Annotated in this window: 57 protein-coding genes and 2 pseudogenes (2 of these 59 cut by a window edge); 46 read left to right on the top strand and 13 right to left on the bottom strand. The window is 72.3% G+C overall.

The annotated features are described in order from the left end of the window. The 3 genes from LVO85_RS12470 to LVO85_RS12480 form a co-directional block, all read left to right on the top strand. Positions 1 to 729, top strand: the end of a protein-coding gene (locus tag LVO85_RS12470) for an ABC1 kinase family protein (protein WP_232747813.1). 954 nt of this gene lie to the left of the window's left edge; the window shows 729 of its 1,683 coding nt (coding positions 955-1,683); its start codon lies beyond the left edge, outside the window; the stop codon is at positions 727 to 729. A 197-nt stretch (positions 730 to 926) separates the two neighbouring features. Further along, a complete protein-coding gene (locus tag LVO85_RS12475) occupies positions 927 to 2,708 on the top strand; it encodes an alpha-amylase family glycosyl hydrolase (protein WP_269813424.1) in 1,782 nt (593 codons plus the stop codon). 16 nt (positions 2,709 to 2,724) lie between these two features. Continuing rightward, on the top strand, positions 2,725 to 3,177 hold the full coding sequence (locus LVO85_RS12480; RefSeq protein ID WP_232747815.1) for a hypothetical protein: 453 nt from the start codon (positions 2,725 to 2,727) through the stop codon (positions 3,175 to 3,177). 404 nt (positions 3,178 to 3,581) lie between these two features. Here the strand turns inward: LVO85_RS12480 and LVO85_RS17215 are convergent. Beyond that, positions 3,582 to 3,770, bottom strand: a pseudogene (locus tag LVO85_RS17215) (GAF domain-containing protein); the annotation flags it as partial. Between the two features lie 68 nt (positions 3,771 to 3,838). Here LVO85_RS17215 and LVO85_RS12485 point away from each other — a divergent pair. Continuing rightward, a complete protein-coding gene (locus LVO85_RS12485) occupies positions 3,839 to 4,177 on the top strand; it encodes a hypothetical protein (RefSeq protein WP_232747816.1) in 339 nt (112 codons plus the stop codon). A 260-nt stretch (positions 4,178 to 4,437) separates the two neighbouring features. On the opposite strand, the gene LVO85_RS12490 is transcribed toward LVO85_RS12485, so the two are convergent. Continuing rightward, positions 4,438 to 4,884 (bottom strand): universal stress protein, encoded by a 447-nt coding sequence (locus LVO85_RS12490; protein ID WP_232747817.1) that lies wholly within the window; start codon positions 4,882 to 4,884, stop codon positions 4,438 to 4,440. A gap of 81 nt (positions 4,885 to 4,965) precedes the next feature. After that, positions 4,966 to 5,703, bottom strand: a complete 738-nt coding sequence (locus LVO85_RS12495; protein ID WP_232747818.1) for a ZIP family metal transporter — start codon at positions 5,701 to 5,703, stop codon at positions 4,966 to 4,968. A 44-nt stretch (positions 5,704 to 5,747) separates the two neighbouring features. On the opposite strand from LVO85_RS12495, the gene LVO85_RS12500 reads away from it, so the two are divergent. Then, positions 5,748 to 7,094, top strand: coding sequence for a M20/M25/M40 family metallo-hydrolase (locus tag LVO85_RS12500; protein ID WP_232747819.1), 1,347 nt, complete (start codon positions 5,748 to 5,750; stop codon positions 7,092 to 7,094). 12 nt (positions 7,095 to 7,106) lie between these two features. On the opposite strand, the gene LVO85_RS12505 is transcribed toward LVO85_RS12500, so the two are convergent. Beyond that, positions 7,107 to 7,292 (bottom strand): DUF5703 family protein, encoded by a 186-nt coding sequence (locus LVO85_RS12505; protein WP_232747820.1) that lies wholly within the window; start codon positions 7,290 to 7,292, stop codon positions 7,107 to 7,109. Between the two features lie 101 nt (positions 7,293 to 7,393). Here LVO85_RS12505 and LVO85_RS12510 point away from each other — a divergent pair, with 101 nt between their 5' ends. Genes LVO85_RS12510 through mshC form a run of 6 tightly spaced genes read left to right on the top strand, consistent with a single transcriptional unit; the run spans position 7,394 to position 12,128 of the window. Continuing rightward, positions 7,394 to 7,708, top strand: a complete 315-nt coding sequence (locus LVO85_RS12510; protein WP_232747821.1) for a primosomal protein — start codon at positions 7,394 to 7,396, stop codon at positions 7,706 to 7,708. Then, positions 7,705 to 8,742, top strand: a complete 1,038-nt coding sequence (locus LVO85_RS12515; protein ID WP_232747822.1) for an LLM class F420-dependent oxidoreductase — start codon at positions 7,705 to 7,707, stop codon at positions 8,740 to 8,742. Before LVO85_RS12510 ends, LVO85_RS12515 begins: the two co-directional genes overlap by 4 nt. Beyond that, a complete protein-coding gene (locus LVO85_RS12520; RefSeq protein WP_232747823.1) occupies positions 8,742 to 9,455 on the top strand; it encodes an MSMEG_4193 family putative phosphomutase in 714 nt (237 codons plus the stop codon). The genes LVO85_RS12515 and LVO85_RS12520 overlap by 1 nt, the downstream gene beginning before the upstream one ends. 9 nt (positions 9,456 to 9,464) lie before the next feature. Further along, entirely contained in the window at positions 9,465 to 10,010 is a 546-nt protein-coding gene (locus LVO85_RS12525; protein ID WP_232747824.1) for a DUF3090 family protein, read from the top strand. Beyond that, a complete protein-coding gene (locus tag LVO85_RS12530; RefSeq protein WP_232747825.1) occupies positions 10,007 to 10,810 on the top strand; it encodes an SCO1664 family protein in 804 nt (267 codons plus the stop codon). Before LVO85_RS12525 ends, LVO85_RS12530 begins: the two co-directional genes overlap by 4 nt. A gap of 34 nt (positions 10,811 to 10,844) precedes the next feature. Continuing rightward, positions 10,845 to 12,128, top strand: coding sequence for a cysteine--1-D-myo-inosityl 2-amino-2-deoxy-alpha-D-glucopyranoside ligase (gene mshC / locus LVO85_RS12535; RefSeq protein ID WP_232747826.1), 1,284 nt, complete (start codon positions 10,845 to 10,847; stop codon positions 12,126 to 12,128). A 27-nt stretch (positions 12,129 to 12,155) separates the two neighbouring features. On the opposite strand, the gene LVO85_RS12540 is transcribed toward mshC, so the two are convergent. Next, a complete protein-coding gene (locus LVO85_RS12540; RefSeq protein WP_232747827.1) occupies positions 12,156 to 13,013 on the bottom strand; it encodes a PAC2 family protein in 858 nt (285 codons plus the stop codon). Between the two features lie 64 nt (positions 13,014 to 13,077). Here LVO85_RS12540 and LVO85_RS12545 point away from each other — a divergent pair, with 64 nt between their 5' ends. Beyond that, positions 13,078 to 13,740 carry an HAD family hydrolase gene (locus tag LVO85_RS12545; protein ID WP_332875435.1) on the top strand — a complete coding sequence of 221 codons (663 nt, stop codon included), beginning with the start codon at positions 13,078 to 13,080 and terminating at the stop codon, positions 13,738 to 13,740. Positions 13,741 to 13,749: 9 nt separating this feature from the next. Here LVO85_RS12545 and LVO85_RS12550 read toward each other — a convergent pair whose 3' ends face one another. Further along, positions 13,750 to 14,592: a RecB family exonuclease gene (locus LVO85_RS12550; RefSeq protein ID WP_232747828.1), complete on the bottom strand. Its 843-nt coding sequence runs from the start codon at positions 14,590 to 14,592 to the stop codon at positions 13,750 to 13,752. Between the two features lie 53 nt (positions 14,593 to 14,645). Here LVO85_RS12550 and LVO85_RS12555 point away from each other — a divergent pair, with 53 nt between their 5' ends. The 16 genes and pseudogenes from LVO85_RS12555 (at position 14,646) to LVO85_RS12625 (ending at position 30,000) form a co-directional block, all read left to right on the top strand. Continuing rightward, positions 14,646 to 15,740, top strand: a complete 1,095-nt coding sequence (locus tag LVO85_RS12555; RefSeq protein WP_232747829.1) for a site-2 protease family protein — start codon at positions 14,646 to 14,648, stop codon at positions 15,738 to 15,740. Between the two features lie 25 nt (positions 15,741 to 15,765). After that, on the top strand, positions 15,766 to 16,788 hold the full coding sequence (locus LVO85_RS12560; protein ID WP_232747830.1) for a tRNA (adenine-N1)-methyltransferase: 1,023 nt from the start codon (positions 15,766 to 15,768) through the stop codon (positions 16,786 to 16,788). Continuing rightward, positions 16,785 to 18,425 (top strand): proteasome ATPase, encoded by a 1,641-nt coding sequence (gene arc / locus LVO85_RS12565; RefSeq protein WP_232747831.1) that lies wholly within the window; start codon positions 16,785 to 16,787, stop codon positions 18,423 to 18,425. Before LVO85_RS12560 ends, arc begins: the two co-directional genes overlap by 4 nt. Before the next feature lie 297 nt (positions 18,426 to 18,722). Further along, positions 18,723 to 18,911, top strand: a pseudogene (locus tag LVO85_RS17220) (sigma factor); the annotation flags it as partial. Positions 18,912 to 18,943: 32 nt separating this feature from the next. Continuing rightward, positions 18,944 to 19,189, top strand: coding sequence for a sigma-70 family RNA polymerase sigma factor (locus LVO85_RS12570; RefSeq protein ID WP_232747832.1), 246 nt, complete (start codon positions 18,944 to 18,946; stop codon positions 19,187 to 19,189). Further along, on the top strand, positions 19,186 to 20,166 hold the full coding sequence (locus tag LVO85_RS12575) for a hypothetical protein (protein ID WP_232747833.1): 981 nt from the start codon (positions 19,186 to 19,188) through the stop codon (positions 20,164 to 20,166). The genes LVO85_RS12570 and LVO85_RS12575 overlap by 4 nt, the downstream gene beginning before the upstream one ends. 112 nt (positions 20,167 to 20,278) lie before the next feature. Continuing rightward, positions 20,279 to 21,058 carry a trans-aconitate 2-methyltransferase gene (locus tag LVO85_RS12580; RefSeq protein WP_232747834.1) on the top strand — a complete coding sequence of 260 codons (780 nt, stop codon included), beginning with the start codon at positions 20,279 to 20,281 and terminating at the stop codon, positions 21,056 to 21,058. A gap of 51 nt (positions 21,059 to 21,109) precedes the next feature. Beyond that, entirely contained in the window at positions 21,110 to 23,155 is a 2,046-nt protein-coding gene (locus LVO85_RS12585; protein ID WP_232747835.1) for an MFS transporter, read from the top strand. After that, complete coding sequence (locus LVO85_RS12590; RefSeq protein WP_232747836.1) at positions 23,152 to 23,712, top strand: TetR/AcrR family transcriptional regulator; 561 nt, start codon at positions 23,152 to 23,154, stop codon at positions 23,710 to 23,712. The genes LVO85_RS12585 and LVO85_RS12590 overlap by 4 nt, the downstream gene beginning before the upstream one ends. 9 nt (positions 23,713 to 23,721) lie before the next feature. Further along, positions 23,722 to 25,245 carry a depupylase/deamidase Dop gene (gene dop / locus LVO85_RS12595; RefSeq protein WP_269813425.1) on the top strand — a complete coding sequence of 508 codons (1,524 nt, stop codon included), beginning with the start codon at positions 23,722 to 23,724 and terminating at the stop codon, positions 25,243 to 25,245. Between the two features lie 29 nt (positions 25,246 to 25,274). Beyond that, positions 25,275 to 25,475, top strand: a complete 201-nt coding sequence (locus LVO85_RS12600) for a ubiquitin-like protein Pup (protein WP_232747837.1) — start codon at positions 25,275 to 25,277, stop codon at positions 25,473 to 25,475. Beyond that, positions 25,472 to 26,314 carry a proteasome subunit beta gene (gene prcB, locus LVO85_RS12605; RefSeq protein ID WP_232747838.1) on the top strand — a complete coding sequence of 281 codons (843 nt, stop codon included), beginning with the start codon at positions 25,472 to 25,474 and terminating at the stop codon, positions 26,312 to 26,314. Before LVO85_RS12600 ends, prcB begins: the two co-directional genes overlap by 4 nt. Next, complete coding sequence (gene prcA / locus LVO85_RS12610; protein ID WP_232747839.1) at positions 26,311 to 27,084, top strand: proteasome subunit alpha; 774 nt, start codon at positions 26,311 to 26,313, stop codon at positions 27,082 to 27,084. Before prcB ends, prcA begins: the two co-directional genes overlap by 4 nt. 9 nt (positions 27,085 to 27,093) lie before the next feature. Then, on the top strand, positions 27,094 to 28,497 hold the full coding sequence (pafA, locus tag LVO85_RS12615) for a Pup--protein ligase (protein ID WP_232747840.1): 1,404 nt from the start codon (positions 27,094 to 27,096) through the stop codon (positions 28,495 to 28,497). Positions 28,498 to 28,544: 47 nt separating this feature from the next. Further along, positions 28,545 to 29,582: an FKBP-type peptidyl-prolyl cis-trans isomerase gene (locus tag LVO85_RS12620; RefSeq protein ID WP_232747841.1), complete on the top strand. Its 1,038-nt coding sequence runs from the start codon at positions 28,545 to 28,547 to the stop codon at positions 29,580 to 29,582. 40 nt (positions 29,583 to 29,622) lie between these two features. Then, a complete protein-coding gene (locus LVO85_RS12625) occupies positions 29,623 to 30,000 on the top strand; it encodes an FKBP-type peptidyl-prolyl cis-trans isomerase (RefSeq protein WP_232747842.1) in 378 nt (125 codons plus the stop codon). Between the two features lie 27 nt (positions 30,001 to 30,027). Here LVO85_RS12625 and LVO85_RS12630 read toward each other — a convergent pair whose 3' ends face one another. Next, positions 30,028 to 31,167: a DUF3866 family protein gene (locus LVO85_RS12630; RefSeq protein ID WP_408637692.1), complete on the bottom strand. Its 1,140-nt coding sequence runs from the start codon at positions 31,165 to 31,167 to the stop codon at positions 30,028 to 30,030. A gap of 35 nt (positions 31,168 to 31,202) precedes the next feature. Here LVO85_RS12630 and LVO85_RS12635 point away from each other — a divergent pair, with 35 nt between their 5' ends. From LVO85_RS12635 to LVO85_RS12660, 6 genes are read left to right on the top strand one after another with little or no spacing between them, the layout of a single operon-like run. Next, positions 31,203 to 32,195, top strand: a complete 993-nt coding sequence (locus LVO85_RS12635) for a helix-turn-helix transcriptional regulator (RefSeq protein ID WP_232747843.1) — start codon at positions 31,203 to 31,205, stop codon at positions 32,193 to 32,195. Next, entirely contained in the window at positions 32,192 to 33,157 is a 966-nt protein-coding gene (locus tag LVO85_RS12640; RefSeq protein ID WP_232747844.1) for a helix-turn-helix transcriptional regulator, read from the top strand. Before LVO85_RS12635 ends, LVO85_RS12640 begins: the two co-directional genes overlap by 4 nt. Positions 33,158 to 33,217: 60 nt before the next feature. Then, positions 33,218 to 33,532, top strand: a complete 315-nt coding sequence (tatA, locus tag LVO85_RS12645; RefSeq protein ID WP_232747845.1) for a Sec-independent protein translocase subunit TatA — start codon at positions 33,218 to 33,220, stop codon at positions 33,530 to 33,532. 18 nt (positions 33,533 to 33,550) lie between these two features. After that, the gene (tatC, locus tag LVO85_RS12650; protein ID WP_232747846.1) at positions 33,551 to 34,375 is read left to right on the top strand and encodes a twin-arginine translocase subunit TatC; all 825 of its coding nucleotides are present in this window, start codon (positions 33,551 to 33,553) and stop codon (positions 34,373 to 34,375) included. Continuing rightward, the gene (locus LVO85_RS12655; RefSeq protein WP_232747847.1) at positions 34,372 to 35,256 is read left to right on the top strand and encodes a diacylglycerol/lipid kinase family protein; all 885 of its coding nucleotides are present in this window, start codon (positions 34,372 to 34,374) and stop codon (positions 35,254 to 35,256) included. The genes tatC and LVO85_RS12655 overlap by 4 nt, the downstream gene beginning before the upstream one ends. A 14-nt stretch (positions 35,257 to 35,270) precedes the next feature. Then, positions 35,271 to 38,093: a DEAD/DEAH box helicase gene (locus tag LVO85_RS12660; RefSeq protein WP_232747848.1), complete on the top strand. Its 2,823-nt coding sequence runs from the start codon at positions 35,271 to 35,273 to the stop codon at positions 38,091 to 38,093. A 97-nt stretch (positions 38,094 to 38,190) separates the two neighbouring features. On the opposite strand, the gene LVO85_RS12665 is transcribed toward LVO85_RS12660, so the two are convergent. Continuing rightward, positions 38,191 to 39,129, bottom strand: a complete 939-nt coding sequence (locus LVO85_RS12665; RefSeq protein WP_232747849.1) for a 5'-3' exonuclease — start codon at positions 39,127 to 39,129, stop codon at positions 38,191 to 38,193. A gap of 65 nt (positions 39,130 to 39,194) precedes the next feature. Here LVO85_RS12665 and LVO85_RS12670 point away from each other — a divergent pair, with 65 nt between their 5' ends. Beyond that, on the top strand, positions 39,195 to 40,439 hold the full coding sequence (locus tag LVO85_RS12670) for a threonine/serine exporter family protein (protein ID WP_232747850.1): 1,245 nt from the start codon (positions 39,195 to 39,197) through the stop codon (positions 40,437 to 40,439). Between the two features lie 4 nt (positions 40,440 to 40,443). Next, complete coding sequence (locus LVO85_RS12675; RefSeq protein ID WP_232747851.1) at positions 40,444 to 40,914, top strand: Lrp/AsnC family transcriptional regulator; 471 nt, start codon at positions 40,444 to 40,446, stop codon at positions 40,912 to 40,914. 12 nt (positions 40,915 to 40,926) lie between these two features. On the opposite strand, the gene ybaK is transcribed toward LVO85_RS12675, so the two are convergent. Further along, positions 40,927 to 41,418 (bottom strand): Cys-tRNA(Pro) deacylase, encoded by a 492-nt coding sequence (ybaK, locus tag LVO85_RS12680; protein ID WP_232747852.1) that lies wholly within the window; start codon positions 41,416 to 41,418, stop codon positions 40,927 to 40,929. 85 nt (positions 41,419 to 41,503) lie between these two features. Here ybaK and LVO85_RS12685 point away from each other — a divergent pair, with 85 nt between their 5' ends. Next, a complete protein-coding gene (locus LVO85_RS12685) occupies positions 41,504 to 42,388 on the top strand; it encodes an NAD-dependent epimerase/dehydratase family protein (protein WP_232747853.1) in 885 nt (294 codons plus the stop codon). A gap of 21 nt (positions 42,389 to 42,409) precedes the next feature. On the opposite strand, the gene LVO85_RS12690 is transcribed toward LVO85_RS12685, so the two are convergent. After that, positions 42,410 to 43,891 (bottom strand): KamA family radical SAM protein, encoded by a 1,482-nt coding sequence (locus LVO85_RS12690; protein WP_232747854.1) that lies wholly within the window; start codon positions 43,889 to 43,891, stop codon positions 42,410 to 42,412. Between the two features lie 82 nt (positions 43,892 to 43,973). Here LVO85_RS12690 and kdd point away from each other — a divergent pair, with 82 nt between their 5' ends. Genes kdd through kal form a run of 5 tightly spaced genes read left to right on the top strand, consistent with a single transcriptional unit; the run spans position 43,974 to position 49,420 of the window. After that, positions 43,974 to 45,062: an L-erythro-3,5-diaminohexanoate dehydrogenase gene (gene kdd, locus LVO85_RS12695; RefSeq protein WP_232747855.1), complete on the top strand. Its 1,089-nt coding sequence runs from the start codon at positions 43,974 to 43,976 to the stop codon at positions 45,060 to 45,062. Then, the gene (locus tag LVO85_RS12700) at positions 45,059 to 46,660 is read left to right on the top strand and encodes an amidohydrolase (protein WP_232747856.1); all 1,602 of its coding nucleotides are present in this window, start codon (positions 45,059 to 45,061) and stop codon (positions 46,658 to 46,660) included. The genes kdd and LVO85_RS12700 overlap by 4 nt, the downstream gene beginning before the upstream one ends. Then, entirely contained in the window at positions 46,657 to 48,267 is a 1,611-nt protein-coding gene (gene kamD, locus LVO85_RS12705; RefSeq protein WP_232747857.1) for a lysine 5,6-aminomutase subunit alpha, read from the top strand. The genes LVO85_RS12700 and kamD overlap by 4 nt, the downstream gene beginning before the upstream one ends. After that, positions 48,264 to 49,025 (top strand): lysine 5,6-aminomutase subunit beta, encoded by a 762-nt coding sequence (gene kamE / locus LVO85_RS12710; protein WP_232747858.1) that lies wholly within the window; start codon positions 48,264 to 48,266, stop codon positions 49,023 to 49,025. Before kamD ends, kamE begins: the two co-directional genes overlap by 4 nt. Continuing rightward, positions 49,022 to 49,420, top strand: a complete 399-nt coding sequence (gene kal, locus LVO85_RS12715) for a 3-aminobutyryl-CoA ammonia lyase (protein WP_232747859.1) — start codon at positions 49,022 to 49,024, stop codon at positions 49,418 to 49,420. Before kamE ends, kal begins: the two co-directional genes overlap by 4 nt. Positions 49,421 to 49,428: 8 nt before the next feature. Here the strand turns inward: kal and LVO85_RS12720 are convergent, their stop codons facing one another. After that, complete coding sequence (locus tag LVO85_RS12720; RefSeq protein ID WP_232747860.1) at positions 49,429 to 50,721, bottom strand: DUF2254 domain-containing protein; 1,293 nt, start codon at positions 50,719 to 50,721, stop codon at positions 49,429 to 49,431. Positions 50,722 to 51,120: 399 nt separating this feature from the next. On the opposite strand from LVO85_RS12720, the gene lnt reads away from it, so the two are divergent. From lnt to LVO85_RS12735, 3 genes are read left to right on the top strand one after another with little or no spacing between them, the layout of a single operon-like run. Then, positions 51,121 to 52,632 (top strand): apolipoprotein N-acyltransferase, encoded by a 1,512-nt coding sequence (lnt, locus tag LVO85_RS12725; protein WP_232747861.1) that lies wholly within the window; start codon positions 51,121 to 51,123, stop codon positions 52,630 to 52,632. After that, on the top strand, positions 52,629 to 53,414 hold the full coding sequence (locus LVO85_RS12730) for a polyprenol monophosphomannose synthase (protein ID WP_232747862.1): 786 nt from the start codon (positions 52,629 to 52,631) through the stop codon (positions 53,412 to 53,414). Before lnt ends, LVO85_RS12730 begins: the two co-directional genes overlap by 4 nt. Then, complete coding sequence (locus tag LVO85_RS12735; RefSeq protein WP_408637693.1) at positions 53,393 to 54,049, top strand: FxsA family protein; 657 nt, start codon at positions 53,393 to 53,395, stop codon at positions 54,047 to 54,049. The genes LVO85_RS12730 and LVO85_RS12735 overlap by 22 nt, the downstream gene beginning before the upstream one ends. Before the next feature lie 81 nt (positions 54,050 to 54,130). On the opposite strand, the gene LVO85_RS12740 is transcribed toward LVO85_RS12735, so the two are convergent. Next, positions 54,131 to 54,490, bottom strand: coding sequence for an RNA polymerase-binding protein RbpA (locus LVO85_RS12740; RefSeq protein ID WP_232747864.1), 360 nt, complete (start codon positions 54,488 to 54,490; stop codon positions 54,131 to 54,133). Positions 54,491 to 54,829: 339 nt separating this feature from the next. Here LVO85_RS12740 and LVO85_RS12745 point away from each other — a divergent pair, with 339 nt between their 5' ends. After that, on the top strand, positions 54,830 to 55,012 hold the full coding sequence (locus LVO85_RS12745; RefSeq protein WP_232747865.1) for a CsbD family protein: 183 nt from the start codon (positions 54,830 to 54,832) through the stop codon (positions 55,010 to 55,012). A gap of 66 nt (positions 55,013 to 55,078) precedes the next feature. Here the strand turns inward: LVO85_RS12745 and LVO85_RS12750 are convergent, their stop codons facing one another. Then, positions 55,079 to 55,768, bottom strand: partial view of an AI-2E family transporter gene (locus LVO85_RS12750; protein ID WP_232747866.1) — the end only. Its footprint extends 804 nt past the window's final position; only the last 690 of its 1,494 coding nucleotides appear in the window; its start codon lies off the right edge, out of view — the gene reads right to left on this strand; its stop codon occupies positions 55,079 to 55,081.

Below are 55,768 nucleotides of genomic sequence, written 5' to 3' on the forward strand. Positions count from 1 at the left end.
TTCGGGATGGTCGGCCACGTGCCGGAAGACCTTCGCGCCGGCCTGCGCGACCTGCTCATCGCGGCCGGCCTGCGCGACAGTGCTCGCTTGGTGGCCGGGCTCAAGAGGCTGGACCTGCTCCTGCCCAGCGCCGACCTTGCGCGGATCGAGGCCGCGACCGAGCAGGTCTTCGACCGCTTCGCCGGCCTACGCATGGACGAGCTGCAGCAGATCCCACCCGAGGAGGTCGTCCGCTTCGGCCTGCAGTTCCGCGAGCTCCTGCTGGAGCTGCCGTTCCAGGTGCCGGAGGACCTGTTGCTGCTCGGGAGGTCGATGGGCATCCTGTCGGGCATCTGCACGGGGTTGGACCCGGAGTTCGACATCTGGACCACCATCACCCCCTACGCGACCCAGCTCCTCGAGGACGAGCAGCAGAGCCTGCCGCGGACTGTCGTGACGGAGGCCCTCGCACTGGGACGCCTCGCGCTCGTCCTGCCTCGCCGTGCCGACCGTGTCCTGACACTCGCGGAGCGGGGGGAGCTCAGGGTCGCGACCCCTGCCTTGTCCGGGCAGGTGCGGCGGCTGGAGCGGTCCGTCTCCCGCATGAACGCGGTGCTCATCTTCGCCGCCCTGCTCGTGGCCGGCGCCGTGCTCACTGCGTCCGACACCGGGCTGGGCCGCCTCCTGATGAGCCTGTCGGTGCTGCCGCTGGCGCTGGTGCTGGTGAGCGGCCTGCGCCGCGGTCCGTGAGGGTGGAAGCCGTAGGAGTGGGAGGGCCACAGGCACGCCGTGCGTGACCCCGACACGCTCGCGGAGGCGCGTCCTCCTTCCGGGTAGCCGGCCCTCGGTGTGACCTTGCCGACACACGTCCCGATGGTGGACGTCCCCGGGCGCCGGCCCACCTAGGATCGTCAGCCGTGCCTGGCTCTCCCTCACCTCATCACGGCATGGGGGCCGTCCCACACGACGGAGGGGTGACCTTTCGGCTGTGGGCGCCGAACGCGCGGCAGGTCGCGGTCACCGGCGACTTCTCCGGGTGGGACCCGGCACACAAGGTGCGGCTGGCGCGTGACAACGTCCGTTCGGGCACCTGGTCGACCTTCGTTCCCGGCCCGGGGCCGGGCAGCCGCTACCGGTTCCTGATCCGGAGCGGCGGACCCTACCGCTCGCGCATCGACCCGGTGGCGCGGCAGGTCACCCACTCCGCCGGCGATGCCGTGGTCTTCGACCCCCGGACGCTGGACTGGGGCGGGGACCACTTCGGGATGCCGGGGTGGGACGACCTGGTGCTGTACGAGGTGCACATCCCCACGTTCGCGGCCGACGGCGGCGGGGCCGGCACCTTCGACCGGGCGGTCGACCGGCTCGACCACCTGGCCTGGCTCGGGGTCAACGCCGTCGAGGTGATGCCGCCCTTCGCCTTCGGAGGCCATGTCAGCTGGGGCTACAACCCCTCCCACCTCTTCGCGATCGAGCCCTCCTACGGTGGCCCGCACGCCTTCGGCCGCTTCGTCCGGGCGGCTCACGCCCGGGGGATCGCGGTGATCCTGGACGTGGTCTACAACCACCTGGGTCCGGGCGACCTGCACCTGTGGCGCCTCGACGGAGGTCGCAGGCGGCACTACGGCGGCAGCTACTTCTACAACGACCGTCGGGCGCTGACCCCGTGGGGTGCGACCCGGCCCAACTACGACCGCCGACACGTGCGCAACTACCTGCGCGACTCGGCGGTGATGTGGCTCGAGGACTTCCGCGTCGACGGCCTGCGCTTCGACGCGACCCAGTACATCCGCTCCCGGTGGGGTGACGTCCACGATCCCGGCGGGCGGATCGCCGCCGGGCACCGGTTCCTCGCGGCCACGACCGCTGACATCCGCTCGCGCCAGCCGTGGAAGATCCTGGTCGCCGAGGACATGCAGCGCGACCCCACGGTCACGCGCCCCAGTGACGAAGGCGGGCTCGGCTTCCACTCCCAGTGGGACGCCGGCTTCGTGCACCCCGTCCGCGCCGCCCTGGAGACCCCGCGTGACGAGGACCGCGACATGTATGCCGTGGCGCACGCGGTCACGGGGCATGGCGTGGGCGCACCGCATGAGCGAGTCATCTACACCGAGTCCCACGACGAGGTAGCCAACGGCAGGAGCCGGGTGCCCGAGTCGGTCTTCCCCGGGGCGGCCGACTCCTGGCACGCGCGCACCCGCGCTGCGCTGGGGCTGGTGCTCACCCTGACCTCGTCCGGCATCCCCATGCTCTTCCAGGGTCAGGATGTCCTGGAGGACCGTTGGTTCGACGACCAGACCCCCGTCGACTGGGGCAAGGCGCACCGGCACGCCGGGTTCCTGCACCTGACGCGGCAACTGGTCGCGCTGCGCCGCAACCTCTCCGGGGCCACTCGCGGGCTCACCGGACGGCATACCCGCGTGATCCGGGTCGACAACGACCGCAAGGTCCTGGCCTACCACCGCTGGTCCGGCGGCGGCCCGCACGACGACACGGTGGTGGTGCTCAACCTGCGCACCACTCCGGTGCGGGACTACCCGCTCGGGCTGCCCCGCCCCGGGCGCTGGCGCGTGCGCTGCAACACCGACGCGCCGCTGTTCGGGCCCGGCCTGGGCTCGGTGCACGTCACCGACCTCGACACCGAGCCGCACGGGCACGACGGCTACGCGCAGCACGCCCGGGTCACCATCGGCCCGTACGCCGCCCTGGTCTACTCCCAGGACGCGTGAAGGCATGATGGTTGCTGTGACAAGCACGACCGCGCGCAGCGGACCGGTCAGGGGGCCCCTGCGATGGCTGCGGCGGCGACCCCTCGACCTCATCGACGTCTTCGTCTACGTCGTCGTCCTCAACCTCGCCATCGAGTACCTCCCGGCCGTCATCAGCGAGACCTTCACGCTGTCGCTGCTCACCGCCGTGCTGCTGAAGGTCGCTCTCGAGCTGGTCGTCCTGCTCAAGGGGGTGGTCCTCGCCAGGCTCCGTGCGGCCACGACACGGCGGGCGAAGGCAGCGGCAGGTGTCCTGCTGTGGGTCGTTGCGGCCGGGAGCAAGGTCCTCGTGCTGGCCCTGGTCGACCTCGTCTTCGGTGACGCTGTCAGCCTGGGCGGCTTCATCCCGGTCACGCTGTTGGTCCTTGCCCTGCTGCTCTCGCGGGCCACGGTGCGCAGGGTGCTCTCCGAGCCACCTGGGGAGGAGTGACCCCGGGAGCCGGGTCCGGACAGGCAGAACATCGGATGGTCGTCGAGGTCGCCCAGACGGACCAGTGACTCGTAGACGCTGCTCGGTTGCCGCGCGGCCGACGAGGGTGGCGTCCCGCCGGATGGTGGCCGTCCGCAACCGGTCCAGGAGCATCGGCCCGCTGCCGTATGCCGCACGGACGAGGAAGGAGTCCGTGCGCTCCTCGTACTCCAGGATCGAGCCGCCGTCGGCATCGGTGAGCCGCACCGCGTTGCTGACGATGCTGGCCAGCACTGCGTCAGGGTCGAGCTCGAGCTCACCGCCTCGCCCACCTCGCGCAGTGCCTCGAGCTGGTCGACCTTGCTCGCCGGCTCGGTGCTGCGGGCCTCGAGCGACTGCGTCAGGTCGACCTGCTGCAGCGCGATGGCCGTCTGCGCCGCGAGCTCCTCCAGCAGCCCCATCTCGCGCTCGCTGAACGGGTCCACCTCGGTCCGCCACATCGACAGGACGCCCACCACGCCGTCACCCAGCAGCATCGGTGCGCTGAGCAGGCTCCGGAAGCCTGCCGGGCGCTGGAGGTCCCGACGGCCGTAGTCCGGGTCGGGAGGACGTCGTCCATCCGCTGCGTGCGCCGGTCCAGCGCCACCCTCCCGAACAACGTGGCACGGCTGCGCTGGACGGGATGACCGAGCAGGTAGCGGCGGAACTCATCGGGGACCTTGCCGGACAGGCGCGACAGCCGGAACACGTCGTCCTCGAGGAGGTAGAGCTGGGCCGCGTCGGCACGGCACAGGCGCGCGGCGCGGTCGACGATGGTGTCGAGGATCTCTCCGGAAGCGCCCCGTTCGCGCCCCAGCGCGAGCAGGATCTCGCGGCTGGCCAGGGACTGCTCGCGAGCGTCGCGCAGAGCCCGCTCAGGGACGTCCGGCACGGGGGTGGCACGCGGGAGCCCCGCCGCTTCCACGCACGGCGGGCTGGTCTCCGTCTCCTCGGCCACCGCCACCGCCTCTCGCTTCCATGATGCCCCTCGCCGCATCGCCGGGGCAACGACGTCGCGGGGGGACCATCACGCAGGGGATGCCCGTCTCAGGCGGACAAGGCTGGGCGCTCCAGGGAGAAGCTGGGCGCTCCAGGGAGAACAGGTCGACGGGCAGGTCGGAGTGCCCCGTCGTAGCCAGGTCCGCGCCGATCTCGCCGACCTGGTAGGCGCGCCTCAGCGCGCTCGAGACCCAGCACCGCATGCGCACGGGCTCTCCTCGGGACGGAGACGGGCATGTTGCGTCAGCGACCGGTGTGCTCGCCTCGGTAGACCAGCACGGGGCAGGGTGCGTGATGGACGCAGTATGTCGCGACCGACCCCAGGTGCATGCCAGGGAACCCACCGTGACCGTGGCTGCCCACCACGAGCAGCTCTGCACCGTCGGCAGCCCTCACCAGGGCCTGCGACGGGTGCTTGCCCACCATCCTCTTCGTGACGGGGACGTTCTGGGCCTCGTCGGCGACAGTCCGAAGGACCGTGTCCATCACCTCCTCGGCCTCCCGCTCGTACCGCTCCTCCCCGGCGACCGGCGACAGGTAGATCGACACGGGCACGTTCCACGCCATGACCGCGTGGACCTCCGCCCCGGTCAGGCGCGCCTGACCCACCGCCCAGCGCAGGGCGGCCTCGCTGAGCTCTGACCCGTCGACGCCCACGACGATGAAGGGACGTGGTGCAACCTCGTTCATCTGTGACTCCTCTCTTTCCCTCCTTCGTAGCGCGGGACGGGGACCGACCGCCAGAGGCTTTGGTCCCGGCCGGGTCGGTCCTCAGCCGACGACGACAGCCAGGGCCAGGAGCGAGCCCAGCCCCACCGTGAAGCTGAGGGTGTGCAGCACCTTGGCGCGCGGGCTGGGCTCCGTCGTGAACTGGGGGATCAGGTCGGCCGTGGCGATATAGACGAAGTTTCCCGCGGCGAAGGGGATGAGCAGGGTGACGTCGACCGCCCCCGAGACGACGTAGGCCACGAGGCACCCGAGCAGGAAGGTGCTCGCCGAGGCGACGTTGTAGGCGAGCGCCCTGCGCGGGCTCCAGCCACTGTGCACGAGCAGCCCGAAGTCTCCCAGCTCCTGGGGCACCTCATGGGCCGCAGCAACGAGCCAGGTCACGACCCCGAGGCGCACGTCCAGCACGAAGGCGCTGCCGACCGCCAGGCCACCCAGGAGGTTGTGCAGCCCGTCGGCCGCGAGCACGAGGTAGCCGACCGGGCGGTGGGCGCCCATGGGTCGGTGGCAGTGGTGCCAGTGGAGACCCTGCTCCAGGACGAGGAAGGAGACGATGCCGAGGGCGAGCCACACGTAGACGGACAGGTCGTTGTCGAGCGTCTCGACGGCCTGAGGCAGCATGTGGAAGAGGGCTCCGCCCAGGAGCGACCCTGCCGCGAGGGCGACCAGCGGCAGCACCAGCCGCACGAAGACTGCCCGGGGCAGCAGCAGCGTCACGCTTCCCACGAGCGCGACGGCGCTCATGAGCACTCCGGCCAGGACCACCCACGCCAGCGTCGACACGGCACCGACGTTACCCAAGGAGGCGGTTGGGTAGCCTCGAGCGCATGACGAGCCCGCATACGTCCCCCTCCGCCACGCCCCGCCCCGAGGACGAGGTGGCGCAGATCTGCCGTGACCTCATCCGGATCGACACGAGCAACTACGGCGATGGCACCGGGCCGGGGGAGCGTGCTGCGGCGGAGTACGTCATGGGCCTGCTGACCGAGGTCGGCCTCGACCCACACCTGACGGAGTCCGACCCCGGCCGTGCCAGTGTCGTCGTGCGCACCGAGGGCCGTGACCCGAGCCGCCCCGGCCTTGTGCTGCACGGTCATCTGGACGTGGTGCCCGCCCAGGCTGCCGACTGGCAGGTGGACCCGTTCGCCGCGGAGGAACGCGACGGGTGCATCTGGGGTCGCGGCGCGGTGGACATGAAGGACATGGACGCGATGCTGCTGGCCAACCTGCGCCACCTGGCGCGGACCGGCGAGAAGCCGCCCCGGGACATCGTGTGGGCGTTCTTCGCCGACGAGGAGGCCGGCGGCGTGAAGGGTGCCGGGCACGTCGTGGCCCAGCACCCCGAGTGGTTCGAGGGCTGCACCGAGGCGGTCAGCGAGGTCGGGGGGTTCTCCGTCACCCTGCCGGACGCGGCGACGGTTGGCTCCACCCGCGCCTACCTGCTGCAGACGGCCGAGAAGGGCATCGCCTGGCTGCGCCTGCACGCCCACGGCAGGGCGGGCCACGGGTCGGTGCCCAACGACCAGAACGCCGTCGTGCGGCTGGCGGAGGCCATCGCCCGGATCAACGCACACCACTGGCCCAGGACCTACATCGCGTCGGTGCGTGAGCTCCTCGACAGCGTCGGCACCATCACGGGCGCGACCTTCGACCCCGAGCAGCCCGAGGCCTTCCTGGCACGCCTGGGCGGTGCCCGGGCCTTCGTCGAGGGCACCCTGCGCGACACAGCCAACTTCACGATGCTGACCAGTGGCTACAAGCACAACGTCATCCCGCAGACAGCCAGCGCGTCACTGGACTGCCGCTTCCTGCCCGGTCACGAGCAGGAGCTGCTCGAGACCATCGCCGAGCTCGCGGGGGAGCACGTGGAGGTCGAGGTCGTGCACAAGGACGTGGCCCTCGAGGCACCCTTCTCCGGAGAGCTCGTGGAGTCGATGAGGCGAGCGCTGCTCAAGGAGGACCCGGGCGCTCGCGTCCTGCCCTACTGCCTGTCCGGTGGCACCGACAACAAGCACCTCTCGCGCCTGGGGGTCACCGGCTACGGCTTCGCCCCGCTGCGCCTGCCCGACGACCTCGACTTCGTCGGCATGTTCCACGGAATCGACGAGCGGGTCCCGCTGGACGCCCTCGAGTTCGGCACGCGAGTCCTGAAGGGGCTCATCGAGGACTGTTGAGGGTCCCTGCTCTCAGGCCGTGCGGCGGACGCGGATGATCTTGCGCCGCAGCCAGGCCTTGCGCACCCCGCCCCAGTAGAGGCGCACCCGGTGCAGCTCCCAGTCGCCGTACTCCGCCTGCTCCGCCAGGGCACGCCGCACGTCGGCACGCGTGTCGTCGCGCCCGAACGTCAGGGTCTGGTACTCGTACTCGATCATCGAGACGCATCGTGCGCCCGCGAGCCCGCTGATGTCCAGCGGACGCACGGTGGTGACCGACGCCCCTGCCACTCGCGGCACATCCGAGATACCGTCACCGTATGAGCTTGGACCCGCGCGCCGCCCTGGCTGCCTTCGTCGCTGCCCTCGAGACCCACCTGGAGATGGCGGCGGACCGCAGGGGGGACGACGACCCCCATGTCGTCGCCGCCTACCAGCGCATCGCCGACGCGTTCGTCGCCTACGACGACGCCCTGCTGGAGACGTACGGCGAGGTCACCCCGCTGGACATCTACAGCGAGGACGACTACGACGACGAGGACGACGACGAGGACGACGACGAGGACGACCTCGTGGACCTCGACGACGAGGACGACGACGACCAGGACGACGACGACCAGGACGAGCGCCGGTGAGGCTCGGGCTGAGCTGCGGCTTCTGGGGGATGGGCCGCGACGAGGACAACCTGGCGCTGGTGGACCGGGCCGAGCAGCTGGGGGTCTCCGTCGTCTGGGCCTCGGAGGCCTACGGGCCCGACGCGGCGACCGTGCTGGCCTGGGTCGGTGCGCGCACCGAGCGCATCCACCTCGGTGCCGGGGTGCTGCAGATCCCTGGCCGCACCCCGGCGATGACGGCGATGACCGCCGCCAGCCTGGACAACCTCTCCGGGGGTCGGTTCCGCCTGGGCCTGGGGGTGAGCGGACCGCAGGTGTCCGAGGGCTGGCACGGCGTGCCCTTCGGCAAGCCGCTCGGTCGCACCCGTGAGTACACCGCCATCGTGCGGACCGCGCTGGCCCGCAAGCCCGTCGAGCACGCCGGGGAGCACTTCACCCTGCCCCTGCCCGGTGGACAGGGCAAGGCACTGCGGCTCAACGTGCTGCCGACCGGGCACGAGGTGCCCGTCTACCTGGCAGCGGTCGGTCCCAGGAACCTCGAGCTCGCCGGGGAGATCGGTGACGGATGGCTCGGGGTCTTCGTCTCGCCCGACTACCTCGGGGAACAGCTCGAGGCGATCGAGCGCGGCCGGCAGACCGGGGGCCGCCAGGGTGCGTTCGAGGTCGATGCCACCGTCCCGCTCGCGGTCGGTGACGACATCGAGCGGTGCGCGGCCCTGGTCGCGCCGTACGCCGCGCTCTATGTCGGCGGCATGGGCTCGCGCACGCAGAACTTCTACAACGCCCTCGCCGTCCGTATGGGGTATGCGGAGCAGGCCCGACGCGTCCAGGACCTCTACCTGGCGCGGCAGTGGCGGGACGCCGCGGCCGCGGTGCCGGTGCAGTTCGTCGACGACACCAGCCTGCTCGGACCCCCCGGGCGCCTGGTCGAGAGGATGCAGCGGTACGCCGACGCAGGGGTGACCACCCTGACCGTCGCCCCGTGGGGTGAGGACCTCGCCGCGCGCGTGCACTCGCTGGAGGCTGCGGCCGACGCGCTCACCCACCTCCGCTGATGGCGATCCTCGTCCTGCTGCGCCACGGCCGCACCCGGGCCAACGCCGAGGGGACTCTCGCGGGCTGGACACCGGGCATCGGTCTCGACGAGCGCGGGAGGGAGCAGGCGGCCGCCGTCGGCCGGCGGCTGATGCCGACACCGCTGGTTGCGGTCGTCGCCAGTCCTCTGCAGCGGTGCCAGGAGACGGCGTGCGCCGTGCTCGCGCCTCGCGACCAGGCTCCGCAGCTGCGCACCGAGGAGGACCTGGGTGAGGCCAGGTACGGCGCGTGGACCGGTCGCCCGCTGAAGGAGCTGGCACGCGAGCCGCTGTGGAAGGAGGTCCAGCGCAGCCCCAGCACCGTGCATTTCCCGCCGCATGACGAGTTCGCCTCCGAAGGGATGGCTCAGATGCAGGCCCGGGCCGTGGCAGCAGCGCGACGCATCGACTCCGAGGTCGAGCAACAGCACGGGCCCGGAGCGGTCTGGCTCGCCGTGAGCCACGGGGATGTCATCAAGTCGCTGCTCGCCGATGCCCTGGCCACCCCCCTCGACGACTTCCAGCGCATCGTGGTCGACCCCGCGTCGGTCAGCATCGTGCGCTACACCCGTGAGCGGCCCTATGTGCTGCGCCTCAACGACTCCGGGAGCGACCCGGTCGACCTCACCGCACTCAGCAAGGCAGCCACCCCCGACGACGACGCCGCCGTCGGGGGTGGGGCCGGCAGCGTCTAGGCTGACCACATGCCCGTGATCGACTTCGACCCACCGGAGCGGTTCGTCACCGACACGGTGGGGCCCCCGGGACAGCGTGTCTTCTTCCTGCAGGCGACCCAGGGGTCGCGCGTCATGACGGTGTCCCTGGAGAAGGACCAGGTGCGGCTGCTGGGCCGGAGCATCGCGGAGATGCTCGACCAGGTCGCACCCGAGGAAGGCTCGGAGGCGGCGGGGGAGGCCGTGGCCGACAACGCCCCGCTGGACACCCCCATCGAGGAGGACTTCCGGGTGCGGCGGCTCAGCATGGCCTGGGACGCCGGCCGACACGTCGTCGTCGTGGAGGCCCACGACACCGACCCGGACGAGGACGGGGACGACGAGTCGCTCCCGGACGCGGAGAGCACGGCGGCCCTGCACGGTCTGCGGGTGGTGCTGAGCCCCGCCCAGGCACGAGCCTTCTCGGTCCGGTGTGCGCGGGCCGTGGCCGGCGGCCGACCCAACTGCCCCTTCTGTGGGGGTCCGCTGGACCCCTCGGGCCACATCTGTCCCCGCGCCAACGGCTACCGCCGGTGACGGACCCGCCGGTCCCGGTCTGGCTGGCCCAAGCGCCGATGCACGTGGAGGGGGCGCTGACCGAGGCGTCCAACCTCACCCTCCGGGTGCAGTTCGAGGAAGCCGACGGCAGCCTCGGTGCACACCGCGGGGTGTACAAGCCGGTGCGTGGAGAGCGGCCACTGCGTGACTTCCCCAGCGGCACCCTCGCCCAGCGGGAGGTCACCGCATACCTGGTCAGCGCGTGGGGAGGCTGGGACAACGTGCCCCCCACGATCCTGCGCGACGGACCACTGGGCCCGGGTTCGGTCCAGGTATGGGTCGAGGCGAGCGAGCACGACGACCCGCACACCGGCGACCTGGTGCGCATCATGGAGCCCCAGGACGTCCACTCCGGGTGGCTGCCGGTCGTGCAGGCGGAGGGGCGTGCGGGGGAGCCTCTGGTGGTGGCCCATGCCGACGACCCCGACCTGGCGGCTCTGGCTGTCCTGGACGTCGTGCTCAACAACGCCGACCGCAAGGCCGCTCACATCGCCCGCGACGAGAACCGTGCGGTCTGGGGCTTCGACCACGGGCTGTGCGGGCACCAGACGCCCAAGCTGCGCACTGTGCTGTGGGGATGGGCCGGCGAGCCCCTGCCTGCGCGGGAGACGGCCCGTCTGCGCCTCCTGCTGGAGCGGCTGGACGTCGCACGGCTGTCTGACCTGCTCTCCGACCTCGAGGTCAGCACCCTCCTCGCCCGCGCCGAGGCACTGCTGGAGGACGGCGTCTTCCCGCTCCCGCCCTACGAGCGGTACCCCTTGCCGTGGCCCTTGTGGTGAGGGCAGGGCTTCGGCGGCGGTTACGCTCGGTCCCGTGAAATCCTGGTCCGCCCCTCCCGTGCCCCGCCTGCCCGGCAGCGGGCGTCCCCTCCGCGTGCACGACACGGCGACCGGCCGACCGGTGGTCGTCCACCCCGAGGACGGACGGGCCGGACTCTACGTGTGCGGCATCACCCCCTACGACGCCACCCACATGGGCCACGCGGCCACCTACCTGGCCTTCGACCTCGTCGTGCGCACCTGGCGGGACGCCGGGTTGTCGGTCACCTACGTGCAGAACGTGACCGATGTCGACGAGCCGCTGCTGGAGCGGGCGGAGCGCGACGGCATACCGTGGCAGGACCTGGCCCACCGCGAGATCGACCTGTTCCGCAGCGACATGGAGGCCCTGCGGGTGATCCCGCCGCAGCACTACATCGGCGCTATAGAAGGCATCCCTGACGACGTGTCGGCCGTGGAGCAGCTCCTCGGGACGGGGGCCGCCTACCGGCTCCCTGCTCCCGAGGCGCTCGACCCGGACGGGCCGGGCGACGTCTACCTGGACATCAGCCGCCAGCCGGCGTTCGGTGCCGTCTCCGGCTGGAGCCGGCCCGAGATGCTGGCCGTCTTTGCCGAGCGCGGGGGTGACCCTGACCGTCCGGGCAAGCGTGACGTCCTCGACCCGCTGCTGTGGCGGGCTGCGCGCAAGGGCGAGCCCTGGTGGTCCGGTGGTGCCCTGGGCGACGGGCGCCCTGGCTGGCACATCGAGTGCTCCACCATCGCCCTGCGCTACCTGGGCATGGGTTTCCAGATCCAAGGCGGCGGCACCGACCTGATCTTCCCGCACCACGAGATGAGCGCGGTGCAGGCCACGTCCCTGACCGGCCGGCAGCCGTTCGCGCAGGCCTACGTGCACCAATCGATGGTCGGCCTCGGTGGGTCGAAGATGAGCAAGTCGCAGGGCAACCTGGTGCTCGTCTCGGGGCTGCGCCGGGCCGGGGTGGACCCTGCGGCGGTCCGCCTGGTGCTGCTCAGGCACCACTACCGCACCGAGTGGGACTGGACCCAGGAGCTGCTGGACGAGGCCGGTGGGCGCCTGGCTGCCTGGGGCGCGGCGGCGGACCAGGTCGCGGACGTCCCTGTGAGCGACCTGGACCGCTCCACGGTGGAGCAGATGCGGCAGCGACTGGCCGACGACCTGGACGCGCCCGGTGCGGTGCGCGCCGTGGACGCCTGGGCGAGGAGCGTCACCGAGGGTGACGTGTCCTGCTCCGACCTCGTCCCGCTGGCGGTGGACGCCCTCCTGGGCGTGCCGCTGCCGGCTCCGCGGGGGGTCTGAGCAGGACGCGACGGGACGACGCCGGGGTCAGCGACCAGGAGGGTCGTCGTCGCGCCGGCGCAGGTAGCGCTCGAACTCCCGGGCGATGGCGTCGCCGCTGGCCTCGGGAAGGTCCGCGGTGTCCTGCGCCTGCTCGAGGGAGTGCACGTAGTCGGCCACCTCGTCGTCGGACGCAGCGAGGTCGTCGACCCCGCGCTCCCACGCCCGCGCCGACTCGACCAGCTCGGTGTCGTCGATCACGACGTCCAGGAGCTCCTCGACGCGACCGAGCAGGGCCAGGGCAGCCTTGGGGGAGGGTGGGCCCCCGGCGTAGTGAGGGACCGCTGCCCAGCACGACAGGCTGGGCAGGGAGATCTGACGGGCCTGGTCGTTGACGACGCCGATGATCCCGGTGGGGCCCTCGTAGGAGCCCGGCTCGACGCCCTCCAGCTGGTCGAGGAGGTCCTCGTCCTCGCTGCTGACCCCGACCGGGATCGGGCGGGTGTGCGGCACGTCGGCCAGCAGCCCGCCGAGCGTCACGAGCAACGTCGCACCGTGGTGCATGGCAAAGGCCAGCAGCTCCGAGCTGTAGGAGCGCCATCTCACCGAGGGCTCGATGCCCAGGACCAGCAGGACGTCCCGGCCCAAGGGGGTGCTGCGGGCGAGCATCACGCGGGTGGTGGGCCACTGCAGGGTCCGCTCGCCGTCGACACGGGTCACCTTGGGCCTGTTGACCTGGAAGTCGTAGTACTCCTCCGGGTCCATGGCCGCGACGAGGTCGGCGTCCCACACCTTCGCGAGGTGCTCGACCACGGCTGTGGCGCACTCGCCGGCGTCGTTCCACCCCTCGAACGCGGCGATGACGACGGGGTCCCGCAGCTCCGGCACGTCCTCGAGCTCGATCATGCGCCCACCTCCCTCGCTCAGCACTGGTCGGACCCACACTACGCAGTGGACCTAGGATCGCAGGGTGGTCAGGGATCGCGAGTTGCCGGCAGCCGTCCTCTGGGACATGGACGGCACGATCATCGACACCGAGCCGTTCTGGATGGCCGAGGAGCACGCACTGGTGCGGGCGGCGGGCGGCAGGTGGACCGACCGGGACGCGCTGGACCTCGTCGGCAACGACCTGACCCGCTCCGCCGAGGTCATCCTGGCCCGGACGCCGGTCACCGGCACCCCCGAGGAGGTGGTGCACCGGCTGCTGGCCGGCGTCGTCCGCCGCACGCAGGAGCGCATCCCCTGGCGGCCGGGTGCCCAGGAGCTGCTGGCCGAGCTCGTGGCGCTGGGCGTGCCCAACGCCCTGGTCACGATGTCCTGGGACTCGCTGGCCACGGTGCTGGTCGAGGCCCTGCCGCCCGGGACCTTCCGCACCGTGGTCACCGGTGACGTGGTCACCCGCGGGAAGCCGGACCCGGAGCCGTACCGGGTCGCCGCCCAGCGGCTGGGGGTGGAGCCCGCCCGCTGTGTCGCCATCGAGGACTCACCCACCGGGGTGAGGTCGGCCACGTCGGCCGGGGTGCCGACACTGGCCGTGCCCCACATCGTGGACGTGCCCGCACAGCCGGGGGCGCGTCAGGTCTCGACGCTGGCCGCGGTGCGGGCGGGCGACCTGCTCCGGCTCACGCGCTGAGCGGCCCGCTCAGTCGGCGTCCTGCACCGTCAGGGCGACGCCCGTGCGGGCCGGGTCGACAGCGCGGGTCGCGGCGTCGTCGGGCAGGGGTGGGGTGGTGCCGCCCCAGGCGGGACACAGCGCCTTGTGGTGGCACCAGTCGCACAGCCGGGACGGTCGCGGCCGCCAGTCGCCGGTGTCCGCGGCACGTTCGATGGCGCTCCACAGCGCCTGCACCTTGCGTTCGGTGGCGAGCAGGTCGCGCTCGGAGGGTGCATAGCGCAGCACCTGGCCGTCCTTGAGGTAGACCAGCTGCAGGACCGTCGGCACGACACCGCGGGTGCGCCACAGCACCAAGGCGTAGAACCTCATCTGGAACAGCGCCTTGCCCTCGTACAGCTCGGAGGGCGCGCGGCCCGTCTTGTAGTCGACGACCCGCAGCCTGCCGTCGGGTGCGACGTCGAGACGGTCCACGTAGCCCCGCAGGGTCAGGCCGTCGATCTCGACCTCCACATAGAGCTCGCGCTCCGCCGGCTCGAGGAAGCGAGGGTCCTCCACCGTGAACCAGCGCTCGACGAGCCGTGCCGCGTCGGCGAACCAGCCGTCCCGGCGGTCGTCCTCGCACAGCGCCGCCAGCTCGGGCTCCGCCTCGACGAGCCGGCCCCACTCGGTGGGCAGGAGGTCGACGGTGGCAGCAGGCGTGCGCTGGTCGGCCGGCAGGTCGAAGACCCGCTCGAGCGCGGCGTGGACCAAGGTGCCACGGGCGGCCGCTGGGCTGGGAGGCTCCGGCAGCCGGTCGACGACGCGGAAGCGGTACAGCAGCGGGCACTGCATGAAGTCCGCGGCGCGGCTCGGTGACAGTGCTCGACTCATGTCCCGCACTCTACGAAGCCGGACCGACATACCCGGCACGTAGGGTGAGCCCCATGTCGACCGCCACGGCCTCCCCGCGAGGCTGGCAGATCGGGTCCCTCGCCGGCGTGCCGGTCTACCTGGGACGGTCCTGGGTGCTCATCGCGGCGGTCATCACCCTCCTGTTCGGCCCGGTCGTCGGTGACATCGTGCCCGGCTCGGGCGCTGCCGCGTATGCCGTGGCCTTCGGCTTCGCCGTGCTGCTCCTCCTCTCCGTGCTGGTGCACGAGGCCGCCCACGCCCTGGTCGCCCGCTACCACGGCTACCGGGTGCGCCGGATCGTCGCCGACTTCTGGGGCGGCCACACCGCCTACGACGGTGCCGACAGCACCCCGGGACGGGCGGCGGCCGTCGCGATCTCCGGGCCGCTGGCCAACGCTGCCCTCGCCGCTGTCGGCTGGGCGTTCGTCCAGGCCGTCCCGGACGGTCTGCCCTGGCTGCTCCTGACCGCGTTCACCACGGCCAACGCCTTCGTGGCCGCCTTCAACATGCTGCCGGGACTGCCGCTGGACGGTGGCTTCCTGGTGGACTCGCTGGTCTGGAAGGTCACCGGGAGCCGGGGCCTGGGCACACTGGTCGCCGGGTGGTGCGGTCGTCTGCTCGTCGTCGTCCTCGCCTGGTGGGTGGTGGGGGTGCCGGTGATGACCGGCGGCACCCTGACCGTCTCCAGGCTGCTGTGGGCCGGCCTCATCGGCGCCTTCCTGTGGTGGGGCGCCAGCTCGGCCATCCGCTCGGGCCGGGCCCGTAGGGTGTTCGAACAGGTCACGGTCGGCTCGGTGCTGCGTCCGGCCGCCCTCGTCCCCGAGGGCGTCGGCGTCGACGCCGTGCGCTGGGGCGACAGCCCGGTCTGGCTGGTGACCGGCCCCGACGGCACCCCGACCGGCCTGGTGGACCCGGCCGCACTCCAGCAGGTGCCCGGCGCGGCTGCGGCACGCACCCCTGTCTCGGCTGTCGCCCGGCGCCAGCCGGCCGGATGGGTGGTCGACACCCGGCTCGAGGACGCGGTGACCGACGTCGTGGTCGCCATGCAGACCCACACCACGCCGGTCGTCGCCGTGCGCGTGCCGGACGGCCGTGTCGTCGGTGTCGTCCTCGCCGAGGACCTGTAGGGCGGGCAGCACCTACACTTCCCGGGTGACCCACCCCGCGACCGGAGCAGACAAGCGCCGAGGACCCTTCCGGGTCGGCGACCGCGTGCAGCTGACCGACCCGAAGGGCCGGCTGCACACGATCACCCTCGAGGCAGGCAAGGACTTCCACACCCACCGTGGCCACATCCGGCACGACGACCTCATCGGGGCCCCGGACGGGACGGTGGTGAGGCACAGCTCGGGTGCCGACTACCTCGCGCTGCGCCCGCTGCTGTCCGACTACGTGCTGTCGATGCCGCGCGGCGCCCAGGTCGTCTACCCCAAGGACGCCGGGCAGATCGTGACGATGGGCGACATCTTCCCCGGGGCCCGGGTCGTCGAGGCGGGCGTCGGCAGCGGAGCCCTCAGCCTGTCCCTGCTCCGGGCCGTCGGTGACGGCGGTGCGCTGCACTCCTTCGAGCGACGCGCGGACTTCGCCGACATCGCCCGCGCCAACGCACGGGTCTTCTTCGGCGAGGACCACCCTGCCTGGACCGTGACCGTCGGTGACCTCGTCGAGGCTCTTCCCGAGGCCGTCGCCCCCGGCAGCGTGGACCGGGTCGTCCTCGACATGCTGGCGCCCTGGGAGTGCCTCGACGTCGTCGGTGAGGCACTCGTGCCGGGGGGAGTGCTGGTCTGCTACGTCGCCACAGCCACCCAGCTGTCCCGGGTGGCCGAGGCGGCACGCGAGCACGGCGGCTTCACCGAGCCGCAGGCGTGGGAGTCCATGGTGCGGGGCTGGCATCTGGAGGGTCTCGCGGTCCGCCCCGAACATCGCATGCACGGGCACACAGGCTTCCTGGTCACCGTGCGACGGCTGGCGCCGGACACGACCGTGCCCACCCGGCGGAGGCGACCCGCCAAGGGAGCCTACGGCGAGGACTACACCCCCGCCGGCACCGAGGAGTGGACGGCCGAGGACGTGGGGGAGCGGACTGTGTCCGACAAGCGGCTGCGGCGCATCCGGCGTGACGTCCAGGGAGCCTCCGAGCGGCTCCCAGAAGGCCCGGGTAGCGTGAATGCATGAACGACGCACGCGTCCGACACCTGGAGCAGCAGGTGCTGCAGCTGCAGACCCGGCTGCGTGAGGCCAGCACCCACAACGACCGCCTGACCAGCACCCTCAAAGAGGCCCGCGAGCGCATCGTCTCGCTGCGTGAGGACCTCGACGCGGCCGGGTCTCCACCGCTCAGCTTCGCGCTCGTGCTGGGGAGGCACGACGACGAGACCGTCGACATCTCCTTCGGCGGCCGCAAGGTCAGGGTGCGTGCCCTCTCGGAGGTGCCCGTCGACGACCTGCACCCGGGCCGGGAGGTGCTGCTCAACGACGCGCAGGCCATCGTCGGGGTCGCCTCCTACGAGCAGGTCGGCGAGGTGGTGACCGTCAAGGAGCGGATGGACGACGGCCGCGTGCTGGTGCTGGTCCGCGGGGAGGAGGAGCGTGTAGCCAGGGTCGCCGGCTCTCTCAGCGACGTCGCCTTCCGCGTCGGCGACAGCGTGATGATGGACCCGCGCAGCGGGTTCGCCTACGAGCGGATCGCCCAGCCCGAGGTGTCCGAGCTCGTGCTCGAGGAGGTGCCGGACATCTCCTACGAGGACATCGGCGGGCTGAGCCGCCAGATCGAGCAGATCCAGGACGCCGTGGAGCTGCCCTTCCTGCACCGTGACCTCTACGCCCAGCACCAGCTGAGCCCGCCCAAGGGCGTGTTGCTGTACGGCCCTCCCGGGTGCGGCAAGACGCTCATCGCCAAGGCGGTCGCCGCCTCCCTCGCCCGGCAGGCCGCGCAGCGGGCCGGGCGGGAGACCCCGCAGAGCTACTTCCTCAACATCAAGGGCCCGGAGCTGCTCAACAAGTATGTCGGCGAGACCGAGCGGCACATCCGGCTGATCTTCCAGCGCGCCCGGGAGAAGTCCGACGACGGCACGCCGGTGGTGGTCTTCTTCGACGAGATGGAGTCCCTCTTCCGCACGCGAGGGTCCGGCGTCTCCTCCGACGTCGAGACGACGATCGTCCCCCAGCTGCTGGCCGAGATCGACGGTGTCGAGCGGCTCGACAACGTGATCGTCATCGGGGCGTCCAACCGCGAGGACATGATCGACCCGGCGATCCTGCGCCCCGGCCGGCTCGACGTGAAGATCAAGATCGAGAGGCCGGACGCCGAGAGCGCCCACGACATCTTCAGCAAGTACCTCACCACCGCGGTGCCGCTGCACGCCGACGACCTCGCTGCCCACGGGGGTGACCGCCAGGCCACGGTCGACGGCATGATCGCCGCCGTGGTGGAGCGGATGTACGCCCTCATCGACGACAACAAGTTCCTCGAGGTCACCTACGCCGGCGGCGACAAGGAGATCCTCTACTTCAAGGACTTCAGCTCCGGGGCGATGATCCACAACATCGTCGACCGTGCCAAGAAGCTCGCCATCAAGGCCCTGCTCACCGACCAGTCGCACGGTGTCCGCGTCGAGCACCTGCTGCGTGCCTGTGTCGCCGAGTTCAAGGAGAACGAGGACCTGCCCAACACCACCAACCCCGACGACTGGGCGCGGATCTCGGGCAAGAAGGGCGAGCGGATCGTCTACATCCGCACGCTGGTCTCGGGCAAGGACGGTGTGGAGCCCGGAAGGACGCTGGAGAGCGGCACCCCCGGGCAGTACCTCTGAGCGGCACCCCCGGGCAGTACCTCTGAGCGGCAACGTCACGGCTGGTGCGCCGGGCACGGAGCCGGGCGGGCATGCCGGGTCGTGGCCTCGCCGACCGGTGAGGTTCACGTCGTTCCCGTCCCGTGTCAACCTGGGAGGGTCTCGGGCGACTCAGGGTCATGAAGCGCGCGCTGTCCGGGAAGGCGGTGACCGGCATGTCCTCCACGGACCGAGCCACGGTGGGCCCCGCTCGGTCGCGCCCAGCAGCGTCTGCGGCCCCAGGCCGACAGCCCCTCGCGCGAGGACGTCGTCGAGAGCCTGTTCCGTGAGCACTACGAGGGCCTGCTTCGCCTCGCCTACTGCATACTGGGCGACCGGTGCAGTGCCGAGGACGTCGTCATGGACGCCTTCTGCTCCTTGCACCTGCGCTACGGGGGCCTGCGCGACCGGAGCCAGCCGCTGGCCTACCTGAGGTCTGCCGTGCTGAACGGGTCGCGGTCCAGGATCCGGTCGCTGGTGCGGGAGCGCAACCGGCCCGGGTGGGCCGACCCGCCCCCACCGACTCCAGCAGTGCGTCGGTCATCGCCCACGAGGAGGCACACCGGCTCGCGGAGGCGGTGCGCGGCCTCCCGCACCGGCAGCGCGAGGTCGTGGTGTGCCGTTACTATCCGGAGCTGAGCGAGGCGGAGACCGCCGCGCTGCTCGGGATGAGCGCCGGCTCGGTCAAGCGGCACGGACACCGCGCCCGCGCGGCCCTCGCGAGCAGGATGGAGGGGGACCGATGACCACCGACCAGCGGCTGCACGCCGCGCTCACCGCCGTCGCCGAGGAGGTCCGGGTCACCGAGGAGGAGCACGCCCACGCGCACCACCGGTTCATCCACCGCCGCGAGCTGCTCGCCCGGCGCCGGCGCCGGACCCACGGGCTGGTGGCCGCTGCCGCCGCTGCCGCGCTCGTGCTCGGGGGCGGTGCCGTATGCCGTGAGCTGGGGGACGCGACGAACGCGCCCCAGCCCGCCGGGACCGAGCAGGAGGAGCCCCTGCCGGAGGAGCTGCCGCTGAGCGTGGACACCCTGGCGGGCATCTGGCTGACCCACGACTCCACCGGATGGCTGTGGGCGTTCCACCGCAACGGCACCCTCACCTTCGCCAACCCGACCGCACGTGGCCTCCAGGCCTACGAGCCGGTGGCCTACACCGTGACCGACTCCGGCATCGAGCTGCCGGACGACCTCTGCGACTGGGAGCTCCAGGTCAACAGCGACGCCACCATGGTGGGCCAGGTCGTCCGTGTCCCCGACCCCCCGGACAGCCCCTGCGCCGGGGAGGACGCGGGGGCGGACCAGGTGCGGTGGTGCCGGCTGTCACCCCGGTCGGACCACGGGGCGAGCTTCGTCTGGACGGGGTCGACGGGGGAGGACGAGGAGACCCAGGCCCTGCGCCTGCATGCCGCTCCGACGGACGTCGAGTCGGTGGGGGTGCTCAGCCGCACCTGGCTGCAGCAGGGGACGGGCGGCTGCTGGCGATCACGCTGGGTGACGGCCAGGCGCCTGCGCGCTACCGGCTCGACGACGCCGGCGAGCTGTTCAGCAGCCCGGCCGACGTGGGGGAGGCGGCGGTGGACTCCGCGGGGCGGCTGCTCCTGGTCAGCACCGAGGACTCGCCGGGATGCCCCGCCGGGTCGACCGCCGTCCTCGGCGACGTGGTGCTCCGCGGGACAGGCGGGACCGTCCCACCCCTGCCGGCGCCGTCGCTCGAGGTGACGCTCGGCACCCACGAGTGCTCGCTGCACGAGGAGCTGGGCGGGGTCTGGGTCCAGGTGTCCTGACGGCCACCTGAGGTATCTTGACATCAAGATACCTCGAGGAGGCCGGGATGCCTGTGTGGGACCCTCAGCAGTACGCGCGGTTCGAGGACGACCGGGCGCGGCCCTTCGTCGACCTGATGGCCCGGGTGCAGGTCACCGACCCGGGACGGGTGGTCGACCTCGGGTGCGGTCCGGGCACCCTGACGGCCTCGCTGCGCCGTCGCTGGCCCGGCGCCGAGGTCGTCGGCGTCGACTCGTCGCCGGAGATGGTCGCCCGCGCGCTCCCCCTGGAGGAGCCGGGACTGACCTTCGTCGAGGCGGACCTGCGTGGCTGGGTGGCCTCGGCCGGGAGCACGTCATACGACGTGGTCGTCAGCAACGCGACGCTGCAGTGGGTGCCCGAGCATCTCGACCTGCTGCCGGCGCTGGTGGGCCTCCTCACGGCCGGCGGGTGGCTGGCGGTCCAGATCCCCGGCAACCACGACGCGCCGAGCCACACGGTGCTGCGGGACCTCGCCACACGCACGCCGTACGCCGAGCACACCGAGGGCGTGGCCGTGCGGCCCGACCTGCCCGGGGCGCAGGACTACCTGGAGCGGCTGAGCGCACTGGGCTGCCGGGTCGACGCGTGGGAGACGACCTACCTCCATGTGCTGCCCGGCGAGGACCCGGTCTTCGAGTGGGTCAGCGGCACGGGTGCGCGGCCGGTGCTGCAGGCCCTGCCGGACCACCTGCGCGAGGACTTCACCCGCGACTACCGCCGAGCCCTGCGGGAGGCCTACCCCCGTCGGGCCCACGGGACGGTGCTGCCGTTCCGGCGCGTCTTCGCCGTAGCCCGGCGTGGTTGAATGGCGGGTGCGTGAACAGATGTTCACCTCCCTGCCCCGGAAGGACCCGTCGTGTCCCGTGCTGCCGTCGAGCCCGACACCGCCGCCACCGGCTCACGACAGCTGTCCACCCGTTCGATCATCGCCGTGCTGGCCCTGTGCGGGACCCTGGTGTCCCTGCAGCAGACGCTCGTGCTGCCGCTGCTGCCCGAGTTCCCGCAGATCCTCGACACGACGCCGGAGAACGCCTCCTGGCTGGTGACCGTCACCCTCCTGACGGCCGCCGTCGGCACGCCGATCGTGTCCCGGCTGGCCGACATGTACGGCAAGCGGCTGATGATGGTGCTCTGCCTCGTCGCGGTGATCGTCGGATCCGGCATCGCCGCCCTCAGCACGGCGCTGCCGCTGGTCATCACCGGACGCGGCCTGGCCGGCCTCGGCACCTGCCTGGTGCCCGTGGGCATCAGCATCATGCGCGACCATCTGCCGGCCGACCGGGTCGGCTCCGGCGTCGCCCTGATGAGCGCCACGCTCGGCATCGGGGGAGCGGTGGGGATGCCCCTGGCCGGTGTCATCTACGACAACCTCGACTGGCACGCGCTGTTCTGGGTGTCCGGCGGCTTCGCGGTGGTGATGCTCGCCCTGGTGCTGCGCGTGGTGCCCGAGTCGACGGTGCGGACCCGCGGGTCGTTCGACTACGCCGGCGCACTGCTGCTCTCGGTGGCCCTGACGTGCTTCCTGCTGGCGGTCTCCAAGGCCGGGGCGTGGGGCTGGACCGACGAGCTGACGCTCACCCTGCTCGTGGTCTCGGCCGCGGTCTTCGCGCTGTGGGTGCCGTGGGAGCTGCGCTCCGGTCAGCCGCTGGTCGACATCCGCACCTCCACCCGGCGCACCGTGCTGCTCACCAACAGCGCGTCGGTGCTGGTCGGCTTCGCGATGTTCACCAACTTCCTCACCTCCGCCCAGCAGGTGCAGATGCCCGTGGAGTCCGGCTACGGGTTCGGCCTCAGCGTCGTCGACACCGGCCTGGTGCTGCTGCCGGCCGGCCTGCTGATGGTGGCGATGTCCCCGGTCGCCGCCCGGCTCATCCGGGTGTACGGCCCGCGCCTGATGCTCATCGCCGGAGCGGTCACCATCGCTGCCGGCTTCGTGCTGCGCACCTTCCTGCACCACTCCGTGCTCCAGGTCATGATCGCCTCGGGCGTCGCCTCCATCGGGACCGCAGTGGCCTTCGCCGCGATGCCGACGCTCATCATGCGCTCGGTGCCGATCACGGAGACCGCCTCCGCCAACGGGCTCAACACGCTCCTGCGCGCCATCGGCACCTCCACCGCCAGCGCCACCGTGGCAGCGGTCTTCTCCGGTCTTGCCGTCACCATCGGCGGGCAGTCCGTCCCGAGCTTCGGTGCCTACCAGCTCATGTTCTGGCTCGGGACGGTCGCCGCGCTGGGAGGGGCGGGGATCGCGGCGTTCATCGTGCGGCCCGCCGCCGCGGCGGCCGAGGTGCCTGCGGGCGAGACGGCACCCGAGCGGCACGAGGTGAAGTCGCAGGGGACGGGGCGCGAGCTCATCGTGCGGGGGAGCGTGACCGACACCGCGGACCGGCCCGTCCGGCAGGGCGTCGTGAGCGTCCTGCACACCGACGGACGGCACGTCGACTGGGGCCGGACCGACAACGAGGGCCGCTACGCACTGGCCCTGCCCGGGGCCGGTCGCTACCTGGTCGTCGCCTCCGCGGACGGCTGGGCCCCGCAGTCCGGGCTGGTGGACCTCGACGCGTCCGGCATCGACACCATCCGGATGCACCGCCGGCTGACCCTCACCGGCAGGGTCACCGACGACGGCCAGCCCCTGGATGGGGTGATGCTCTCGCTCATCCGGCACTCGGGGGAGTACGTCGCCTCCACGCACAGCGACCGCGACGGTGGCTACGAGATCGGCCTGCCGCCGCCGGGCCGCTACGTGCTCACGGCGGTCGACCTGGGCCACGATCGCACCCGGTCCCGTGCGGTGCAGGTGGCCTCCACGTCCACCACCCTCGACATCGACCTGCAGACCGGCGTCCCGCCACGGGACACCTCGACGGCGTCCGGCGTCGGCGCGGAGGTGGGGCGATGAGCACGGGCGCGCCGCATCCGTCGACCCGTGACACGGTCCTCCAGGTGGCACGACGGCTCTTCGGCGAGCGCGGCTACGCCGGGGTGACGATCCGTCAGATCGCCTCGGACGCCGGGGTCTCACCCGCCCTGGTGATGAAGGTCGGTGGGTCCAAGGAGCAGCTGTATGCCGACGCGACGCCCAGCGAGCCCGCGCCGCTGGACCCGCACACCTCGACCGAGGGGCTCGGTGAGCTCCTGGTGCGGCGCCTCCTGGACCGCCGGGCCGCCGACGTCGCCGAGCCCTGGCTGAGGGCGATCTACCTGCTGCACGACGCGCCCGACCCGCTGGCGGCCCGACGTGAGTTCCGCGAGCGCTTCCTGGGCCGCTTCGCCGGGGACGACCCGGACAGCAGGCGCCGTGCCGACCTGCTCGCCTGCACTCTGCTCGGCCTGGCGGCCGGTGCCCGCTCGTTCCGCCTGCTCGACCCTGCCACGACCGACCTCGACGCCGTCGTCCGGGAGTACGGCGCCGTCGTCCAGGGGCTGCTCGACGGGATCCACCAGGAGCCCACCTAGTCTGGCCCCATGACCGTGCGCAGGGTGATGGGGATCGAGACGGAGTACGGCATCACGCGGGCCGACGACCCGGCCGCGGACCCGATCCACCTGTCCGGGCTGGTCGTGCGGGCGTATGCCGCGTCCGCCGGTCCGACCCGGGCGCTGCCGACGGGCGCCGGGTGGGACTACGCCGACGAGACCCCGCTGCGGGACGCCCGGGGCTACGAGATGGCCCGCGCGCTGGCTGACCTCAGCCAGCTCACGGACGAGGACGACCCGGCGGTCGCCAACTCTGTGCTCTCCAACGGCGCCCGCCTCTACGTGGACCACGCGCACCCGGAGTACTCGTCCCCGGAGGTGACCAGCCCGCGTGCCGCGGTGCTCTGGGACCGCGCCGGCGAGGAGGTCATGGTCTCGGCTGCGCGCGCGCTGCAGGGTCAGGAGGTGCCGGTGCGGCTGTACAAGAACAACGTCGACGGCAAGGGTGCCTCCTACGGCACGCACGACAACTACCTGGTGCCCCGTTCGGTCCCGTTCGCCGACCTCGTGCGTGGACTGCTGCCCTTCCTGGTCGCCCGCCAGGTGATCTGTGGCGCCGGCCGGGTGGGGGTCGGCCCGGCGTCCCAGCTGCCGGGCTACCAGATCGGTGCCCGTGCGGACTACATGGAGACGGAGGTCGGGCTGGAGACGACCCTCAAGCGCCCGCTGGTCAACACCCGCGACGAGCCGCATGCCTCGGCAGCGGTGCACCGGCGGCTGCACCTCATCGGCGGCGACGCCACGAGCGCCGACGTGGGCGGTCTGCTCAAGGTGGGCACGACCAGCCTGGTCCTGCGGCTGGTCGAGACCGGGCGCGCCCCGGAGCTCGCCCTCCAGGACCCGGTCGGAGCCCTCCGCGTCATCTCGCGGGACACCACCCTGCGCACGACCGTCCCGCTGGAGGGCGGAGGGTCGATGTCCGGGCTGGACATCCTGGAGGCCTACCTGCAGGCCTGCCGCGACGCGCTGGCGGAGGAGGTGCCCGGCTGGACGGCCGACCCGGACACCGCCGAGGTGCTGGAGCGGTGGGGAGGCCTGCTGGACACCATGCGGGAGGACCCGATGCGGGCCTGCGGGCAGGTCGACTGGGTCGCCAAGCTCGCCCTGCTGCGCGGCTACCGCGACCGCGACGGCCTCGCCTGGGACGACCCCCGGCTGCGCCTGGTGGACATCCAGTACAGCGACGTCGACCCGACCCGTGGGCTGGCCGCCCGGATGAGGGCCGCCGGGCGGATCGAGTCGCTGGTCTCCACCGACGAGGTCCACCACGCGGTGGCGAGCCCGCCGGAGGACACCCGGGCCTGGTTCCGCGGCGAGTGCGTGCGCCGGTACGCCGCCCACGTGCGGGCGGCGTCCTGGGACTCGGTGGTCTTCGCCGAGTCCGGCAGGGGCCTGCGCCGGGTGGCCCTGCCCGAACCTGAGCAGGGCACCCGGGCCCAGGTCGGGGACCTGCTGGACCGGCACAGCGACGCGGCGTCGCTGCTGGGGGAGCTCGCCAGCACCGGCGCGTGACTGTCAGGGCCGTCTGCCAAGATGGGTGCATGGCCGGTCAGGAGCAGCAACGCAAGGATCACCAGCGGGACGACGAGCAGCCGGAGCCCGGGGCGGCCCCCGCGGCCGGCCAGGCCCAGGACGCTCAGCGCGACGCCGACCTGGACGCCCTGCTCGACGAGATCGACGGCGTCCTGGAGCCCAACGCGCAGGAGTTCGTGCACACCTTCGTGCAGAAGGGCGGCCAGTGAGCAGCTCGGGCGACCGGACCGACGGGCGACTGCCCACCGCATACCGGGCCGTGGGGGGCACCTCGTTCGTGGAGTTCCTCGGTGCACAGGCTCCCCACCTGCTCCCCGGTGGCGAGCGACGTGAGCACCTCGGTGCCGGCACGGTGGTGGAGGCACCACACGGCACCACGATCGTCGCGCTGACCTTCCGCGACGGCGTCGTGGTCGCGGGGGACCGGCGCGCCACCATGGGCAACCTCATCGCCCACCGCGACATGGACAAGGTGTTCGCTGCGGACGACTACTCCGTCGTGGGCATCGCAGGCACCGCCGGGGTGGCCGTGGAGATGGTCCGGCTGCTCCAGGTCGAGCTGGAGCACTACGAGAAGATCGAGGGCACGCTGCTGTCCCTGGAGGGCAAGGCCAACCGGCTCGCGACGATGATCCGGGGCAACCTGGGCAACGCCTTCCGCGGCCTGGCCGTCCTGCCGCTGTTCGCGGGATACGACCCGGGCCCCGGCACGGGGCGGATCTTCTCCTACGACGTCACCGGCGGCTGCTACGAGGAACAGCGGCACCACAGCATCGGTTCGGGGGCGCACTTCGCCCGCGGGGCGCTCAAGAAGCTCTGGCACCCGGGCCTGCTCAGGGAGCAGGCGGTCGCCGTCGCGGTCGAGGCGCTCTACGACGCCGCCGACGACGACTCCGCGACCGGGGGGCCGGACCTGGGACGACGCATCTGGCCGACCTGCGCCGTGGTGACCGAGCTCGGGGTGGAGCTCCTGCCCGAGACCGACCTGGAGCCCACCGTCCAGGCGCTCGTCGAGGCCCGGCGCGACAACCCGGGGGGTGCGCGATGACCTTCCCGATGTACGTCTCGCCCGAGCAGCTGATGAAGGACCGGGCCGACTACGCCCGCAAGGGGATCGCCCGAGGTCGCTCGGTGGTCGTGGCCGGCTACGACAACGGCATGGCCTTCGTTGCCCACAACCCGTCCCGCACGCTGCACAAGGTCTCCGAGATCTACGACCGCATCGGCTTCGCCGCGGTGGGCAAGTACAACGAGTTCGAGAACCTCAGGGTGGCGGGGATCCGCTACGCGGACCTGCGCGGCTACTCCTACGACCGCAGCGACGTCACGGCCCGGGGCCTGGCCAACGCCTACGCCCAGACCCTGGGGACCGTGTTCACGCAGGAGTCCAAGCCCTACGAGGTGGAGATCTGCGTCGCCCAGGTCGGGCCGACAGCCGCCTCGGACCAGATCTTCCGGCTCACCTACGACGGCTCGGTGACCGACGAGCCGGGCTACGTGGCCATGGGAGGGGCGACCGAGCCGCTGACCACGGGTCTGCGCGAGCGGTGGGAGCCCGGCATGAGCCTGGCATCCGCGCTGAGGCTGGCGGCCGGGCTGCTGCGGCCCGGAGCCGAGCCCGCCTCCGGTCCGCTGTCCGCCGAGGAGCTGGAGGTCGCCGTGCTCGACCGACGCCGGCCACGGCGCGCCTTCCGCCGTCTGGGGGGGCCGTTGCTAGACGCCCTGCTGTCCCCCGACGACCCCACGAGCGACATCCCGACCCAGGACGACCGGCGGCCCGGTCCGCACGACCTGCTGACCGGCGCGCCGGACGCCTAGGCTGGCGGGGTGGAGCGGCGCATCTTCGGGATCGAGACCGAGTTCGGGGTCACCTGTGCCTTCCCGGGCGAGCGCCGGCTGTCCTCGGACGAGGTGGCGCGCTACCTCTTCCGCAAGGTCGTCAGCTGGGGTCGCTCCAGCAACGTCTTCCTCGGCAACGGCTCCCGGCTCTACCTCGACGTGGGCTCGCACCCGGAGTACGCGACGGCGGAGTGCGACTCCCTGGACGACCTCGTCGCGCACGACAAGGCCGGCGAGCTCGTGCTGCACGACCTCGCCCTGGACGCCGAGCAGCGGATGGCCGCCGAGGGCATCGAAGCCAGGGTCTACGTCCTGAAGAACAACGTGGACTCACGGGGCAACTCCTACGGATGCCACGAGAACTACCTCATCGAGCGCAAGGGACAGCTCAGCCGCATCACGGACACGCTGATCCCCTTTCTGATCACCCGGCAGATCGTGACCGGTGCGGGGCGCCTGCACGTGACCGGTGAGCGGGCGACCTACCTGGTCAGCCAGCGCGCCGACCACATCTGGGACGGGCTGAGCTCGGCCACGACACGCTCGCGCCCCATCATCAACACCCGTGACGAGCCGCACGCCGACGCCGAACGCTACCGCCGGCTGCACGTCATCGTCGGTGACTCGACCATGAGCGAGACCACCACCAAGCTCAAGGTGGCCATCACCGACCTGGTGCTGCGCACGATCGAGGCGGGCACGATCATGCCCGACCTCACCATCGAGAACCCCATCCGGGCCATCCGGGACATCAGCCGTGACATGACCGGCGCCCACCTGGTGACGCTGTCCAACGGGCGCCGGGTGAGCGCGGTCGACGTGCAGGTCCAGCTGCTCGAGCTCGTGCGGGCCCATGCCGAGCGGGTCGGGCTGGCCGGCGAGGAGCCCTACCGCTGGGCGCTGGAGCTCTGGGAGCGCACCGTGCACGCGGTCTCCGCGGAACAGCTCCAGCTGGTGGAGACCGAGATCGACTGGGTGATGAAGTGGCGCATGCTCCGGCAGTACGCCGAGCGTCACCGGCTCGAGCTGCACGACGACCGGCTGCAGCAGCTGGACCTGGCCTGGCACGACATCCACCCCGACCGGGGGCTGTTCAACATCGTGCAGCGGCGGGGCGGTGCCGCTCGGGTCTGCACCCCGGAGCAGGTGGCGGAGGCGACGGTGCGGCCGCCGCAGACGACCCGCGCCAAGCTGCGGGGCGACTTCGTGCGGGAGGCGCAGGCTCACGGCCGGGACTTCAGTGTCGACTGGGTGCACCTCAAGCTCAACGACGCGGCCCAGCGCACCGTGCTGTGCAAGGACCCGTTCGCGGCCCACGACTCCCGCGTCGACGATCTCATGGAGCTGGTGCGGGGTCCTGCTCACAGCGAGCGCCCAGCGTCGGCGCTGTAGGGTTGCCTCGGTTCACCTACCCTCTCGAAAGATCAAGGACCCCGCGCGTGCGCTCACCTCGTGTCCGGCTGCTGGCAGCAGTCGCCGCCCCGATCATCCTGCTCACCGCGTGTGCCGACGACGCCGGCGACTCCGCCGACAGCACGGACGACAGCACCACGACCTCGGCCGGTCCCGACGACGCGGCGACCACCGCGTCGGTGGACGGTGACCTGTCCCAGGTGGGTGTCGAGCGGTCCGACGACGGCGAGGGCACCGAGGTGCCGACGCTGACCTACGCGGGGGAGCCGTTCCCCGAGGGGGACCTGCCGTTCGGGGTCGCCGAGACCACGGTGGAGCAGGTCGCCGAGGGCGACGGCGAGGAGGTCGCCGAGGGCCAGCAGGTCACGGTGCGCTACCTGGCGGTCAACGGCACGAACGGCGAGGAGCTGCTGTCCACCTTCCCCAGTGACGACAGCGTCGTCATGGACCTGTCGAACCCGCAGCTCCTGCCCGCCTTCCTGGAGTCGCTGCCGGGCCAGAGGCCGGGCGCCGAGCTCATCATGGCGATGCCCCCGGGTGAGGGCTTCGGCGAGACGGGCAACGCCAACCTGGGCATCGGCCCCACCGACACCGTCATCTTCTACGTCGAGGTCGTGGAGGCGGTCGACCCGCTCAGCGAGGCCGAGGGCACCGAGGTCGACCCCGTCGAGGGCCTGCCCACCGTCGAGGCGGACGGGAGCAGCCCGGCGTCGATCACCATCCCCGAGGGGGAGGACCCGCCCAGCGAGCTGGTCGTGCAGCCCCTCATCGAGGGCGAGCGCGACGAGGTCGAGGCCGGGCAGTCGGTGACCGTGCACTACACGGGCGTGAAGTGGTCCGACGGAGAGCAGTTCGACTCCTCGCTCGAGGCCGGGCAGCCGTTCAGCACCGTCATCGGTGCCGGCCAGGTCATCCCCGGCTGGGACGAGGGCCTGGTCGGCCAACCGGTCGGGTCCCGCGTGCTGCTGGTGGTCCCGCCGGACATGGCCTACGGCAACAACCCCGAGAGCGAGCTGGCGGAGGAGACCCTGGTCTTCGTCGTCGACATCCTCGCGGCCGGCTGACGCCGTCCGCATCCGCTGCAACGACCGCCAAGGAGCATCGATGAGCGAGAAGACCAAGCCCGAGATCGACTTCCCCGGTGACACCCCGCCCGGTGACCTGGTCGTGGAGGACATCCTCACCGGCGACGGCGCGGAGGCCACTCCCGGACGGACCATCAGTGCCCACTACGTGGGAGTCGCCTGGTCCACGGGAGAGCAGTTCGACGCCTCCTGGGACCGTGGAGCGCCGCTGCGCTTCCAGGTCGGGGTCGGCCAGGTCATCCAGGGGTGGGACCAGGGGCTCCTCGGCATGAAGGTCGGTGGCCGGCGCAAGATCACCATCCCTCCGCACCTGGGCTACGGCGACCGCGGTGCCGGCAACGTCATCAAGGGCGGCGAGACGCTGATCTTCGTCGTCGACCTGGAGGACGTGGCCTGACCGGCCGCCGGCCCGCCTGAGGTCCTCTCAGCAGCCCCCGGCCCCGCGCGCGGCCGGGGGCTGCTGCGTGCCCGTGGCCAGCCGTGCAGCGTGCCGTCCGGCTGCCGCTGCGGCGAGGAAGGCCGCCGGGTCCTGTCGGTAGCCACGCCCCATGGTCGACAGGCCCACCGGCACGGTGGCCAGGGCATCCGGAAGGCCTCCGCAGGACACGTGCACCTCGCGCAGATGGGCCGCCGTCGCGCACAGCTGACGCGCGCCTGCGACCACGTCCGCGGCCAGCTCCTCGGACACGCCGGCGCAGCGCGACAGGTCCGGGACCACCAGGTCGGCCGGTCGTGCCAGCACCCGGCCGTATGCCGTGGCGCTGTGGTGCGACACGCCGCGGTGCCGTGCCCGTGGGTCGGCTCCGGAGACCCGGAGAGCGGCGACCCCGCGCCCCCCGAGGACGGCCGCGGCGTTGAGCGCCTCACCGGCGGCCACCCCCGAGAAGCCCCATCTCGTGCCGGTGCCGAGGTTGCCGGGCCCCTGGGTGACGACGACGAGGTCCGCCACGGCCACCAGCCGTGCCGCGAGCAGACCGGTGTGCACGGTGACCGCCTCGAGGTCACCGCCGTAGCTCTGGCCCGTGGTGACGACCGAGACCAGCCAGCCCGCCTCCCGCAGGGCTGAGGACGTGCGGGAGAAGGCTGCCGGCAGCGCACCTCCGTCGGTCATGACGTAGGCGACCCGCAGGTCCGGTGACTCCGCTCGGACCCCGGCGAGCACTGCCGGCAGGCTGGAGTGCAGGTCGGCCGCCACGACCGGCATACCGCCCAGGTCGTCGGCCTCACGCAGCAGCGCGTGGTGCGGGCTCTCCTGGTCGTCGACCCCCATGACCATGGCCTGCAGGGGGGTGTACCGCGCCTTGACGAGGTGGCCGGGCTCCTTCTGGGACAGGGGCAGCCGGTCCGGGAGGGCCACCACCATCGCGAGCCCGCCGGTGCCCAGGGACCGGTCCAGCGCGTTGCTGTTGAGCAGGCACCGGTCACCCACCTCCGGCTCGCCCACGAGGCCGACGTAGGCGAGCGCGGGCACGTCGGTGCCGTCGGCGTCGCGCACGACCAGCTCGACCGCCCCGGGTCGCCGCCGCACCACCGCGGACACCACTGCCTCGGACCACCGGATCACACGCCGCACCCTACGGTGTCGGGTAGTTTCGTGGCATGGTCCGTCCCAGTCCCGCCGCCGCCAAGACGGAGCGACTGCTCAACCTCACCATCTGTCTGCTCTACACCCGTCAGCCGCTGAGCAAGAGCCGGATCCGCACGCTGGTGCCGCACTACGCCGACAGCAGCGACGAGGCGTTCGACCGCATGTTCGAGCGCGACAAGGACGAGCTGCGCGAGCTGGGGGTCCCGCTGCGCACCGAGGTGATCGACGCCTTCTTCGACGACGAGGTCGGCTACCGCGTCGACCAGCGGGAGTACCGGCTGCCCGAGATCGACTTCACCCCCGACGAGCTGGCCGTCGTGGGCCTGGCCAGCCGCGCCTGGTCGCAGGCCAGCCTGGCGGGCCCGGCGGCCCAGGCGCTGCGCAAGCTCCAGGCCGCGGGTCTGGAGCGTGACGAGGCCGGTGTCTCCGGCATCGAGCCGCTGCTGCACACCACCGAGCCCGCCTTCGAGCAGGTGCGCCGGGCCGTGCTGACGCGCACCCCGCTCCGCTTCACCTACCGCGGCGGGGGAGCGGGGGTCGTGACGCAGCGCCACGTGCACCCGTGGGCCCTCACCAGCTGGCACGGACGGTGGTACCTGACCGCCCACGACGTCGACCGCGACGCGCCGCGCGTCTTCCGTCTCGACCGGGTGGAGGGCACGGTGACCCTGGCCCGCGCATCGGGGACCTACACCGTGCCCGCCGGGCACGACGCCCGGGCCATGATCACCACCAGCCAGGGCACGGAGGAGACCGTGCGTGCCCGGGTGGCCCTCCGACCGGGGTCGGGGCACACGCTGCGGCGCCGGGCCTCCGAGGTCACCCCGGGCGAGGACGGCTGGGACGTGGTGCTGCTCGACGAGGTCTCCAGGAGCGCCCTGGTCGCCGACGTGACCGGTCTGGGTCCCGCAGCCAGGGTGCTGGAGCCGGCCGAGCTCACCGCGGCGGTGCGGGACCGGCTGCGAGCCGTGCTCGCCGCCCACGACGAGCAGGAGGCACCGTGACGACCTACGAGTCCGCGACCGACCGGCTGGGCAGGCTGCTCACGATGGTGCCCTGGCTGATGCGCCACCAGGGCATCGACCTGGCCGAGGCGGCCGCGACCTTCGGGGTCGACGAGGCCCAGGTCGTGGACGACCTGCAGCTGCTCTTCGTCTGCGGGACACCCGGTCACATGCCCGACGACCTCATCGAGGCGTCGTGGGAGGACGGCAAGGTCTACGTCGGCAACGCCGACACCATCGCCCACCCGCTGCGCCTGGGCAGGGACGAGGCGCTGGCGCTCGTGGTGGCCCTGCGGGCGCTGGCCGCGGTGCCGGGCATCGAGGAGCACGACGCCATCGACCGCGCGCTGGCCAAGCTCGAGTCGGCAGCGGGTGACGCGGCCCGCGACGCAGCCGCGGTCTCCGTGGCCGTGGACGCCGACGGTCACGAGCAGGAGGTGCTCACGACGGTCCGGGCTGGCCTGCGCACGCACCGGCGGCTGCACCTGCGCTACCTGGTGGCCTCGCGCGACGAGTCGACCGAGCGGGACGTGGACCCCATGCGGGTGCTCAACGTCGACGGTCGCTGGTACCTCGAGGCGTGGTGTCACCGCGCCGAGGACCAGCGGATGTTCCGCCTCGACCGGGTGGAGGAGGTGAGCGTGCTCGACGAGGACGGCACCCCGCCGCAGCAGGCGCGGCCGCGTGCGGTCGGGCCGGGGGTGTTCCGGCCCAGCCCGGACGACGAGACCGTGCGGCTGCACGTGCAGCCTCAGGCGGCCTGGGTCGCCGAGCAGTTCCCGGTCGACGGTGTGGAGCGTCAGCCCGACGGCAGTCTGCTGGTGGACCTGCGCACCGCCGACCCGTCGTGGCTGGTGAGGCTGGTGTGGCGGCTCGGTGGCCAGGCCCGCGTGGTCTCACCGCCACGGCTCGTGGAGCTCGTGCGGGACGGCGCACGGCGTGCGCTCGGTGACCCGGCGTAGACTCGGCCACACCCTGACGGGCCACCACCCGTCATACGATCCGTCGAGGAAGGCACCACCGTGTGGCGCAACATCCAGGGCTGGCAGCTCTTCATCATCATCCTGGCCATCATCGTGCTGGTGGGCTGGAAGCGTCTGCCCGACGCCGCTCGCAGCATGGGCCGGTCCATGCGCATCTTCAAGTCCGAGGTCGAGCAGATGAGCGACAAGGGCGACGACGACAAGCCCAGCCCCGCCAGCAGCGACACCGTCGACGGTGAGCCCCACCAGGAGGAGCCGACCACCCGGCCGACGTCGAGCGTGCAGGCCCCTCCGCCGCCGGGGGACCCCGCCCACGACCGGCGCGACGGCGACGTCGGCGACCATCGCCCCTGACCTGCCGGCCACCGACCCGTGAGCGCCGTGGCGCGCCTGCGCCGAGCGCCCCGCGACCCCGAGGGGCGGATGTCGCTCGGTGAGCACTTCCGGGAGTTCCGCAACCGCCTGGTCGTCGCCGCCCTTGCGGTCCTGCTCTGTGGCATCGTCGGCTGGGTCTACTACGTCCCCCTGATCGGGTTCATCTCCGAGCCGGTGACCTCGTTGCGCAACGCCGACGGCGACCCCCTGGTGCCGCTCAACTTCGCGACCACGCTCACCGCACCCTTCTCGCTGCGCCTGCGGGTCTCGATCTTCGTCGGCATCGCCCTGGCGGCACCGGTCTGGCTGTGGCAGATCTGGGCCTTCCTGCTGCCTGGTCTCACCCGGCGTGAGAAGCGTCTGGCCTTCCTGTTCGGTGTGGCCTCGGTGCCCCTGTTCTTCGCCGGCGCCCTGCTCGCCGCCTGGGCGCTGCCCCGCACGATCGCGGTGCTGCTGTCCTTCGCCCCGCCGGACTCGCAGAACCTGCAGGACGCCACGGTCTACCTCAACTTCGTCCTCTACTTCGTCCTGGCCTTCGGCATCGCCTTCCTGCTGCCGGTCTTCATGGTCGGGCTCAACAGCATCGGGCTCTTCCCGGTGCGCACGATGCGGTCGGGGTGGCGCATCTCGCTGTTGCTGATCCTCATCTTCGCGGCGATGGCGACCCCGGACCCGAGCGCCTGGACCCTCTTCGCGCTGGCCATCCCGATGTACGCGCTCTACTGGGGAGCGGTGCTCGTGGCCAGTGTCAACGAGAAGCGCCGCCGCAGGCGCGACCCCGAGTGGCTCGCCACCGCCGACGACGAGGCCAGCGAGCTGTGAGCAGCAGGTATGCCGTGCTGCACGGCCCGCGCTCGGGCCGCGGGAGAGCCGCCGGCCGCAGCGACACAGTGCTCGCCGGGCTGCGCGGGGCGGGGCACGAGGTGCGGGACCTCACGGCACGCGACGCCGAGGACGCGCGTGTGGTCTGCCGTGCCGCTGCTGCCGACGGCATCGACGTCCTGGTGGTCGTCGGTGGTGACGGCCTGGTCTCGATCGCCGCGGACGCCTGCGCGGGCAGCACCACCGCCGTGGCGATCGTCGCTGCGGGCAGCGGCAACGACAACGCGCGCTCTCTGGGCATCCCGCTGGGCACCGGGCCCGCGATCCAGACCCTGCTGACCGGACGGCGGCAGGCCATCGACCTCATCGAGGTGCAGCCCCTGGGGCGGCTCGTCGTGGGCTCCGTGCCGGCAGCCCTGGACGCCCGCATCGCCGACCGCTCGACCCGGGTGCCGAGCCGGCTCGGGGCGGCACGCTACGCCGTCGCCGCCCTGGCCGAGCTGCCGCAGCTGCGGGCGCGTCCCTACCGTCTGGAGGTCGACGGGGCCGTGTGGGAGACCTCCGCCATGGTCGTGGCCGTGTGCAACATGCCCGTCTTCGGCGGGGGCATGCGCATCGCCCCTGACGCCGACCCCACCGACGGACTGCTCGACGTGGTGGTGATCACGCCCGTCCCGGCCGTCCAGGCCCTCGGCCTGCTCGTCGGGGTCTTCACCGGTCGCCACGCCACGCACCCGACGGTGCACATGCTCCGCGGGCGCACGGTGCGGGTCGAGGGCCCCGAGCTCACCGCATACGGCGACGGGGAGCCGCTGGCCCCGCTCCCGCTGAGCCTCACGGCGCGGCCGGCTGCACTCGATGTGGTGGTGCCGCAGGGCTGACGTAGCCTGGCGGCATGTCCTCTCCTGCGGAGCGGTACGCCGCCGCGCGCACCCGGGCCCGGCGTGAGTCCTCCCCGGTGGGCAGGTTCGCAGGCACCCTCGGGTTCGACCTCGACGACTTCCAGGTCCAGGCCCTCGACGCCGTCGCCGCAGGCTCCGGCGTCCTGGTCGCCGCCCCCACCGGGGCCGGCAAGACGGTGGTGGGGGAGTTCGCCGTCGCCCTGGCCCTCGAGACCGGACGCAAGGCCTTCTACACCACCCCGATCAAGGCCCTGTCCAACCAGAAGTACCACGACCTCGTCGCGCGTCACGGTGCCGAGCGGGTCGGCCTGCTCACCGGTGACTCCTCCATCAACGGGGAGGCACCCGTGGTCGTGATGACCACCGAGGTGCTGCGCAACATGATGTACGCCGGCTCGCACACCCTCGCCGGTCTGGGGTTCGTGGTCATGGACGAGGTGCACTACCTGGCCGACCGCTTCCGCGGAGCGGTCTGGGAGGAGGTCATCATCCACCTGCCGGAGTCGGTCCAGGTCATCTCGCTGTCGGCCACCGTGAGCAACGCCGAGGAGTTCGGCGACTGGCTGCGCACGGTGCGCGGCAACACCGAGGTCATCGTCACCGAGCACCGGCCGGTGCCGCTGTGGCAGCACATGATGGTGGGCAAGGACCTCTTCGACGTCTTCGTCCAGGAGCCGGGCACGGTGGCCGGCGAGCAGACGGGCACGACCCGGGTGAACCCCGACCTGGTCCAGCGCATCTCCACGGCCGAGCGGGCCATGGCCTGGCGACGTGAGGACGCCGGTGGGCCGCGTGGCCGGCGGGGCCGGGCCGGCGGGGGCCGCGGCGGAGGCTCCGCAGGACCGCCGGCGGGCGTGCGGCGTGGCGGGGCACCAGGTGGCTCGGCCGGCCGGGCCGAGGTCATCGAGCAGCTCGACCGTGCCGGGCTGCTCCCGGCGATCACCTTCATCTTCAGCCGCGCAGGCTGCGACGCCGCCGTGACCCAGCTGCTCGTGCGCGGCATACGGCTGGTGCCCGACCAGGAAGGGGCAGCCATCCGGCGGACCGTGCAGGAGCGGGTCGCCGAGGTCGCCGAGGCCGACCTGGGCGTGCTCGGCTACCACGAGTTCGTCGAGGGTCTCAGCCGCGGGTTCGCCGCTCACCACGCAGGCATGCTGCCGCTCTTCCGCGAGATCGTCGAGGAGCTGTTCACCGCAGGCCGCGTCCGGGCGGTCTTCGCGACCGAGACCTTGGCGCTGGGCATCAACATGCCGGCACGCACCGTGGTGCTGGAGAAGCTCGACAAGTTCAACGGTGAGCAGCACGCGCCCATCACCCCTGCGGAGTACACCCAGCTCACCGGACGTGCGGGACGTCGCGGCATCGACGTGGAGGGGCACGCCGTCGTGCTGCACCGGCGCGGTGTGGACCCCTACGACGTCGCCGGTCTCGCCTCGACCCGCACCTACCCGCTGCGCTCCAGCTTCCGGCCCAGCTACAACATGGCCGTGAACCTCGTGGCGCAGTTCGGTCGCGAGCGTGCGCACGAGCTGCTGCAGGCCTCCTTCGCCCAGTTCCAGGCCGACCGCGGGGTGGTCGGCCTCACGACGCAGGTGCGGCGCAACGAGGAGGCACTGCAGGGGTATGCCGAGTCGATGCAGTGCCACCTCGGCGACTTCGCGGAGTATGCCCGTGTCCGGCACCGCATCAGCGAGGTGGAGAAGGCCGTCGCACGGCAGCGGGCTGCCGGCAGACGCGCCGCTATCGAGGTCAGCCTGGAGGCGTTGCGGCCGGGGCACGTCGTGCACCTTGCGGCCGGGCGGCGGCGTGGCATGGCCGTGGTCGTCGCGCCGGCCCGCCCGGGTGGCCACGGGGCACAGCCCGCGGTCCTCACCGCGGACGGCCAGGTGCGCCGCATCGGTGCCGCCGAGCTGGAGGGACCCCTGGAGCCGCTCGACCGGCTGACCGTCCCGAAGCAGTTCAACCCACGCAACGCCAGGTCACGCAAGGACCTCGCGGCGACCCTGCGGGCGAAGGTGCCCGACGACGCACATCTGCGCCGTCGTGACCGTGGTGCTGGCGACGTGGACGGGCAGGACACCGGGGCCCACGCACAGCTGGACCAGCTGCGCGGGCAGCTGCGACAGCACCCCTGCCACCAGTGCCCGGACCGCGAGGACCACGCGCGCTGGTCGGAGCGCTGGTGGAGGCTGCGGCGCGAGACCGACGACCTGCAGCGCCGCATCGGCACCCGCACGAACACCGTGGCACGCACCTTCGAGCGCATCTGCGACCTGCTGGGCGAGCTCGGCTACCTCACCGACGGGGGCCACGAGGTGACCCCGGAGGGCCAGCGGCTGCGCCGTCTCTACACCCAGCACGACCTGGTGGCCGCCGAGAGCCTGCGGCGAGGCACCTGGCAGCGCCTGGACGCCCCCGGCCTGGCGGCGACGCTGTCCATCCTCATCCACGAGCCGCGTGGGGAGGAGAGCCTGCAGCCGCGGATGCCGACCATGGAGGTCACCGAGGCCTACCACGAGATGGTGGCGATCTGGTCACAGCTGCAGGACCGCGAGGACGCCCATCGGCTGCCCTCGGCCGGTGAGCTGGACGCCGGCATCGCGTGGATGGTGCACCGGTGGGCCTCCGGGCGAGGCCTGGAGGAGGTGCTGCGGGACAGCGACCTGTCCGCCGGGGACTTCGTGCGCCGTTGCAAGCAGGTCGTCGACCTGCTGGGCCAGGTGGCGCAGGCAGCCGACGGGCCGGTCGCCGCGACCGCACGACGCGCCACGGACGCGGTGCTGCGTGGCGTGGTCGCCGCCGACCGGCTGGACTGACGCCCTCGGCCGGCCCCCGTGCCCGTTGTGCGCTCCCGTGCTCCCGCCGAAGCCGACACGGGCGCGCACAACGGGCACGGGGTATGCGGTCACGAGGTCACGGAGCCAGGGCGAGGGCCTTGAGCAGGCGGGCCACGGCGTTGCCGATGCCGTAGGCCTCGACGTGCTGCTGCAGGGTCTCGGGGTCGGCGATCTCGCGGGGGAGCGTCAGCGGCACGTCCGGCACCGGCACGTCACGGGCCACCTTCACTACGAGCGGAGCCACGTCCAGATAGTCGGACGCCGCCTGCAGGTTGGCTCTGCGCGCACCCTTGATCCGCGGGTCGCCGGCAGCGACGGCCGCACGGACCCCGGCGAGGGAGCCGTAGGTCTCGACCAGCTGCGCCGCGGTCTTGTCGCCGATGCCCTTGACCCCGGGGAGCCCGTCACTCGTGTCTCCGCGCAGCGCCGCCATGTCGGCGTACGCCTGCCCGGTGGGCACGGCATACCTCTGCACGAGCGTGTCCTGGGTGACGAGGTCGGCGTCGCGCACACCACCACGGGCGGTGTAGACCACCCGGACCCCGGCCTCGTCGTCGACGAGCTGGAACAGGTCACGGTCGCCCGTCACGACGTCCACCGGCATCCTGCCGCGGTGCCGGTCGGTGAGGGTGCCGATGACGTCGTCGGCCTCGTAGCCGTCGACCCCGATGACCGGGATGCCGACCGCCTCCACGACCCGTCGCAGGACCGGGACCTGGACCTCGAGGTCGGCCGGCGCCTCCTCCCGGTCCTGGGTGCCCTCGACGAGCCGGTGCGCCTTGTAGGAGGGGATCGCCTCGACGCGGAACTGCGGACGCCAGTCGTTGTCCCAGCAGCAGACGAGGTGGGTGGGGGAGAAGCGGGTGACCAGCGTGGCGACCATGTCGCACAGCCCACGCACCGCGTTGGTGGGCGTGCCGTCCGGACCGGGCTGCAGGTCCTTGACGCCGAAGAAGGCCCGGAAGTAGAGCGAGGCGGTGTCGACGAGGAGGAGCCGGGGCTCGGGAGCGCTCACGGGCCCAGGCTACGTGCCGGTCACCGTGGGGGCGTCGTGACATGGGCGCTGAGAGACTGTGCCGCATGAGTGCGCCCGCAGATGCCCCCAGCGACGACGAGCTGACCCTCAGGCTCCTGGCGCACCTGGGCACGGCGATGATCGCCACCGGACAGCCGGTGCACGAGATCGAGCAGGAGCTGGTCGCCGTCGGCGCGCGTCTGGGCCATCCCGGCATCCAGCTGGGCGCCGGTCCCACCAGCCTCACCCTGGCCCTGTCCGCAGGTGCCCCCGCGACGTTTGCCGCTGCCCAGTCGTCCCTGCGGCTGGACCAGGCCTCCGACGTGCGGCGGATCCGGCACCAGCTGCTCACGGGGGAGCTGCCCCCGGACGACGCCTTCGCCGAGCTGGCCGCCCTGCGGCACCGCCCCCCGCTCTACCCCCGGTGGACCGTGCCGCTGGCCTGGGTGGCGGTCGCGGCCGGCATCGCGCTCATCCTGCAGCCGGGGTGGGCCAACGTGACCGCAGCGGCCGCCTGTGCCCTGGTCGTCGTCGGCCTGCTGTCGCTGGCCCGGCGGATGCCGGTCCTCATGGTGCTCCTGCCGACCGTGGCCGCCTTCGTCGTCTCCTGCATGGTGTTCGCCGCCGCCCACGCCGGGCTGGTGCAAGGGCCGCTGCGCACGGTGCTCCCGCCCCTGGCCGTGCTGCTGCCGGGTGCGCTGATGGTGACCGGTATGTCGGAGCTGGCCGCCGGACACATGCAGGCCGGGTCGGCGCGCCTCACCTACGGCACGGTGCAGCTCGGCCTGTTCGCGCTGGGCCTGGTGGCCGCGGTGGCCGTCCTGCGCGTCCCGCCGGAGATGCTGGCCAACCTGCGCGTGGACACCGTCGGATGGTGGGCGGCGCCGCTGGGCATCCTGGCCATCGGCGTCGGCATCAGCCTCATGGAGAGCGTGCAGTGGCGGCTCATGCCCTGGATCCTGCTGGTGCTCCTGGTGACCTTCCTCGCGCAGACCGCCGGCCAGCTCAGCCATGCGGGCCTGGGCGGCTTCCTGGGCGCGATCACCGCCACCCTGGGCGCCGCGCTCGTGGAGGCGCGCCGCCCCGAGCTGGCCCGGCTCGTCGTCTTCCTGCCGTCGTTCTGGCTGCTGGTCCCCGGGAGCCTGGGCCTGGTCGGCGTCTCCCAGCTCGTCGCAGACCCGGCGCAGGCCCTGGACTTCGGGCTGGGGGTGGTCGTGGTCATCGCGGCGATCGCGCTCGGTCTGCTCGTGGGGTCGGCGGTTGCCCGCCCGCTCGCCGACCTCCTCCGTCGCGCGCCGTCACTAGGCTGACCCCATGGAGTCCCTGGACCGGCACATCGTCTCCCTCCTCGCACAGGACGGCAGGATGAGCTTCGCCGACCTCGGCAGGCAGGTCGGGCTGTCGACGTCGGCGGTGCACCAGCGTGTCAAGCGGCTCGAGGAGCGCGGCATCATCGCCGGCTACCGGGCCGAGGTCGACCACGCCTCGGTGGGCCTGCCGCTGACCGCGCTCATCTCCGTGGTGCCCTTCGACGCCGCCGCGCCGGACGACATCCCCGACCGGCTGCGCAACGTGGAGCAGATCGTCTCCTGCTGGTCGGTCGCCGGTGACGAGAACTACGTGCTGCTGGTGCGCGTGCCCCGGCCCCAGGAGCTCGAGGAGCTGCTGGCCACGATCCGGGCCCAGGGACAGTGCAGCACGAACACGACCGTGGTGCTGTCCACCCCCTGGGAGGGACGCGCTGCGCTGCTGCCCGAGGACCCGGTCGTCACACCGGCCGGCTGAGGGCGCACTCGCTCAGCTGCGGGCGATCGGGGCGCTCGAGGCCCCGGTCACGGTGACCAGGTCAGCCGGGGAGAGCTCCAGGTCGAGGCCACGCCTGCCCCCGGAGACCAGCACCGTCGCGAACTGGTCGGCGGAGGAGTCGAGGACGGTGACCAGCCGCCTGCGCTGCCCGATCGGGCTGATCCCGCCCACGACATACCCCGTCACCCGCTCCGCGACCGCGGGCTCGGCCATCACAGCCCGCTTCACCCCCACCGCCGCTGCCAGAGCCTTCAGGTCGAGCATCCCGTCGACCGGGACGATGCCCACGACCAGGCCTCGGTCGGTCTCGGCCAGCAGCGTCTTCAGGACCCGCGCCGGGTCGACGCCCAACGACTCGGCCGCCTCGAGCCCGAAGGACGCCGCGCCGGGGTCGTGCTCGTAGGCCCTGAGCGTGTAGGTGACACCGGCGGCGTCGAGGGCGACGGTCGCCGGCGTGCCAGCGCCGTGCCTTCTGCGTGCCACGGCGCTAGGATACGGCGCACCGCCTACTGTGACGACCACATGCGAGGGCACCGAGCCGTCGCAACATCCCAGGAGTGGAGTGCCCATGCGCATCCTGTTCACCGGAGGGTCCGGCAAGGCGGGCCGGGTCGTCGCGCCCTACCTCGCAGCACGCGGTCACGAGGTCATCAACGTCGACCTGGTCCCGTTGGGCCACGACGACGTCCATGACATCCGCGCCGACCTCACCGACGCCGGCCAGGTCTGGAACGCCTTCTTCAGCTACACCGGCCCGCACGAGCTGGACGCCGGCCAGGGTGTGCCCCGGATCGACGCGGTCGTGCACTTCGCGGCGGTGCCGGCGATCATGCTGACCCCGGACAACGAGTGCTTCCGGGTCAACACGATGGGCACCTACAACGTCCTGGAGGCAGCCACCCGGCTCGGCGTCACCAAGGTCGTCCTGGCCTCCTCCGAGACGACCTACGGCATCTGCTTCGCCGACGGCGTCGTGGACCCGCCCGAGCTGCCGCTGCGCGAGGACGCACCCACCGTGCCGCCCATGGACAGCTACGCCCTGTCGAAGGTCGTCAACGAGGTGACCGCGCGCACGTTCCACCAGCGCACCGGTGCCGACATCTACGCCCTGCGCATCGGCAACGTCTGGGACGACAGCGACTACGCGCAGCTGCCGACCTACCTCGCCGAGCCGGGGCTGCGGCGACGCAACGCCTTCAACTACGTCGACGCCCGGGACCTCGGCCAGATCGTCGAGCTGTGCCTGCAGCACGACGGCCTGGGCTTCCAGGTCTTCAACGCCTGCAACGACACCAACGTGGCCTGGGCACCGGCCGCTGAGCTGGCCCAGGAGCACTTCCCGGGGGTGCCGCTGGCCGCCGACCACGGCGAGTTCGAGGGCCTGATGTCCAACCGCAAGGTGCGCGAGGTGCTCGGCTTCTCCGAGCGGCACGACTGGCGGGACCGCGCCTGAGCGGCCGACCGCGAGCCGGGGTCAGTGCACCAGCTGGTCGACCGAGGCCTGGCGGCTGGCCGCTGCACGGTCCACGGCCTCCTGGTGCAGACCCGCCGCGTCCGAGCTGCCGGCACCGTGCTCGCGCCACCACTGCTGCCCGCTGTCCGACAGCGTGTAGATGGGGTCGTAGTAGACGTACTCGGCGCTCGTGACGTCGACGTCCTCGCTCTCGATCGAGGTGCGGTAGTTCTTGCGCCAGTAGGAGATGCCCCGCTCGTGGTCGTAGGTGTCGACCTGGTGCACCCAGCGCTTGCCGACGAACGGCACGTCGCACACGATGCGGGGGGTCGCGAAGCCGGGCAGGTAGCCCATGATGGCGTGCTGCAGGTGCTGCGCCTCGGACAGGGAGAGCCGCCAGTGCTCGGCGAAGGGGATCATGTCGCACATGTAGAAGTAGTACGGCGTGACCGAGGCTCCGTCGGACAGCGCGAAGCACAGGTCGAGCAGGTCCTCGCTGGTGGCGTTGACCCCCCGCATCAGGACACCCTGGTTGCGCACGTCCCGCACGCCGGCCTCGAGCATGGCCCGGGCGGCGTCCGCGACCAGCGGGGTGACGGACTGGGCGTTGTTGACGTGCGTGTGGATCGCCAGGCCGACCCCGCGCGCCCGGGCCGTCGCCGAGACACGGGCCACGCCCTCCACCACGTCGGGAGCCAGCCAGTGCTGGGGCAGACCCATCAGCGCCTTGCTGGCGAGCCGGATGTCCTTGATGGTGTCGATCTCGAGGAGCCGGTCGAGGAAGGCCTCCAGGTTCTTCCACGGCATGTTGGCGACGTCACCCCCGGACACGACGACGTCGCGCACGCTCGGGGTCGCGCGCAGGTAGTCGATCATCGCTTGGTGCCGGTCGACCGGCTTGCCCGCCAGCTTGAGCTTGACGACCTGCGCGGTGGAGTTGCCCACCAGGTCCATCCGCGTGCAGTGCCCGCAGTACTGCGGACAGGTCGGGAGCAGCTCGGCCAGCACCTTCGTGGGGTAGCGGTGGGTCAGGCCCTCCGCCACCCACATGTCGTGCTCGTGCAGCGAGTCCCGGGTGGCATAGGGGTGCGAGGGCCAGTCGGTGCGCCGGTCGGAGAAGACCGGCAGCATGTACTGCCGCACCGGGTCGGCACGGAAGGCGCGGGTGAACTCCTCGCCGGCCGCGGGCATCCGCTGCGCGTCACCGAACCGGCCCCACGTCATCTCGCTGACCATCGTGTTCATCATCTGTGGGGTGACCAGCATGGACATGGTGGCCCGCTCGGCCTGGTCACTCTCCAGGTCCGCGTAGAGCTCGTCGGTCAGGAGCCCCCCCATCAGCTCGCGCAGCTGGCGGAGGTTCTTGACGCAGTGCGCACGCTGCCACTGCACGTCCGCCCACTCCGCCGCGGTGACGTCGCGCCACCCGGGGAAACGGGTCCAGTCGGGCTCGACCAGCGCGCGCTGCTGGTACCGGTACGGCTGCTCGATCTTTGCGGTCATAAGTGGCATGCTACGGACACCTTCCCGCGAAAGGAAAGTCTGGCAGGAAGATTTCTTGAGGCGTGTCGATATGGGAGGACGAATGACGGTGACGTCGCCCTTCGGGGTGCACCGCGTGCTGGAGCCCACCGGGGAGGCTGTCACCTTGCCGCAGGCGGCGCTGCGCCTCGACGACGACCCGCGCATCGGTGCCGACGAGGTGCGCATCGACGTCGAGGTGCTCAACCTCGACGCAGCGTCCTACCGTCAGCTGGCCGACAAGCACCGGGGCGCAGACCGGCGGGTCGACGGGGCCGCCGTCCGGGCCGAGGTGCTGGACATCGTCCGGGCCCGCGGCAAGATGCAGAACCCGGTCACCGGGTCCGGGGGCATGCTGATCGGCACCGTGGCCGAGGTGGGTCCGGAGAGTGCCCTCGGGCTGCGGCTTGGGGACCGGGTCGCCACCCTGGTCTCGCTCTCGCTCACCCCGCTGCGGCTCACCGACCGGCTGGTCCGCTGGGACGGGCTCGGCGAGCGGGTGCCGGCGGCCGGGCACGCGATCCTCTTCGGCCGCTCGGTCGCCGCGACGCTCCCCGAGGACCTGGACCCCGAGCTGGCCCTCATGGTGATGGACGTCTGCGGTGCGCCGGCCCTGGTGGCGCGGGTCGTGCGGGACCATCGTCGGCGCACCGGACAGGACCCCCTGGTGCTGGTGCTCGGCGGGGCGGGCAAGTCCGGGTCCCTGTCCCTCGCAGCGGCCGCCGACGCCGGGGCAGCACGACGCCTGGCCGTGGTGCCACACCGGTGGGAGGCACAGACACTGAGGGCCACGGCCCTGGCCGACGAGGTGGTCGTCGCCGACGCCCGCTCCCCGCTCGCGTTGCACGAGGCGGTGCTCGCGGCCGGGGGCCCGGCCGACGTCACGGTCGTGTGCGTGGACGTCCCGGGCTGTGAGCAGCCGGCCATCATGGCCACCGCCCAGGGCGGCACGGTCGTCTACTTCTCCATGGCCACCCACTTCGCCGCCGCTGCGCTCGGGGCCGAGGGGCTGGCAGCCGACGTCACCATGCTCATCGGCAACGGCTACGTCCCCGGGCACGCCGACTACGCCCTGTCGCTGCTGCGGCGCGACCCCGAGGTGCGGGGCCTGTTCGAGTCGCGGCTGGCGGGCGAGCAGACTGGGGCCCCATGAGCGCACCTCACCGCACCCTGGTCCACCGGGCGGTCCTGCACACGGGCACCGACCTCGACGCGGCCGGACCGACGGCCATACTCACCGAGGCGGGACGCGTCGTCTGGATCGGTGCCGACCGGGACGCCGCCCGGCACCTGGAGGACGTCGACGACGTCGTGGACGCCGACGGTGCCCTGGTGACCCCGGCGTTCTGTGACGCCCACGTGCACCTGACGATGACCGGGCAGGGCCTGGACGGCATCGACCTGTCGGGCACCCGGTCCGTGGGGGAGGCGCTGCGGCTGGTGGAGTCGGCCTCCCGGCACACCCGGGGACGGCCGATCTACGCCCACTCCTGGGACGAGACCCAGTGGGCGGAGCGGCGGCCGCTGACGGCCGCGGAGCTCGACCGCGCCTCGTACGGCGGCGTGGTCTACGTGCCGCGCATCGACGCCCACTCGGCCAGCGTGTCCTCCGCGATGGCCGCTGTCGCCCGGGTCCACGGACTGGACGGCTGGGACGGGTCGGGGGTCGTGACCCGTGCCGCCTTCGCCGCGGTGACCAACGCCTTCACCGCGGGGATGACGACCCAGGACCGCGAGCACTACCTCGACCTCGCTCTGCGGGCCGCGGCGGAGAGCGGCCTGGGACTGGTGCACGAGACGGGTGCCGACCACATGACCTCGTTCGAGGACGTCCGGCACGTGCTGGACGCCGGTCGCCGGCCGGGGCGCACCGCGACCATCGCCTACTGGGGCCTGCGGATGGACGACCCGGAGCAGGCCGCTGCGCTGGCCACCCAGCTGGGGGTGCTCGGTCTGGCCGGGGACCTGTGTGCCGACGGCTCGTTCGGCTCGCGGACGGCGCACGTGCGCGAGCCCTACCTGGACGACACGGGTTCCCCGACCGAGGAGCGCGGCTACGGCTACCTCACCGTGCCCGAGATCCGCGACCACGTCGTGGCCTGCACTCGCGCCGGGCTGCAGGCGGGCGGACACGTCATCGGCGACGCTGCCCTGGACACCATGGCTGCCGGCTTCCGTGCCGCCGCGGACGTCGTCGGGGTGGAGGCCGTCCGCGCGGCTCGGCACCGTTGGGAGCACGTCGAGCTGCCTGACGCGGAGGTGCTGGACACCATGGCGGAGCTGGGCATCTGGGCCAGCATGCAGCCGTCCTTCGACGCCGCGTGGGGAGGCACCGACGGGATGTATGCCGCACGGCTGGGCGAGCGGCGTGCGCTGGCCGCCGTGCCCCTGCGCAGCATGCTCACCGCTGGGGTGCAGATCGCGCTGGGCTCGGACTCCCCGGTCACCCCCCTGGACCCCTGGGGCGGGGTCCGTGCGGCGGTCGGGCACCACAACGTCGAGCAGAGACTGTCGGTGCAGGAGGCCTTCAGCGCCCATACCGCCGGTGGCTACGCGCTGGGAGGCCGGGCCGGGGGGGTGCTCGTGACCGGTGGTCCCGCGACCTACGTCATCTGGGACGTGCCGGAGGAGACACCCCTGACGGCCGACCGGCTGCCGGCCCTGAGTGGAGACCCCGAGCAGCCGCTGCCGACCGCCCGCCGCACGGTCGTGGACGGCCACCCCGCATTCGACCGAGAAGGAGCAGCGTGACCGCCCCCGCACCACCCCCGCAGCTCGACCTGGACCCGCGCACGGTCCGCACGGCACGCGCCCTCGCCGAACGGCTCGGCCGTCCCGTCGTCGACATCGCGCGCACGCACACCACGGTCTCCGTGGAACGGGCCACCCTGCGCCTCGCGGGGCTCAGCGGCGGTGACCACGAGCGGGTGCCGTGGGTCAACCACCTCGTCGACGAGGTGCGCGCCCAGGTGGGGCTCGAGCACGGGGTCACCACGCCGGTCTGGGACGCCCTGCGCCGCGGCGAGGCGCCCGACCTGCTGACGCTGGCCCAGAAGGCGTCGGCGGCCGCGGTGAGCTTCCGCCTCCCCGAAGGCGGGGACCGCACCCGGGCCCGTCGGGCGGCCTCCGCGGCCGTGCGGCCCGGTCTGCGCCGCATCGACCGGCAGCGCGCTGCACGCGAGCGTCTCGTCGCCCGCCACGGCGACCCCGAGCAGCGACCGTGGATCTACCTCATCGTCGCCACCGGTGACATCTACGAGGACATCCCTCAGGCCCAGGCGGCGGCGCGCGACGGCGCGGACGTCATCGCGGTGATCCGCAGCACCGGCCAGTCGCTGCTCGACTACGTGCCCGAGGGCGCCACCCGGGAGGGCTTCGCCGGCACCTACGCGACGCAGGAGAACTTCCGGCTGATGCGGGCCGCCCTGGACGAGGTCTCCAAGGAGCTCGGGCGCTACATCCGGCTGACCAACTACGCCTCCGGATTGTGCATGCCCGAGATCGCCGCCCTGGCGGGGCTCGAACGGCTCGACATGATGCTCAACGACTCGATGTACGGCATCCTCTTCCGCGACATCAACCCCATCCGCACCTTCGTCGACCAGCGGTTCTCCCGCCAGGTGCACGCACGCGCGGGCATCGTCATCAACACCGGCGAGGACAACTACCTCACCACCGCCGACGCGGTGGAGGCGGCGCACACCGTCACCGTCTCCCAGCTGATGAACGAGTACTTCGCCAAGGAGGCGGGCCTGGAGGACTGGCAGCTGGGCCTGGGCCACGCGTTCGAGATCAACCCCGCGGTCCCGGACTCGTTCCGCATGGAGCTCGCCCACGCGCTGCTGGCCCGCCAGCTCTTCCCCGACGCGCCGCTGAAGTGGATGCCCCCCACCAAGCACATGACCGGCGACATCTTCCAGGGCTACCTGCTCGACGGCTTCTTCAACCTGGCCGGTGCCATGACGGGGCAGTCGATCCTGCTGGTCGGCATGATGACCGAGGCCGTGGTCACGCCCTTCCTGTCCGACCGTGGCCTGGCGTTGCAGAACGTGCGCTACGTGCTCAACGCCGCCGGGGGCCTGACCGAGGACTTCCGCCCACCACCGGACGGGTTCGTCCAGCGGCGGGCACGCCAGGTGCTCGCCGAGTCGGTCGACCTGCTCGAGCAGATCACCTCCGAGCCGGAGCGGGCGGGCTCCGCCCCGCTGCTCGAGGCCATCGCCGACGGCACGTTCGGGCACATGAAGCGCCCCGCCGACCAGGGCAAGGGCCTGGAGGGCGTCGCCGTGAAGGCCGAGGCCTACGACAACCCCGCCATCACGCTGATGGAGGCCGACGGCTGGGGAGGCAGCGCATGAGCCAGGTCGTCCGGCCCTACGGGGACACGACCGGCGACGGCATGGTGCAGATGTCGTTCACCCTGCCGGTGCCGCACGACAAGCGGGCCGAGGGCGCCGCCCTGCAGCTGGCAGCCAAGATGGGGCTTGCACCCGCGATGCTCGTCCACGCTGCGGCCATGGGGGAGGGGCACACCTTCTTCGTGGTCTACGGCAGCGCGACCCACCTGGTGGACATGTCGGCCGTGGAGGTGGTCGAGCGCGACTACCCCCTGCTGTCGCCCAAGGACGTCAACGCCGCCGTCAAGAGGTCGCTGCGCCGCCCGCTCGTGGTCGTCGGCGCCTGCATCGGCACCGACGCCCACACCGTCGGGATCGACGCGATCCTCAACATCAAGGGGTTCGCGGGCGAGAAGGGGCTGGAGTACTACTCCGAGATCCAGGTCGTGAACCTCGGGGCCCAGGTGCTGGTGCCCGACCTCGTCGAGCGGGCCCGGGAGGCCCGTGCCGACGCCGTCCTGGTGAGCCAGGTCGTGACGCAGCGTGACGCGCACATCCACAACACCATGCAGATGTCGGCGGCCTTCCGTGAGGCCTACCCAGCAGGCGAGGTGCCCCTGCTCGTGGTGGGCGGTCCCCGCTTCGACGAGGGCGCTGCCGCCGAGCTCGGCGTCGACCGGGTCTTCGGCCGGGGCACGACCCCCTCGGAGGTGGCCTCCTACCTGGTGCACGCGCTGGGCGTCCGCCACCCGCGAGAACCCAAGAAGAGGACGACATGACCGAACCGCAGCGACCCGCCTCCGTCGGCATGGCCCTGGTCCACCGGCGCTACGTGCCGTACGCGCACGCGCACTATGCCGGCAACCTCGTCGACGGCGCCTACAGCCTGGCCCTGTTCGGGGACGTCGCCACGGAGCTGTGCATCCGCACCGACGGCGACGAGGGCCTGTTCGCCTCCTACAGCGACGTGCAGTTCCGCGCGCCCGTCCGGGCCGGGGACTGTGTGGAGGTCAGTGCCACGCTCGTGCGGGTGGGCCGACGCAGCCGGGAGATGGACTTCGCCGTGCGGGTCACGGCACGTGGTGCCGTCGGCCGGGGGGAGTCGGCCGCCGACCCGGTCGAGCCGGCTCTCGTGGCGACCACAGCGCGCGGCGTCGTGGTGGTGCCTGGCTGACCTGAGGCTCAGGTCTCGCCCGGTGCCGTGGCGATCCGCCCGACCCACGTGCGCTTGCGCTCGATGACGGGACGGTGCGCGTCGGTGGCGACAGTGGCGAGCTGGGTCAGCATGTCGTCCAACCGCCGGGGCACCTGGATGCTGGAGGCGCCCCAGTGGGCGATCTCGTCGACGCAGAGGTCGAGGTACTCACCGAAGGTCCACTCCGTCGTGACGACCCGGGGCGCTCCGTCGTCGTCGTGCAGCACCGGGGACAGGTCGTCGACGGCGGCAATGCGGACCAGCAGGGAGTGCAGCTCGTCGACCACCTGCCCGGCCGTCGTCGGGTCGTTGACCCCCGGTGAGAGGGCCCGCTCCCCGATGTCGACCAGCTGACGCAGACCGAAGCTGACGTCCTGCTCCATGGTGCGGCGCCACCCCACGACCACGTGGCGCCGCACCTGGGTCGTCCAGTCGACCTCGGCGTGCCCCGACCCACCGTGGACGACAGCCAGCGGGCTGTCCTGCACGAGGTAGGTCCCCAGGGGGTGCAGCACGGAGACCCGCACGTCGTGCCGGTGTGCGAGCCGGCACAGGCCGGCGGCGTCGACGAGGTTGAGGTAGCCCGCCTGCTCGGTGGTGACCACGACCGCCGACCCCAGGTCCGGTAGCGACGCTGAGCCGGTCTCGGTCACCGTGGTCCGGCCGTGGGTGCTGCGCTCCAGCAGGCTGCGGGTGTCGTCGCCGACCTCGTCGATGATCGTGTCCACGGAGATCGCCTGTGTGATGTGGTGGATGAAGGCCAGGAACATGCCCACCGACGCCAGCACCATGAGGAACGCCACGGTGACGGCGAGCTGAGGGACCCCGCCGCTGCCCGTCGCCTCCGTGCCCTCGACCGACCTCATCACCGTCAGGGCGTAGACGAAGGAGGCCGTGAACACCCCCAGGGTCATCTGCGGGGTGCGCTGGTCGAGGAAGGTGCGCAGCACACGGGGTGAGAACTGGCTGCTGGCCAGCTGCAGCACCACGATCGTGATGGAGAAGACGAGCCCCGTCACCGAGATCATCGCGCCGGCGATCGAGGACAGGAACGTGCGTGCCCCGTCCGGACCCGCCTGGAAGAGGAAGGGGATCTGCTCGGCCAGCTGCTCGTCGACCTCCGGCAGCAGCACACCCGCGACGAAGGCGCCTACACACCACAGGGCAGGGACGACCCAGAACGGCGAGAAGGCCCGCCTCAGGATCCGGACGAGGGCGCTGCCGTGACGCGGTGGTGGTGGTGTCGGTGCGGGCGCCGGGTGCACGCGGGGTGTCGTCAACGTCGGTCCTTCCGATGGGCGCGGGCGGTATGACACTACTCACCAGAAGGGGGCCGGCGCGTCGCCCGCGACACGCCGGACGCCGACTGCGACACAACCTGACGGGAACCCGCCACGTTGTGCCCACTGACCTGGGAAATCGCTATCTCAGCAGGTCACGCTCCTATTGACATCTCTCTCCCGGGCACTAAATTACCGGTAGGTCCGGTGCCGGCGTCCCCTGTCGGGCAGCCCCCGCAGGGGAGCACACTGAGGGTGGTGCACACGGACACGTCGCGGCCCGAGCGCTCAGTAGACAACGGGATCGTGTCGGCCTCCTGCCGACCCGGACCGGCCCCAACGGCGCTCGGGCTGCGCCTGCGTGCGGTGCCTCCCACACGCGTCACCTACAGTGTCGGCGTGCTGGCCCGCCTCCTGACCTCCGCCCTGTCCGGGCTGTCGTTGTGGCTGGCGTTCCCCGGCTACGACCTGTGGCCCCTCGCGATCGCGGGCGCCGGCGGCCTGGCGCTCGCGCTGTGCGGTGTCAGCGCGCGCCGGGGCCTGCTCATCGGGCTGGTCGGCGGACTCGCCTTCTTCGTGCCGCTGCTCTCCTGGTCCGGCATCTACGTCGGAGCCCTGCCGTGGCTCTCCCTGGCGACGCTGTCGGCGCTGTACGTCGCCGCCTTCGGCGCCGTGACGGCATACCTGCAGGGTGGCCCCGACGCGCGGGTGAGACCGGTGGCCGTCGCGGTGGCCTGGACGGTGGCCGAGCTCGCCCGGGCCACCACCCCGTTCGGCGGCTTCCCCTGGGGGCGCCTGGGCTTCAGCCAGGCCGACTCGCCGGTGCTGGGCCTGGCCCGGTGGCTCGGCGTCCCCGGCGTGGGCTTCACCGTCGTCCTGACCGGGGCGCTGCTGGCCCTGGCCGGGCAGGTGCTCGTCCGCGACCGCGACCTGCTGCGCGCCGCGCTGTATGCCGTGCTCGGCGTGGTCCTCGTGCTCTCCCCGCTCCTGGTCCCGCGGCCCGTGGACGGAGAGCCCGTGCAGGTCCTCGGCATCCAGGGCAACGTGCCCGAGGTCCGGCTGGACTTCAACGCCCAGCGCCGGGCGGTGCTGGACAACCATGCCGGCACGACGCTGGAGGCCGTCGAGCGCATCGAGGCGGGGGAGCTGCCGGCACCGGACCTGGTGGTGTGGCCCGAGAACGCCTCCGACATCGACCCGCTGCGCAACGCCGACGCCGCGACGATCATCGACGACACGGTGGCCCGGGTCGACGCGCCCGTGGTGGTCGGTGCCGTCCTGCGCGAGCCCGGGGACAGCCTGTCGAACGTGAGCATGCTCTACCTGCCGGGGGAGGGGCCGGTGCAGCGCTACACCAAGCTGCGTCCCGTGCCCTTCGGTGAGTACATCCCCTACCGCAGCTTCTTCCGGTCGATCACCGAGACCGTGGACCTGGTCCCCCGTGACTTCGTCGCGGGGACCGAGGTCGGGGTGCTGCAGGTGCCCACCGACTCCGGTGACCTGCCCCTGGGGGTGGCGATCTGCTTCGAGGTGGTCATCGACGACGTCATGCGCGACACGGTGCTGGCCGGGGCCGAGGTGGTCGCCGTGCCGACCAACAACGCCACCTTCGGCTTCACCGACGAGTCCGTGCAGCAGCTGGCAGCCTCGCGGGTCAAGGCCGTGGAGCTGGGCAGGCCGGTCGTGCACATCAGCACGGTCGGGGTCAGCGGGCTGGTGGCACCGGACGGCTCGGTGAGCCAGCAGACCGAGCTGTTCACCCAGGCCATCATCAGCGGCGAGGTCAGCCGGCGCACCGAGATCACCCCTGCGGTGCGGCTCGGCGCCTGGCCCGAATTCGCGGCCGCCGCTGCGCTGGGCCTCCTCGTGGCCCTCACCGGCGTGCACCGACGACGGGAGGCGCACCGATGAGCCACCTGGACAGGCCGGCGCTGGGGCGGGTCTGTGCGCTCCTGCCGACCTACAACGAGCGGGAGAGCCTGCCGCTGGTCGTGAGCCGGCTGCGCGTCAGCGTCCCGGACGTCGACGTGCTGGTGCTGGACGACAGCTCCCCGGACGGCACGGGCGTGCTGGCGGACACGCTGGCAGCGGCCGACCCGGCGGTGCACGTGCTGCACCGCCCGTCCAAGGAGGGGCTGGGGCCGGCCTACCTGGCCGGGTTCGCGTGGGCGCGGGAGCGCGGCTACGACGCGGTCGTGGAGATCGACGCCGACGGCTCCCACCAGCCCGAGCAGCTCCCGGCCCTGCTGGAGGCCGCTGCCCGGGCGGACGTCGTGATCGGCTCGCGCTGGGTCACCGGGGGAGCGGTGCGCAACTGGCCCCGCCACCGCCGGGCCCTGAGCCGGGGCGGCAACCTCTACGCCCGGGTCGCGCTGGGCATCCCGGTGCGCGACGCGACCGCAGGCTTCCGGGTCTACCGCAGCGACGCCCTGGACACGATGGACCTGCACCAGGTGGCCTCCCAGGGCTACTGCTTCCAGGTCGACCTCACGCTGCGCGCCCTGGACCGCGGGCTGAGCGTGGTGGAGGTCCCGATCGAGTTCGTCGAGCGTGAGGTGGGCGCGTCCAAGATGGGTGGGGAGATCGTGCGTGAGGCGCTGGCACGCGTGACACTCTGGGGGGTGCAGCGGCGGGCACGACAGCTCCGCACCGCATGGTCGAAGGAGGACACATGGCACCGGCCGGCCGGCTAGAGGGTCCGCCCGACAGGGGCCAGGACGACGCAGGCCGCGGGGGAGGCGCATCGGGCCACGCCTCGTCCGGGCCTGGCGGGGGGCGGCGCCGACGACGGGCCCACCCCGGGACGTCCGGGAGCACGCGGTCGCGGCGGGCGCCCCGACGTCTGAGGTGGTTCCTGGCAGCACTGCTCCTGGTGCCGCTGGTGGAGATCACCGTGATGATCGCGGTCGGTCAGCAGATCGGCCCGTGGTGGACCTTCGGGGCGCTGGTCCTGCTCTCGTTCCTCGGTGCGGTCCTGGTGCGCCATCAGGGGGTCCGCACCTGGCGCAGGCTGCAGACCGCGGTGCGCCAGGGCCAGGAGCCCCGCCGCGAGCTCACCGACGCCGGGCTCGTGCTGGTCGGGGGTGTGCTGCTCGTGACGCCGGGCTTCGTCACCGGGGCGGTCGGGCTGTTCCTGCTGCTGCCCTTCACCCGTCCGCTGACCCGGGTCTGGGTGGAGCGGCTGCTGGCCTCACGGCTGATGGTGGTGGGCTCCTACGAGTCCTGGTCGGTCCGCGGGGGCCGGCCCCCTGGTGGAGCGGACGTCATCGAGGGCGAGGTCGTGCACGACGACCGGGAGGACCCGCCGCGCGCCGGCACCACGCCCTGAGCAGGTGCCGCGCCGGGACCGGGCCACAGCGAGCGAGACCCCACCGGACCAGGTCCGGTGGGGTCTCGCTGTCGTCGTGCGTCAGGCGCTGCGCCGGCGCGTCGGCTTCTCGCCACGCTTGGCGCGCAGCAGCGCCAGACGCTCCTCGAGCAGCTCCTCGAGCTCAGGGATGGAGCGGCGCTCCAGCAGCATGTCCCAGTGGGTGCGCTGGTGCTTGCCCGCCTTCACCTCGGGCTCGGGGCCGTCGTTGAGCTTGGCGTCCAGACCGCAGCGGCACTCCCACAGCGGCGGGACCTCCGCCTCGACGGAGAAGGGAAGCTCGCTGACGTGCCCCTCGGGGCAGGTGTAGCGGGTGATCCGGCGCTCACTGAAGGTGACGCCCTCATCGCTCTCGAAGGACAGCCAACTGAGGTTGGTGCCGCGCAGAGACCTCTCAGCCATATGTAACTCCCCTCGTGTCCGTGACACGGTGTAGACGGGCGGAACTCGTTGGGTCAACGCACGCAACGAGTGGTGTGTTCCCGCGGGTGCGACCGGAGCGACATGTCACTGCAGGGACTCCGCGGGGCAGACGCATCACGATAGCGGGGTCCTGGGCGGAGGGCCACTCGGGACGGCCTCTGCACACGGGCACGGTGGCGGGACTCACACCGCGTCGCGGACCAGCCGCACTCCTGGCAGGACGCGCTGCGCTGCGTCGCCTACGGTGGAGTGGACAGACGTACGCAGCTCCGGCTCCGGCCGGGACGGCGTGCCCGCACAACGACAGGAGCGACTCGCATGGGTATCGGCGACAAGATGGGCAACGCGGCGCAGGACGCCAAGGGCAAGGCCAAGGAGGCCGCCGGCGACGCCACCGACAACGAGCAGATGCAGGCCGAGGGCAAGGGCGAGCAGGTCGAGGCGAAGGGCCGCAAGGCCGGGGAGAACGTCAAGGACGGCGTCCGCGACATCACGCGCTGAGGTCTGGGCCTGCGCAGGTCCGGCCTCCTGGCTGAGCCGGCCCTGCGCGCTCGAGGCGCTCCGCCCTCACCGGGTGCGGGGCGCCTCGTCGGTGTCCGGCGCGTCCTGGTGCCCGTCGGCAGCCGCGCGGCCGACCGTGCTGCGGTCGGCTCCGGGCGCCGAACCCTCGGCCGGGCCGGAGTCGGACCCGTCCGCCTCGGGCGGCGCGGACGCGTGGCCCGGGCGGTCTGCGACCCCGTCGGGGGAAGGGTCCTCGTGGGTGGCCCGCTCCGCGCGGCGGTGCGCGGTGAGCCGGGTCCATCGGCCGATCGCCTGCTGCCGCCGTGCGGCGAGCGCGCCCTCCGGGGTGGCGTAGGTGTGGTCGGTGGCGCTGAGGTCACCGGTGCGCAGGTCGAACTGCTCGTCGACGTAGCGCAGGAGCACTGCCAGGGTGGCAGCGACAGGTACCGCCAGGAACGCGCCGATGATCCCGAAGATCGTGCCGCCGGCGGCGACGGACAGCAGGACGATCCCTGCATGCAGCTTCATCGTCTTTCCTTGGAGCACCGGCTGGAGCACGTTGCCCTCGATCTGCTGGACCAGGAGCACCAGACCCAGCACGGCCAGGGCGGTCTGCCACCCGTTGGAGACCAGCGCCACCAGCACGGCCAGCGCACCGGCGGTGAATGCGCCCACGATCGGGATGAAGCCGGCGAAGAACGTCAGCACGGCCAGGGCCACCGCCAGCGGGACCCCGAGGAGCAGCAGGCCGAGCCC

This window comes from Ornithinimicrobium sediminis, assembly GCF_021272345.1.
Taxonomy (GTDB): Bacteria; Actinomycetota; Actinomycetes; order Actinomycetales; family Dermatophilaceae; genus Ornithinicoccus; species Ornithinicoccus sediminis_B.

What these genes read in the sequence shown, in the direction of transcription:
- LVO85_RS12475 (WP_269813424.1), top strand. Translation starts at nt 927, where the DNA reads ATGGGGGCCGTCCCACACGACGGAGGGGTGACCTTTCGGCTGTGGGCG.
- LVO85_RS12485 (WP_232747816.1), top strand. Translation starts at nt 3,839, where the DNA reads ATGACCGAGCAGGTAGCGGCGGAACTCATCGGGGACCTTGCCGGACAG.
- LVO85_RS12490 (WP_232747817.1), bottom strand. Translation starts at nt 4,884, where the DNA reads ATGAACGAGGTTGCACCACGTCCCTTCATCGTCGTGGGCGTCGACGGG.
- LVO85_RS12500 (WP_232747819.1), top strand. Translation starts at nt 5,748, where the DNA reads ATGACGAGCCCGCATACGTCCCCCTCCGCCACGCCCCGCCCCGAGGAC.
- LVO85_RS12505 (WP_232747820.1), bottom strand. Translation starts at nt 7,292, where the DNA reads ATGATCGAGTACGAGTACCAGACCCTGACGTTCGGGCGCGACGACACG.
- LVO85_RS12510 (WP_232747821.1), top strand. Translation starts at nt 7,394, where the DNA reads ATGAGCTTGGACCCGCGCGCCGCCCTGGCTGCCTTCGTCGCTGCCCTC.
- LVO85_RS12520 (WP_232747823.1), top strand. Translation starts at nt 8,742, where the DNA reads ATGGCGATCCTCGTCCTGCTGCGCCACGGCCGCACCCGGGCCAACGCC.
- LVO85_RS12525 (WP_232747824.1), top strand. Translation starts at nt 9,465, where the DNA reads ATGCCCGTGATCGACTTCGACCCACCGGAGCGGTTCGTCACCGACACG.
- LVO85_RS12540 (WP_232747827.1), bottom strand. Translation starts at nt 13,013, where the DNA reads ATGATCGAGCTCGAGGACGTGCCGGAGCTGCGGGACCCCGTCGTCATC.
- LVO85_RS12550 (WP_232747828.1), bottom strand. Translation starts at nt 14,592, where the DNA reads ATGAGTCGAGCACTGTCACCGAGCCGCGCCGCGGACTTCATGCAGTGC.
- LVO85_RS12555 (WP_232747829.1), top strand. Translation starts at nt 14,646, where the DNA reads ATGTCGACCGCCACGGCCTCCCCGCGAGGCTGGCAGATCGGGTCCCTC.
- arc (WP_232747831.1), top strand. Translation starts at nt 16,785, where the DNA reads ATGAACGACGCACGCGTCCGACACCTGGAGCAGCAGGTGCTGCAGCTG.
- LVO85_RS12575 (WP_232747833.1), top strand. Translation starts at nt 19,186, where the DNA reads ATGACCACCGACCAGCGGCTGCACGCCGCGCTCACCGCCGTCGCCGAG.
- LVO85_RS12580 (WP_232747834.1), top strand. Translation starts at nt 20,279, where the DNA reads ATGCCTGTGTGGGACCCTCAGCAGTACGCGCGGTTCGAGGACGACCGG.
- LVO85_RS12590 (WP_232747836.1), top strand. Translation starts at nt 23,152, where the DNA reads ATGAGCACGGGCGCGCCGCATCCGTCGACCCGTGACACGGTCCTCCAG.
- dop (WP_269813425.1), top strand. Translation starts at nt 23,722, where the DNA reads ATGACCGTGCGCAGGGTGATGGGGATCGAGACGGAGTACGGCATCACG.
- LVO85_RS12600 (WP_232747837.1), top strand. Translation starts at nt 25,275, where the DNA reads ATGGCCGGTCAGGAGCAGCAACGCAAGGATCACCAGCGGGACGACGAG.
- prcA (WP_232747839.1), top strand. Translation starts at nt 26,311, where the DNA reads ATGACCTTCCCGATGTACGTCTCGCCCGAGCAGCTGATGAAGGACCGG.
- LVO85_RS12625 (WP_232747842.1), top strand. Translation starts at nt 29,623, where the DNA reads ATGAGCGAGAAGACCAAGCCCGAGATCGACTTCCCCGGTGACACCCCG.
- LVO85_RS12635 (WP_232747843.1), top strand. Translation starts at nt 31,203, where the DNA reads ATGGTCCGTCCCAGTCCCGCCGCCGCCAAGACGGAGCGACTGCTCAAC.
- LVO85_RS12660 (WP_232747848.1), top strand. Translation starts at nt 35,271, where the DNA reads ATGTCCTCTCCTGCGGAGCGGTACGCCGCCGCGCGCACCCGGGCCCGG.
- LVO85_RS12670 (WP_232747850.1), top strand. Translation starts at nt 39,195, where the DNA reads ATGAGTGCGCCCGCAGATGCCCCCAGCGACGACGAGCTGACCCTCAGG.
- LVO85_RS12675 (WP_232747851.1), top strand. Translation starts at nt 40,444, where the DNA reads ATGGAGTCCCTGGACCGGCACATCGTCTCCCTCCTCGCACAGGACGGC.
- LVO85_RS12685 (WP_232747853.1), top strand. Translation starts at nt 41,504, where the DNA reads ATGCGCATCCTGTTCACCGGAGGGTCCGGCAAGGCGGGCCGGGTCGTC.
- LVO85_RS12690 (WP_232747854.1), bottom strand. Translation starts at nt 43,891, where the DNA reads ATGACCGCAAAGATCGAGCAGCCGTACCGGTACCAGCAGCGCGCGCTG.
- kdd (WP_232747855.1), top strand. Translation starts at nt 43,974, where the DNA reads ATGACGGTGACGTCGCCCTTCGGGGTGCACCGCGTGCTGGAGCCCACC.
- LVO85_RS12700 (WP_232747856.1), top strand. Translation starts at nt 45,059, where the DNA reads ATGAGCGCACCTCACCGCACCCTGGTCCACCGGGCGGTCCTGCACACG.
- kamE (WP_232747858.1), top strand. Translation starts at nt 48,264, where the DNA reads ATGAGCCAGGTCGTCCGGCCCTACGGGGACACGACCGGCGACGGCATG.
- kal (WP_232747859.1), top strand. Translation starts at nt 49,022, where the DNA reads ATGACCGAACCGCAGCGACCCGCCTCCGTCGGCATGGCCCTGGTCCAC.
- LVO85_RS12730 (WP_232747862.1), top strand. Translation starts at nt 52,629, where the DNA reads ATGAGCCACCTGGACAGGCCGGCGCTGGGGCGGGTCTGTGCGCTCCTG.
- LVO85_RS12735 (WP_408637693.1), top strand. Translation starts at nt 53,393, where the DNA reads ATGGCACCGGCCGGCCGGCTAGAGGGTCCGCCCGACAGGGGCCAGGAC.
- LVO85_RS12740 (WP_232747864.1), bottom strand. Translation starts at nt 54,490, where the DNA reads ATGGCTGAGAGGTCTCTGCGCGGCACCAACCTCAGTTGGCTGTCCTTC.
- LVO85_RS12745 (WP_232747865.1), top strand. Translation starts at nt 54,830, where the DNA reads ATGGGTATCGGCGACAAGATGGGCAACGCGGCGCAGGACGCCAAGGGC.